Consider the following 55,542-nt stretch of genomic DNA (forward strand, 5'->3'; position numbering starts at 1 on the left):
TGGAGGGCGGGCGGCAGGGCGTCGAGGCGGCCGACGGGCGCGTCCTCCAGGATCATGGCCAGCCCGTCGGCCGCCTCGGCGATGCGGTCGGCCACGCTCTGGTCGATCAGCCGCCCGCAGCGCCGGGCGGCCGTGGCGACCAGCGACGCGCTCAGCTCCTCGGTCGCCACCGAGGTCACGCGGTCCACGAGGTCGTGCGCCTCGTCGATCACCACCACGTCGTGCTCGGGCAGGACCTGGTAGCCCTCCAGCGCGTCGATCGCGAGCATCGCGTGGTTGGTGACCACGACGTCCGCCCGGCCCGCCTCGGCGCGGGCGCGCTCGGCGAAGCAGTCGACGCCGATCGGGCACTTCGCCACGCCCAGGCACTCGCGGGCGGTCACCGAGACCTGCCGCCACGCCTGGTCGCTGACGCCGGGCACCAGCTCGTCGCGGTCGCCGGTCCCGGTGTCGGAGGACCACTCGTGCAGGCGCTTCACCTCGCGGCCCAGGCGCGACACCGTGAACGGGTCGAACAGGCCCGCTTCCTCCGGCTCGTCCGGCGCGCCCGTGTGCACGCGGTGCATGCACAGGTAGTTGCGGCGGCCCTTGAGGATCGCGAACCGGGGCTCGCGGCCCAGCTCCTCGCGCAGCGCCTTGGCGAGGCGGGGCAGGTCGCGGTCCACGAGCTGGCGCTGGAGGGCGATGGTCGCCGTCGAGATGACCACCGTCGACTCCTCGACCACCGCGTGCCGGATCGCGGGCACCAGGTACGCCAAGGACTTGCCGGTGCCGGTGCCCGCCTGCACGGCCAGGTGCTCACCGGTGCGGATGGCGCGTTCCACCGCCTCGGCCATGTCGACCTGGCCCTCGCGCTCGGCTCCGCCCACCGCCTCCACGGCGACGGCGAGCAGGGACCTGGTGGAGGGGATCGCGGTGGTGGACGGCACGGCGAAGACGGTACCCGGCGACACCGCCGAAACCGGGCCGGACCCCGGCGGCCGGGTCCCGGCGGTCGGGGTCGCTGCCCGGCACCCCGGCCCGGTCCGGCAACCCCCGGCCGGGGCAGCCCGGTCCGGAGCGGGGCCGGCCGAGGCAGCGCGGGCCGGGGCGGGGCCGGCCGAGGCAGCACTCGGGGCAACCACGGCCCCCGCGGGGCAACCCCGGTCCCCGGGGCGACCCCCGGTCCGGCACTCCCGGTCCAGGGCGGGGCCGGCCCGAGGCAACCCGGCTCGGGGCGGGGCCGGCTCGGGCGGGTCCGGTTCCGCCTGCGGTCCGGCTCGCGCGTGACGGTCCGGTCGTCCAGCGCCGTGCTCGGCCACTCGTTCGAGTGGTCGAAGTCGCCTCAAGCGGTGACCTGCCACCGTCGGTGCTCAGTCCCCGCCCCGCGCCGAACGATATTCCCGGTGAAGCGCAATACCGGGAGGGCGGCACATGAACCACATCTTCGCGCGCCGGGTCGGGGCCGTGTCCGCGGCGCTGGCGCTCGGACTGGCCGGCACGCCCGCCCACGCGGCGAACCCGGCGGGCGTCGCGTCCACCGGGTGGGCCGACTTCACGAAGTCCGGCCGCCGGGTCGCCGTGCCACCGCAGGCGCGGTGCGCGGTCGAAGGGCCGACGACCGCCACGTCCGGGGTGGTGTCGGAGCCGGGCATCCGGTTCGGCGCGGGCAAGTCGTCCTGCACGACGACCGTGCTCAACTCGCAGGACATGACGACCGAGACGAAGTCCGTCGCGGAGGGCACCGACTTCGAGTTCTCCGCGCTCGTGTCGGCGGGCGGCCCGCGGCTCAGGGCGAACCGGTGGCGGGTCACCTGCACCGGCAGGCCGGACGGCACGTCGGCGGACTGGACGCTGGACGGCCCGAGCGGCTTCGCCGGCCTGCCGGCCGAGATCCCGCCGAACCACGTGCACGAGGTCAAGGGCACGGCGGGCAAGGTGCTGGCCACGGTGACGTTCAACGAGGTCGTGCTGCCCCAGCCGAACGACGGCAGCCTCGCGATGAACCTCATGCACTTCCGGTTCACCGGGGATTCCGGCGTCAGCGGCGACGTGGTGGTCGGCGAGACGGCCTGCTCTCCCACGCCGTGACCGGCGCGCGGGCCCGCTCTGCCGGGCCGTGACCGGCGCGCAGGCCGCCCGCCGCACGTCGTGAACACCCGCGTGGCACGACTCGGCCGGCGTCGGGACCGGCCGGCGTCGGGACCGGCTCGCGTCGGACCGGCCCGCGCCGTCCGGCGCGACCCCGGCCGCACCGGGTCAGCCCACGCGGGGCGTGCCCTCCAGCGCGACCCCGGCGCCGCGCAGCCGGTCCAGCGCCGCGTCCACGGTCGCCCGCCCCACCCCCGCCGTCAGCCCGAGCAGCACGGTGGTCCGGAAACCCGCCGTCGCGGCGTCCAGCGCCGTCGCACGCACGCAGTGGTCCGTCGCGATCCCGACCACGTCGACCCGGTCCACGCCGCGCGCCCGCAACCAGTCCGCCAACCGCTCCCCGTCACCGGAAGCGCCCTCGAAGCCCGAGTACGCCGCCGCGTACGCGCCCTTCGAGAACACGGCCTCCACCGCCGCCACGTCCAGCTCCGGGTGGAACGACGCGCCCGCCGTCCCGGCCACGCAGTGCACCGGCCACGAGTCCACGTAGTCCGGCGCGTCGCTGAAGTGCGCGCCCGGATCGACGTGGTAGTCCCGCGTCGCCACCACGTGGTCGTAGCCGCCTGCCGCCACGTGCGACGAGATCGCCGCCGCGACCGCCGCCCCGCCCGCGACCGCGAGCGAGCCGCCCTCGCAGAAGTCGTTCTGCACGTCCACCACGATCAACGCCCTGGTCATGCTGCCTCTCCCTCGACCGGAGGTACGCGTCCCGCTAGAGGAACGTCGTCGGAATGGCGGGTTCACCGCGCGACAGCTTCAAACCCTCCCATGGCACGGTCACCAGCGCGGCCCGCAGCCGCTCCCGGCTGTCCGCCAGGCCGTCCAGGCCCTCGACCCGCTCCCCGCCGCGCATCAGCGGCACCGGCAGCAACCGGTCGTGCGGGCCGATCTCCGGCGTCTCGTCGCAGGGGAACACGACCTCCTCCAACGCGGTGCCGGTGTCCTTGTGCCGGCGCAGCGCGTTCTTGTGCCCGCCGCGCGACTCCTTGTGGGAGCTGCGCTTGGCCACCGGCCGGCCGTCGACCTCCACCAGCTTGTAGACCATGCCGGCGGTCGGCGCGCCCGACCCGGTCACCACGGAGGTGCCGACGCCGTAGGCGTCCACGGGTTCCGCGCGCAGCGCCGCGATCGAGTACTCGTCCAGGTCGCCGGACACGACGATCCGGGTGTTCCGCGCGCCCAGCGAGTCGAGCTGGTCGCGCGCCTGGCGGGCCAGCACGCCCAGGTCGCCCGAGTCGATGCGGACCGCGCCCAGGCCGGGCCCGGCGACGTCCACGGCGGTCTTGATGCCCGCGGTGATGTCGTAGGTGTCGACCAGCAGCGTGGTGTCCGCGCCCAGCGCCGCGACCTGGCTGCGGAACGCCTCCTCCTCGGTGTCGTGCAGCAGCGTGAACGCGTGCGCGCAGGTGCCCGCCGTCGGGATGCCGTAGCGCCGCGCGGCCTCCAGGTTCGACGTCGCCGTGAAACCGGCCAGGTAGGCGGCGCGGGCCGACGCCACCGCCGCGTCCTCCTGCGTCCGCCGCGACCCCATCTCGATCATGCGCCGGCCGTTCGCCGCGCCCACCATGCGGGCGGCGGCGGAGGCGATGGCGCTGTCGTGGTTGAGGATCGACAGGGCCAGCGTCTCCAGCACCACGCCCACGCCGAACGGGGCGCGCACGGACAGGATCGGCGAGCCGGGGAAGTACAGCTCGCCCTCCGGGTAGCCGTCGACGTCGCCGCTGAACCGGTAGTCCGCGAGCCACGCCAGCGTCGCGTCGTCCACCACGCGGGTCCGCTGGAGCAGGTCCAGCTCCGCGGGCCCGAACCGGAACGCCTCGATCGCGTCCAGCAGGCGCTCGGTGCCCGCGACCACCCCGTACCGCCTGCCCTCGGGCAGCCTGCGGGCGAAGACCTCGAACACGCACGGCCGGTCGGCGGTGCCGTCGCGCAACGCCGCGGCCAGCATCGTCAACTCGTAGTGGTCGGTGAACAACGACGTCGACATGAGGCCAGAGCCTAAGCGCGCCCGGCCCGCTGGCGCGGCACGTGGCCCTATGGGCTCCGCCACCAACCGGAACATGACACCATTGGCGGTATGACCACGCCCGTCGAGCATGAGCGGACGCAGGTTGACCCGGCGCCCGCGGAGGTCCACACCGAGGACCGCCCGTGGCAGACGCTGGTCTGGAACGATCCGGTGAACCTGATGTCCTACGTGACGTACGTGTTCCAGAAGCTGTTCGGCTACAGCCGTGACCACGCCACGAAGTTGATGTTGGACGTCCACCACAAGGGCAGGGCGATCGTGTCTTCCGGGTCGAAGGACAAGGTGGAGGCCGACGTGGCCAAGCTGCACGCGGCCGGGCTCTGGGCGACCATGCAGCGTTCGTCGTGAAGAAGTGGACGCGCAGCGGCGACACGGTCCTCGGCCGGTTCGACCGCCAGGAGGCGGCGGTCGTGCGCGGCCTGGTCGGCCAGGTCCAGGACATGCTGCTGGCCCGCGCGGAGGAGGCGCCGCGCGACGAGCTGGCCGAGCTGACCGGCATCCGGACGGGCCCGTCCGCGCCGCCCGACGACCCGATCCTGGGCCGCCTGCTGCCCGACTTCCACCGGCTCGACCCCGACACGCCGGACCCCGGCGAGGTCGACTCGGCGAACGCCCTGCGCTCGCTGCACGAGCCCGAGCTGCTGGACCGCAAGACCGGGGTGGCGGCGGTGGTGCTGGAGACGTGCCCGCCCGACGGCGGTGACGTGCGGCTGCGGCTGGAGCAGGCCGAGGCGTGGCTGTCCGCGCTGAACGACGTGCGGCTCGCGCTGGGCACGGCGCTGGACGTGCAGGAGGACATGCCGGACGAGCTGCCGCCCGACGACCCGCGCTCGCCGCACCTGGGCGTGTACCACTGGCTGACCTGGGTGCAGGAGACGCTGGTGGAAGCGGTCATGGCGTGATGCTGGCCGGCCGCGCGCCCGGCGTGGCGGTCGTGCTGGCGCCCTCGGGCGCGGTGGCGGGCGTGGACGTGCGCGGCGCGCCGTTCGGCACCCGCGAACTCGACCTGCTCGACCCGTCGGCGCTCGTGCGGCACGTGCACGCGGTCGTGCTGGCGGACGGCTTGGCCTCGGCGAACGGCGTCGTGCGCTGGCTGTCCGAGCGGAACCACGGCTTCCCGGTCGGCCCGCGCCCGCACGAGGTGGTGCCGATCGTGCCCGCGGCGGCGGTCGGGGACGACCCGGTCGACCGGGGCTACGCGGCCTGCGAGGACGCCGGTGCCGAGGTGCCGGGGGCGATCGTCGTGGTCGGGCGGGTGGCGGCGGCGCTGGTGGTCGTGGACGCCGACCTGACCAAGGCCGAGTGCCGCCGGGTGGCGATGACGGCGCACGACGGCCTGGCGCGGGCGGGGGTGCGGGTGCCCGCGACGGTGTTCGCGCTGGCCACGGGCAACCCCACGGGCGCGGTGCTGGACGACCTGTGCGTGACGGCGACCGAGGCGGTGCAACGCGCCGCCACCGCTTGAGCGCCCCGACCCGAGGGCCGGTGGCGGGCGCGGGCGTTTGCGCTCGCCCACACGCGGTAACCAGGACCCATGAGCAGGTTGACGCGGATTCTGCGGCGCATCGAGGAGAGCAGGGGACTGGACCGGGCGGCCGGGGCGCTCGCCGAGGCCATCCCGTCGTCGATCCGCGGTTCGCGCCTGCTGCGCGGCGAACCGCTCGGGCACCCGGCGCACCCCGTCGCCGTCATGCTCCCGATCGGCCTGTACTCGGCGTCCGCGCTGCTCGACCTCGCCCCCGGCGAGGGCCGGGCCGCCAAGGCCCTCATCGGGGTCGGCCTGGCGACCGCGCCGGTCGCCATCGCGTCCGGGCTGGCCGAGTACGCCACGCTGGACGAGCGGCAGCGGCGGACGGCGTTCGTGCACCTCGCCGCCAACGCCGCGGCGAACGTCCTCTACCTGACGTCGTTCCGGCTGCGCGCCCACGGGTTCGGCGTGGTCGCCCGCGCGGTGTCCACCCTCGGCCTCGCGGCGCTCGGCGCGGGTGGCCTGCTGGGCGGTCACCTCGCGTACTCGCAGGCAGCGGGGGTCGAGCGGGAGCCCGTCCAGCACCTGTTCCCACACACCGGGACGGCTTCCGCCACCACGTAGGATGAACCCGTGCTGGTGATTCGCCGTGACCTCGTCGACGCGATGGTGGCGCACGCCCGTCGCGACCACCCCGACGAGGCGTGCGGGGTCATCGCGGGCCCCGAGGGCAGCGACCGCCCCGAGCGGTTCATCCCGATGGACAACGCCGAGCGCTCGCCGACGTTCTACCGGTTCGACGCGGCCGAGCAGTTGCGGGTCTGGCGCGAGATGGACCGCAACGACGAGGCGCCCGTCGTCATCTACCACTCGCACACCGCCACCGAGGCGTACCCCTCGCGCACGGACGTCTCCTACGCCGGGGAACCCGACGCCCACTACGTCCTGGTGTCCACCAGGGACCCGGAGGAGCACGAGGTGCGCTCCTACCGGATCGTGGACGGCGTCGTGACCGAAGAACCGGTCGAGGTCGTCGAGTCGTACATGTTCGCGCACAACGGCGCGGACGACACGCCCGACTGTCGCTGACAGCGCCGCCGTCCGTCCCTCTCCCGATATCCGGCTGCTCTCGGAGGTTCCAGCATGGCCGTCACCGTCTCCATCCCCACGATCCTGCGCACCCACACGGGCGGGCAGAAGTCGGTCGAGGCCGCGGGCAGCACGCTCGCCCAGGTCATCGACGACCTGGAGGCCAACCACGGTGGCTTGAAGGCGCGCCTGGTCAAGGAGGGCTCGCTGCACCGGTTCGTCAACGTCTACGTCAACGACGAGGACGTCCGCTTCGCGGGCGGGCTCGACGCGGCGGTCAAGGACGGCGACACCGTGACGATCCTCCCGGCCGTCGCGGGCGGCTGAGCCGTGGCCCGGTACGAGTCGCTGCTCGACGCGGTCGGCGGCACGCCCCTGGTGGGGCTGCCCCGGCTGTCGCCGTCGACGGACGTGCGGCTGTGGGCCAAGCTGGAGGACCGCAACCCGACCGGCTCGATCAAGGACCGCCCGGTCCTGACGATGGTCGAGGAGGCGGAGCGGACCGGCCGCCTGCGACCGGGCTGCACGATCCTGGAGCCGACGTCGGGCAACACCGGCATCGCCCTCGCGATGGTGGCCAAGCTCAAGGGCTACGGCCTGGTCTGCGTGATGCCGGAGAACACCTCGGCGGAGCGGAAGCAGCTGCTCCAGGCGTACGGCGCGCGGATCGTGTTCTCGCCCGCCGCAGGCGGCTCGAACCAGGCCGTGGCGCGGGCCAAGGAGCTGGCCGAGCAGAACCCGGACTGGGTGATGCTCTACCAGTACGGCAACCCGGCGAACGCCGGCGCGCACTACCACGGCACCGGCCCGGAGATCCTCAAGGACCTGCCGACGATCACGCACTTCGTCGCCGGCCTCGGCACCACGGGCACGCTGGTCGGCGTCGGCCGCTACCTGCGCGAGCAGAAGCCGGACGTCCAGGTCATCGCCGCCGAACCCCGGTACGGCGAGCTGGTGTACGGCCTGCGCAACCTCGACGAGGGCTTCGTGCCGGAGCTGTACGACGCGGACGTGCTGACCGGCCGGTACTCGGTCGGCTCGTACGACGCGCTGCGCCGCACCCGGCAGCTGCTGGAGTCGGAGGGCATCTTCGCGGGCATCTCCACGGGCGCGATCCTGCACGCCGCGCTGGCGGTGGCCGAGAAGGCGGCGGGGCGCGGCGAGCGGGCGGACGTGGCGTTCGTCGTCGCCGACGCGGGTTGGAAGTACCTGTCCACCGGGGCGTACTCGGGGACGCTGGACGAGGCCGCCGAACGGCTCGACGGGCACCTCTGGGCGTGACGGACGGCGTGGTGGGGAGCCCGCGGGCTCCCCACCACGCCGTCCGCGTCTCGGCGGTCCCGCTCCACCGCGTCGCCCGGTGGGAAGCCGCTGCCGGGTCGCGCTGTCGCCGCGTCAGGGCGCAACGGCCTTGCCGTCGACGATCCGGCCGGGGCACAGCCCCTTGGCGCGCAGGCCCCGCACGATCAGCGGCACGGCGTCCACGGTCGTCTGGTAGCCGTCGTGCATCAGGACGACCCCGCCCGCCTTCGCGGTGAGCGCCGAGCGCACGATCGCGTCGGTGGGCGGGCCGCTCCAGTCGCGCGTGTCCACCGACCACAGGACGTGGTCCATCCCCTGCCGCCCGGCCTCCGCCGCCACGGCGGCGTTCGTGTCGCCGTAGGGCGGGCGGAACAGCTTCGGCGTGCGGCCGGTGGCCCGGCGGATCGCGTCCTGCGTGCGTGCCATCTCCGAGGTCAGCTCCTCGGGCGTCAGGGTGGTCAGGCGGGGGTGCGACCACGAGTGGTTGCCGAGCCACATCCGCGCTCGCGCGGTGGCCCGCACGAGGTCGGGGTGCCGCTCCACCTGCGACCCGATGTCGAAGAACGTGGCCCTCGCGCGCACCGCCCGCAACGCGTCCAGCAGCTGGCGGGTGTACCCGGTGGTCGGGCCGTCGTCGTAGGTCAACGCCACGTAACCGGAGCACCCCGGCGCGGCGTTCGCCGGCACGACCGGTGCGACGAACAACACGGCCAATGCCAGGAGAGTTCGCAGCAGCATGTTCGCTCCCTGAATGAGGTGAAACCCCCACTATCGGATCGCGGACCCGGCCGCACAACGGTTCCCCGGCGGACGCCGGTCTCAAATGGCCGGGCGAATAGATCCGGTCGCCCATTCGGGCCTGCCTGCCGGGACGGCCTATTCCCGCAATTCGCCGGAACCATTGGACGACCCGGCGGCGACGCGTTCCCGCCGGTGGTGGGCGGCCCCGTGGCGCACGCGTCGGCCCGACACCCGGCGGCGGTGTCGCGACGGCCCGGCCGACGCGGTGCAAGTGCGTGGGTGCGTTGCGTGCCGGTCGGTTGAGCGGTTCGCCGTGCGTCGGTCCGGCCGGGGGACGCGTCGCGCGCCGGTCGGTCGCGGCGCGGGCAGTCGCCGGCTTCGGTGATCCGCAGCCATGACGCGGGCCGGTCGGGCAAGGACGCCGCGGCGGGAGATGCGGACCTATCGAGTTCCGCGCGGAGGGCTTCCACCCGATCCGGCGGCGGGTCCGTTGAGGCATTCGAGTGAACTTCGCCCATTGATGTCATCAAGTTTTACGACGGCGTTTTCCGCAATTTTGCCGACCGGCCGGCTGCTATCGTGCCGCCATGCAATTGACGGTGCTCGGGTGTTCGGGCAGCGCGCCCGGTCCTGATCTGCCCACTTCGGGATACCTCGTCGAAGTGGGCGGCACCCGGATCGCGCTCGAACTGGGTGGCGGCGTGTTCGGCGCGCTCCAGCGGTACTGCGACCCGTTCGACCTCGACGCCGTGCTGCTGTCGCACCTGCACCTGGACCACTGCGCCGACTTCAGCGCGCTGACGACCTACCTGCGGGCCCACCCGTCGCCGCCGCCGTCGCGCGGCAGGTTGCCGGTGTTCGCGCCGTCCCACGCGCCGTCCCGGCTCGCCGCCGCGCACGCCGCGTCGGAGGAGGAGTTGGAGACGCTGTGCCTGGCCGACACCTTCGACTTCGTGCCGCTGCGCAAGGGCCGGTTCGCGGTCGGCCCGGTGACCGTCGACGTCGCCCCGATGCGGCACATCTGCGAGGCGTACGCGTTCCGCATCTCGTGCGACGGCGCGACCCTGGTCTTCACCGGTGACACCGTGCCGTGTCCGGAACTGGTCGAGCTGGCCCGCGGCGCGGACCTGTTACTCGCCGACGCGGCGTGGCGGGAACAGGCCGGGAGGGCCGACTACCTGCACATGAGCGGGCGGGAGAGCAGCGCGGTGGCGACCGAGGCCGGCGTCGGGCGCCTGGTGCTCACCCACGTGCTGCCGTGGTCGGACCGGGACGGCGTGCTCGCGGACGCGACCGAGGCGTTCGCCGGCCCGGTGGAACTGGCCGCGCCGGGCGCGGTCTACGCCGTGGGCTGACCTCCGCCCGAGGACGGTGACCGGCCCCCGCTACCCCGCGAACGCGGTGGACGGCTGACCCTCGCCCGCGCCGGGGACGACCAGCACCGACCCGGCCAACTCGCTGAGCGCGTCACCGGACAACCCCACCCGCGCCGTCGTCACGTAGAGGTCGGTGAAGTCCGGCCCGCCGAACGCGCACGCCGTGGGCTGCCCGACCGGTAGTTCGATCTCGGTGTCGAGCCGGCCGTCCGGCGTGTAGCGGCGGACCGCCGCGCCACCCCACAGCGCGACCCAGACGGCGCCGGAGGCGTCCACGCACAGCCCGTCCGGCAACCCCCGCTCGACCTCGGCGACGGTCCGCCGGTTCGTGGCGTCCCCGGAGTCGCGGTCGTAGTCGAGCACGTCGATCCGGCGAGAGGCGCGGTCGACGTGGTACAGGCTGCCGCCGTCCGGGCTCCACCCGACACCGGCGCCCGCGCCGTCCACCACGACCTTGGCGTCCCCGGTCGGCTCGACGCGGGCCAGCCAGCCGCCGGGTTCGTCGTCGTAGCGGGCCGTGCACGCCCACAGCCGGCCGGCCGGGTCGACGCAGGCGTCGCCGCCCCGGAAACCGTCGCGGGCCCAGTACACGAGCCAGGTCTTCGTGCCGTCGCGATCGAGGAGCGCGATGCCGTCGCGGAGGTTCACCACCAGCCCGCCGCGCGTGCGGGGCTTGGCGGCGCCGACGTGCTGCGGGACGGCGAGCGAGGCGTCCTCGTCGCGGCTCGGGGCGTACCGGTGCACCTCGCTGCTCAAGACGTCGACCCAGATCAGCGTCCCGCTGCCGTGGTCCCAGGTGGGCGCTCCGCCCAGCACTGCCTCGCTGCGGACGGCGACTTCGATCGACACCGCCTCAGCGTAGGCGCAGACCACGGTAGGGCTGCGCAGGCGTACCCCCTACCGGTGCGCCCCTGGGAGTTATCCCAGCACGCGGGTACGACATTTCCGGGTGCGGTTGCTGAGAGCGTGAATCAGGTGACCGGATCGGGTGATCCGCAGGTAGGGGAATCGCAGGTGACGAGCCTTGTTGCGCGCCATACAGCCCATACAGCCATAGGCCACGGAAGTGGCCTGCCGCGCATACAAGGGGTTCGTCGCGCGATGCGAGGGGCCTATCACCTGATGCGAGCGGCGTGTCGGTGATGCGAGCGGCCTGTCGGTGATACGAGGCGCGTGGCGTGCCGACCGAGGTGATTTCCGTACCCTGTACGCGTACCCAATAAGCGTACCTCATGCGCGTACCTCATACGCCTACCTCAGCGCGTACTGTAAGAGTATGATGTACGCGTACAGACGCGGGTGCGGGGTGTGCGTACGGGGTACGCAGTATCGCGTGCTCCGCGCTCCGTACCCCGTACGCATATCCGGTGGCCGGTGGGCGTACAGCGTACGCGTACCGCGTGCGGCCTGTGCTCCGTGCCCTGTACGCGTATCGCGTGGCCTGTGGCTGGATGGCTCCGTCCCCTGCGGCCCCCTGCTCGGTGATCCCTCGCTCGATGATCCCGTTCGGTGATCCGTGTCTGTGATTCGTGCCTGATGATCCGCGCTTGGTGGCCCGCCCCTGGTGATCGGCGCCCTGCGATCCCACCGACGGACGTAGCCTGAAGACGTGGAACCCACGGTTGTGTCACCGGCGCGCAGGTCGCCGGCCAAGCGGGTCATCCCGCCGAACCCGGTGCTGTCGGCGGCCGTCGTGCTGGGTTTCGTCGGCCTGCTCTTCGTGGTCGAGGGCATCGACACCGCGCTCGGCGGCCGGCTCGACGCCTCCGGCGTCCGCCCCCGCGACTTCACCGAGTGGGACAACCTGCTCTGGGCGCCCGTCCTGCACCTCGGCTGGGACCACGTCACCGGGAACGCCGTGCCGCTGCTCGTCCTCGGCTTCCTCGCCTCCTCCGGCGGGGTGAAGCAGTTCCTCCAGGTCACCGCCGTCATCTGGCTGACCAACGGCCTCGGCGTCTGGGTCTTCGGCTCGCCCGGCAGCCACATCGGGGCGTCCGGCCTGGTCTTCGGGTTCCTCGTCTTCCTCCTGCTGCGCGGCCTGTTCGCCCGCTCCGCCGCCCAGGTCCTCGTCGCCGTCGTGGTGTTCGCCCTCTACGGCGCGCTGCTGTTGGGCGTGCTGCCCGGCCAGCCGGGCATCTCCTGGGAGAGCCACCTGTTCGGCGCGCTGGGCGGTGCGCTCGCCGCCTGGGGCGTCGCGCGGGACGACCGACGGACCGTCGCCGCGTGACCGCCGCGAACGCCCCGATCGGCGTCTTCGACTCGGGCGTGGGCGGCCTGACCGTCGCCCGCGCGATCATGGACCAGTTGCCGGAGGAGAGCATCCGCTACGTCGGCGACACGGCGAACGCGCCGTACGGCCCGCTGCCCATCGCGCGGGTCCGCGAGCAGTCCCTCGCGCTGTTCGACCGGCTCGTCGAGGACGGCGTGAAGATGCTCGTGATCGCCTGCAACACGGCGTCCTCGGCCTGCCTGCGCGACGCCCGCGAGCGCTACGACGTGCCGGTGGTCGACGTGATGCTGCCCGCCGTCCGCCGCGCCGTCGCGACCACCCGCACCGGGCGCGTCGGCGTGATCGGCACGCAGGGGACCATCGCCTCCGGCGCGTACCAGGACCTGTTCGCCGCCGCGCGCGACGTCGAGGTCACCGCCGTGGCGTGCCCGAGGTTCGTGGACTTCGTGGAGCGCGGCACCACCTCCGGCCGCCAGGTGCTCGGCCTCGCCCAGGCGTACCTGGAACCGTTGCAGCGCGCGGAGGTGGACACGCTCGTCCTCGGCTGCACGCACTACCCGCTGCTGACGGGCGTGCTCCAGATCGTGATGGGCGACGGCGTGACGTTGGTCTCCAGCGCGGAGGAAACCGTGAAGGACGTCGTCCGGGTGCTCACCGAGCGCGACGAGCTGCGCACCGGAGACCCGGACCTGCGGTTCTCGTCCACGGGACCGGTGGAGCCGTTCGCGAGGCTGGCCCGTCGATTCCTGCCCCGGTTGGAAACCGCGGCTTTCCACTCCCACACATGATTTGGCACTCTCCAACGGTGCTGTTGACCATCCTCGGCTGCTCGGGCAGCCTGCCGGGGCCGAACGGCCCCGCATCCGGCTACCTCGTCGAGGCGGACGGCTACCGGATCGCGCTCGAACTGGGTAACGGCGTGCTGGCCTCCCTGCATGCGCACTGCGACCCGTTCTCGCTGGACGCGCTGCTCTTCTCGCACCTGCACCCGGACCACTGCGCCGACTTCACGACGTTCACCGTGATGCGCCGCTACCACACCGATCCGCCGCACGACACGACGCGGTTCCGGCTACCCGTGCACGGCCCGGCGGAAGCGCCGCGGCGGTTCGCCCGCGCGTACGCCGAGAACGACGAAGAACTGACCACGGCCGACCTGTCGGACGTGTACGAGTTCCACGCCTTCACCGCCGAGCCGTTCCGCATCGGCCCGTTCGAGATCACCACCGCACGCGTCGACCACCCCGGCGAGGCGTACGGGTTCCGCATCGCGACGGAGGGCGCGAGCCTCGCCTACACCGGGGACAGCGGGCCGTGCGCGGCCCTGCGCTCCCTGGCCTGCGGCGTGGACGTGCTGCTGTCGGAGGCGACCTGGACGCACGCCGACGACCGCCCGCCCGGCACGCACCTGTCCGGCGTGCAGGCGGGTGAGCTGGCCGCGGCGGCGGGCGTCGGGAAGCTCCTGTTGACCCACGTGGCGCCGTGGACGGACGCGGAGGCGGTGCTCGCCGAAGCGCGCAGCCGGTTCGACGGGCCGGTCGAACTGGTGCGGCGGGGCCAGGGGCACACGGTCGGCGCGCGGGCGGTCCGGGTGATCGGCGGGCACGGCACCTGACGGGTGCGGTGGTGTGGGCGAAGTCGCCGGGGTCACCGGCGGTGGCGTCGACTAACGTCGATCCCGTGTCGAACGTCGAGGTGCGTCAGGTCGGTAAGCACGAATTCGTCGCCACCAACGACCGGGGCGCGTCCGTGCGCGTCGGCCGCAAGGGCGCGGAAGGGGCGTTCACGCCGGTCGAGCTGCTGCTCGCGGCGGCGGCCGGCTGCGCGGCGGTGACGGCGGAGACGCTGATCACCCGCCGGGTCGGCGACGGCCTGGTGGCCCGCGCGGACGACGTGCGGCCGGAGGGCGCGCACCAGCTCGACGCCGTGCCGGTGGCGCTGGAGTACGACGTGTCGTCGCTGTCGCCGGAGGACCGGGCCGCGCTGGACGCCGCCGTGCGGCGGGCGATCGAGCAGCTGTGCACGGTCACGCGGACGTTGAAGAAGGCGCCGCCCACGCCGTTGACGCTGCCGTGAAGGCTGAAGGCTGAAGGTCGCGAGCTCGGAGGTCGAAGGCCGGCCGGCCGTGGCTGAAGGCTGAGGCGCCGGGGGCGGTCGGTGGTCCCCTGCCGTGGTCCCGTTGCGCCAGAAGACGAAGTGAGGGAAGAGGAGGCGTTGGGTCAGCTGGCGCCCACGCCGTCCCACACGGCGGTGGAGCCGCTGTGGCCGATGCGCACGGTCTGCACGGTGGTGGCCGCGCCGGCGGCGATCACCAGGACGGCCACCACGACCGAGATCCGCCGCCAGGTCCTGGGCACGGCGGTGTCGTCCGCCGCCGCCGCGCGCTCCCGGTCGGCCAAGCGGCCCGCGACCAGCAGCGCCACGACCACCACCCCGAAGCCCAGGGCGAACGGCAGGAGGTCGTTGCCCAGTTCGGCGTGCTGCCGGATCAGGGGGTTGTCCAGGTTCGCCAGGCGGGCCTCCAGCTGCTCGCCCGCCTTCTGCGCGGGCAGCACCGAGCCCACGCCGAGCAGCGTCACGCCGAGCAGCGGCCACGCGTAGCGCTGCCGCCACCGCGGCACCACGGCCAGCGCGGCCGCCGCCACCGCGGCCAGCGGCAGGAGCACCACGACCGCGTGCACCAGCAGCGGGTGCGCCGGGAGACCGAAGATCGTCACCAGGTCGTCTGCGAGTGCCATGCCTCTCCCTACGCCAGTGGGACGTTCCCGGGTTCAGCGCCTTAGGGTAGTGCCGTGCTGAGGACCGATGGCAGGAACGACGACGTACTGCGCGACATCAGGATCACCCGTGGTTACCAGCAGTGGCCCGCGGGATCGGTGCTGATCGAGTTCGGCAACACGCGGGTGCTGTGCGCGGCCAGCGTGACGGAGGGCGTCCCCCGGTGGCGGTCCGGCTCGGGTCTCGGCTGGGTGACCGCCGAGTACGCCATGTTGCCGTCCGCGACCCACAGCCGCAGCGACCGCGAGTCCGTGAAGGGCCGGATCGGCGGTCGGACCCACGAGATCTCCCGCCTGATCGGCCGGTCGCTGCGCGCGTGCATCGACCTGGCGGCGCTGGGCGAGAACACCATCGTCATCGACTGCGACGTGATCCAGGCCGACGGCGGCACCCGCACCGCCGCCATCACGGGCGCGTACGTCGCCCTGGCCGACGCCGTCACCTGGCTGGGCGCGGCCGGTCGGCTGGCCGACCCGCAGCCGCTGTCGTGCGCGGTGTCCGCCGTGTCGGTGGGCGTGGTGGACGGCCGCGTGCGGCTCGACCTGCCGTACGAGGAGGACTCCCGCGCCGAGGTCGACATGAACGTGGTGGCCACCGACGCGGGCACGCTGATCGAGGTCCAGGGCACGGGCGAGGGCGCGACGTTCGCCCGGTCCACCCTGGACAAGATGCTGGACCTGGCGCTCGCGGGCTGCGCCGAGCTGAACCGCGCCCAGTCCGAGGCGCTGGCGCTGCCCTACCCCGGCGTGCTGCCCGAGCCGAAGGGGCGGAAGAAGTGAAGCTCCTGCTCGCGTCCCGCAACGCCAAGAAGCTCGCCGAGCTGCGCCGCATCCTGGAGTTCGAGGGCGTGGCCGGCGTCGACGTCGTCGGCCTGGCCGACGTGCTGCCGTTCCCGGAGGCGCCCGAGACCGAGCCGACCTTCGAGGGCAACGCCCTGGCGAAGGCCCGCGACGCGTTCGCCGCGACCGGCCTGCCGTCCGTCGCGGACGACTCGGGGATCGCGGTCGACGCCCTGAACGGGATGCCCGGCGTCCTGTCGGCCCGGTGGTCCGGTGCGCACGGCGACGACCTCGCCAACCTGGAGCTGCTGCTGGGCCAGTTGCGCGACGTGCCGGACGAGCGGCGCGGCGGGGCGTTCGTGTGCGCGGCGGCCTTCGTCGCGCCCGGTGGGGTCGAAGCGGTGGTGCGCGGGGAGTGGCGCGGGACGATCCGCCGCGAGCCCGCCGGCGTCAACGGGTTCGGCTACGACCCGATCTTCCAGCCCGAGGGGCGCGACGTGACGGCGGCCGAGCTGTCGCCGGCGGAGAAGGACGAGTCGTCCCACCGGGGCCGCGCCCTGCGACTGCTGCTGCCGCACCTCCGGGGCCTGGCGGGCTCCTAGTCGCGGCCGCTGTCACGGTCGTGGCGTCGGCCTGCCCGTGGGGGTGACCGCGCGGTCTCCCCCGGGGGGCGCTGCCGCGTGGCGCGCCCCCGGCCGCGGCACGGGTCAGGCGGGCAGTTCGCGCAGCAGCTTGGCCACGTGGCCGGTCGCGCGGACGTTGTACATCGCCTTGGCGATCCGGCCCTCCGGGTCGACCAGGAACGTCGAGCGGATGACGCCCATGACCGTGCGGCCGTAGTTCTGCTTCTCGCCGAACGCGCCCCACTCGGCCAGCACCTTGCGGTCCACGTCGGACAGCAGCGGGAAGTTCACGCCCTCCGCCTCGGCGAACTTCGCCAGCTTCTCCGGCTTGTCGGGCGAGACGCCCACGACGTCGTACCCGGCCTTCGCGAGTTCGCCGATGCTGTCCCGGAAGTCGCACGCCTGCTTGGTGCAGCCGGGCGTGCCCGCCGCCGGGTAGAAGTAGACGACCACGGAGCGGCCCAGGTAGTCGGACAGCGAGACGGGCTTGCCCTCGCTGTCGGGCAGCGTGAACGCCGGGGCCTGGTCGCCGGGGGACAGGCGCTTCTGCTCGGTCATGACCCCAGACGCTACAGGCCGCCGCCGACGCCGTCGGTCGGGCGGACCGGCCGGGGTCAGGCCAGGCCCTCGAACGTGGCGCTCGGCTCCTGCCCGGCCCCGCTGGGCTCGACCACCAGGTGCAGCCGCACCGGTTCCTCGGGCACGGCGAACGCCAGGGTCAGCACCGTGTCGCCGCCCGGCGCGATCTCGGTGACCGCGCCCGCGAGGCCGTTGAGGCCCTGGACGGAGTCGAGCACCTCGGCCACCGGCTCGCCGCCGACCGTCGCGCGCACCGCAAGCTGGCTGGTGCGGTAGGCGGTCTTGGCGCTGTTGGCGACGGTGAGCGCGAACACGGCCGTGCGCGGCGCCCTCGGGAACGACGTGTCGCTCGGCTTCAGCGACCGGGCGGGTGAGACGGTGACGGCCAGGCCGTTGGGCCACCTGCGCTGGGTGCCGAACGCCGTGGCGGGCGCCGCCGCGGGTGGCGCCTGGTCCGGCTTCGCCCTGGTGCTGGAGGGTGGTTCCAGGACGGAGGCGTCGGAAAGCCCGGAGTGGTCCGCACATCCCGCCAAGGCCACCGCCAGGCACAGGCCGACGGCCAGTCCGGCGAACTTCACGAACCTCCCCTTCCCGCCCCGGCGGTGGGCTTGCAGCGACTCCCACCACCATGACGGTGCCCGGAGGTGCTCGGGGGCGGATGAAGGGCCTTGATTCGGACCTGGTGCCGGCCTGTGGCCAAGCCGTGATGCCGCGACGCCGCCCGCGTGGGCGGCGCCACACTGACGGGGGCGCTGCCCACGCGGACCGCGGCGGCGTCTGCCCGGGCGGCGTGCCGCCCGTGAGTTAGGGAGCGCGTCGGGGGGCGTGCGCGCTCGATAGGATCATCGCGCGGTTCGGGCCGACCGCTACACCTCGACTTCAGTCTTCACTCGTTCGGATGAACGTGAGAGGTCCGCCAGCTCGGCCAGCAGCTCGTAGGAGCGCAGCCGGTCCTCCTGGTCGGCGACCATCGTGGTCACCATCAGCTCGTCCGCGGCGGTGTCGGCGAGCAGCTGCCCGAGCTGTTCCCGCGCGGTCTCCGGGCCGCCCACCACCTGCGTCGACAGCCGTTCCCGCACGATCAGCCGGTCGAACTCGGTGTACGGGTAGTCCGCGGCCTCCTGCGGCGTCGCGAGCGGGCCGGGCCGGTTCTGACGGAGCCTGAGGAACGACAGCGCCTGCGGGCCGGCGATCCACTCGGCGTGCTCGTCGGTGTCGGCGATGATCACCGAGGCGCACACCATCGCGTACGGCTCCGCGAGCACGTCGGACGGTCGGAAGCGCTCCCGGTACAGGCGCAGGGCGGGGATGGTGTTCTCCGCGCTGAAGTGGTGGGCGAACGCGAACGGCAGCCCGAGCGCGCCCGCGACCTGCGCGCTGTAGCCGCTGGACCCGAGCAGCCAGACCGGCGGCTTGTTGCCCTCGGCGGGGACGGCGGCCAGGGTCTCGGTGCCCTCGAAGTAGCCGATCAGCTCGGCCAGCTGCTGCGGGAAGTCGTCCACCGACAGCGGTCCCTCGGTGCGGCGCAGCGCCCGCGCGGTGCGCTGGTCGGTGCCGGGCGCGCGGCCGATGCCCAGGTCGATGCGGCCGGGGTGCAGCGCGGTGAGCGTGCCGAACTGCTCCGCCACCACCAGCGGCGGGTGGTTGGGGAGCATCACGCCGCCGGAGCCGACGCGCAGCGTGGTGGTGGCGTCCGCGACGTGGCCGATGAGGATCGCGGGTGACGAACTCGCGATGCCGGGCATGTTGTGGTGCTCGGCCAGCCAGAACCGGCGGTAGCCGAGCCGTTCGACGTGCCGCGCCAGCTCGCGGGTGTGGCGGAGGCTCGCCCGCGCGTCCGTCGCCGTCGTGACCGGCGCCAGGTCCAGGACGGACAGGGGGATGTCGCGGAGTCGGCTCATACCGTGCTGCAACGCGCGGGTACCCGGAAGCCTTCCGCGTGTGACCCGGTGCACGGCGGTCGCCGCCCGGCTCGCGCCGCCCGGCTCGCGCCGCGTGGGTCGCGCCGCGTGGGTCACATCGGGGAAGCGCCGCCGCGCCGCGCGTGTTGCCCGGTACGTGGACGTCGTGGTGATCGGTGCGGGGCAGGCCGGCCTGTCCGCCGCCTACTTCCTCGGTCGGGCCGGTCTGGACCACGTCGTGCTGGACGCCGAGGAGGGTCCCGGCGGCGCGTGGCGGCACCGCTGGCCGACGTTGCGGATGGCCACCGTGCACGGCATCCACGACCTGCCCGGCATGCCGTTCGACCCGCCCGACCCCGCCGCGCGGGCGAACGAGGCGCTGCCCGCCTACTTCGCCGACTTCGAGCGCCGCAACGGGATCGCCGTGCGCCGGCCGGTGCGCGTCCGCGCCGTCCGCGACGACGGCGGCCTGCTCGCGGTCGAGACCGACCGGGGCGTGCTGCGCGCCAGGGCGCTGGTCAACGCCACCGGCACGTGGACGCGCCCGTTCTGGCCCCGCTACCCCGGCCAGGAGCTGTTCCGGGGTCGTCAGCTGCACTCGTCGCAGTACCGCGGCCCGGAGGAGTTCGCGGGCGGCCACGTCGTCGTGGTCGGCGGCGGCACCTCCGCCGTGCAGCAGCTGCTGGAGATCGCCGGCACCGCCACCACGACCTGGGTCACCCGCCGCGAGCCGGTGTTCCGCGACGAGCCGTTCACGCCGGAGGTCGGCCGGGCCGCCGTGGCGCTGGTCGAGGACCGGGTCCGCGCCGGCCTGCCGCCCCGCAGCGTCGTCGACGTCACCGGGCTCAGCCTCACCCCGGCGGTGCGCGCGGCGCTGGCGGACGGCACCCTCGACCGGCGGCCGGTGTTCGACCGGATCACCGAGGACGGCGTGGTCTGGGCGGACGGCGCGGCCGTGCGCGCCGACGCCATCCTGTGGGCCACCGGCTTCCGCGCCGCGCTCGACCACCTCGCGCCGCTGCGCCTGCGCGGCCCCGGCGGCGGCATCCGGCTCGACGGCACGAGGGTCGTGGCGGACCCGCGCGTGCACCTGGTCGGCTACGGCCCGTCGGCGAGCACGGTCGGCGCGACGCGGGCCGGCCGGGCCGCCGCGCGCGAGCTGCGGGACCTGCTCACGCGGGAGCGGGCCGCCTGAACACCCGCCCGGCCCACAGCCGGCTCGCCACGTCGAGCCGGTAGCGCGCCAGGTCCCACCGCCGCACGCGCCGCCGCGCCAGGAACTCCCGCGCGGCGGCCTCGTCGAAGAACCACGGGAACACCGTCGGCGGGTCGTTGAAGCCCTCCCACAGCTCCTCCCCGATCGACGGGTGGTGCGCGGCGGCGAGCAGCACGTCCCGCTGGAACGGGCGCAGCGGCGCGAGGAGCCCGTTGCTGAAGTCGTTGGTGCGCCTGCCGGTCTCCCAGAACTCGTCGAACCAGGACCGGAGCTGCTCGGCGGTGCCGTCGTAGCCGGCCAGCCGGTCCGCGAAGAACCGGGCCATCCGGGTCGCGTTGTTCGCGCCCTGCCCGGCGATCGGGTCGTTGAGCACCACCGCGTCACCCAGCCCCAGCACGTGCCGCCCGGACGGCAGCACCGCCACCGGCCGCCGCACCACCGGGACCACCGAGCCCTTCAGCCACGTGACGGGGCTGGTCGGCGTCACCGGCGCGAGGAAGTCCAGGTGGCCCGGCAGCAGGTCGGCGACCACCTCGCGCAGCACGGCGAGCCCCTCCGCCGCCGACGTGACCCCGCCGAACCGGTCCGCCCGCCCGCCGGGCACCGCCTCCACCGTGACCGCCCGCGACTCGCCCGCGTCCTTGTCCCAGAACGGGATCCAGAACACCTCCGCCGTGCCGGGCACGAACGTGAAGAGGATGTCCCGGTACCGGGGGTGCGCCGCGAGGTCGTAGCCGCGCACGTTCACCATGAACAGCGCGCGCTGCGCGGTGGTGTGCACCGAGCGCGCGTCGTCGCGCGGGAACAGCTCGGGGAAGGCCCGGCTCCCCACGGTCACCACGACCAGGTCGTGGCGCGCGGCGAGCGCGTCCAGGTCGTCGGCGTCGACCGACCCGGTGACCACCGCCGCGCCGCGCCGGGCCAGTTCCCGCAGCCCGTGGGCGAACTTCAGCCGCTGGTCCACCGCCAGCGCCGGCTTGCGCAGCGGCGCGTCGACGGTGAACGCCGCGCGCCCGTCGTCGGTGTGGACGTCGAGCCTGATCCGCCCCGGGCGCGGCGCCTCGGGCCAGCGCTCCAGCCCCAGTTCGGCCTCGTACTCGACCTGGTCGCCGAACAGGCACGCCGTGGGCCGCCCGCCGGAGTCGAGGTACTCCTGCGCGGTGCGGTCCGAGTGCAGGGTGACCCGCCACCCGGCCCGCAGCAGGGCCGCCGACAGGACGATCCCCGCCTGACCGGCTCCCACCACCGCGACCGAGCGCACCCCGCCGATGCTCCCGCGCGCCGCGCGGCGGGCATATCCGGCGATCGGGTCGACTAGCCTCGACCTCGTGCTCAGGGGGTTGCGCGTGGTGGCCGGCCTGCTGCTCGGCCTGGTCAGCGGGCCGGTCGGCCTGCTGGTCGTGGTGTTCGCCCGGTCGGCCGCGCCGCGGTTCGCCGCGCTGGAGCGCCGCCGGATCGGCGTGCTGCTGGGCATCGACAGCGCGGCGCCGACGCCGCCGCGCGCGGTGCGCTACCTGGCCGTGCGCGCCGCGGTGGGCCTGTTCGGCGGGTTCGTGCTGGGGTGGCTGTTCTACGGCATCGCCGTGGCCGTGATCGCGGGCCACCGGATCGCCGTGCGCGGGCTGGACGGGATCGACTGGCAGGACGACGTGGTCACCCTGCTGTGGACGACGGCGGTCGGTGGCGTCCTGCTGTACCTGGAGGTGCAGGGCATCAAGGGCGTGGTGGCGCTGGAGGCCGGCGTGGCGCGCCGTTACCTCGGCCCGAGCGAGGCGGAGCTGCTGCACCGGCGGATCGACGAGCTGGCGGCGAGCCGCGCGGGCATCGTGGCCGCCGTGGACGCCGAGCGCCGCCGCATCGAGCGCGACCTGCACGACGGCGTCCAGCAGCGGTTGGTCGCGCTGGGCATGCTGCTCGGCCGCGCCCGGCGGCACCCCGAGCACGCCGAGGACCTGCTGCGCCAGGCGCACGACGAGTCCCGGCACGTGCTGGACGACCTGCGCGAGGTGGCCTGGCGCGTGTACCCGGCGGCGCTGGACGCCCTCGGGCTGGCCGACGCCCTGGAGGCCGTGGCGGACCGCTCGTCGATCCCGGTGAAGATCCGCTGCGCGCCGCCGCCCGCGCCCGCGCCGGTGGAGACGGCGGTCTACTTCGTGGTGTCCGAGGCGGTGACGAACGCGGCCAAGCACTCGGGTGCGACGATGATCGACGTGGACATCACGGGGGACGGCGGCGCGGTGCGCGTGCGGGTCGAGGACGACGGCGTCGGGGGAGCGGACCCGGCGGGCGGCGGCCTGGCCGGGCTGTCCCGTCGGGTGCTGGCGCTGGACGGCCGGTTCGGGGTGGACAGCCCGGCGGGCGGTCCCACGGTGATCACCGCGGAGATGCCGTGCGGGTGATCCTGGCCGAGGACTCGACGCTGCTGCGCGAGGGCCTGGCCCGGCTGCTTGCCGAGGAGGGCCACGAGGTGGTGGCGGCCGTGGGCGACGCGGACGCCCTGCTCGAGGTGGTGGCCGCGTTCCTGCCCGACGTGGTGGTGACGGACGTGCGGATGCCCCCGACGAACTCCGACGAGGGGCTCAAGGCCGCGTTGGAGATCCGCCGGAGGCACCCCGGCGTGGGCGTGCTCGTGCTGTCGCAGTACGTGGAGCAGCGCTACGCCGCCGACCTGCTCACCGGGCACGCCGAGCGCGTCGGCTACCTGCTGAAGGACCGCGTGGTCGAGGTGGAGGAGTTCCTCGACGCGCTGCGCCGGGTGGGCGCGGGCGGGGTGGCGTTCGACCCGGAGGTGGTGCGCCGGCTGCTCGCGAAGTCCGCGCACCCGCTGGACGTGCTGACCGCGCGGGAGCGGGAGGTGCTGGCGCACATGGCCGAGGGGCACACGAACAACGCGATCGCGGCCCGGCTGCACGTGTCGCGCAGCGCCGTGGAGAAGCACGCGAACTCGATCTTCGACAAGCTGCGTCTGTCCGATGTGGACGGTTACAGTCGCCGGGTGCTGGCGATCCTGCGCTACCTGCGCTCCTGAGCCTTGCTCCGGCTCAGGCGGGACACCACGAACCACACCACGGCCACGCCGACCGCGCCCAGCACGACCTTGGACGCGACGCCCAGGTACCGCTCCACCACGTGCCAGTTCTCGCCCAGGAAGTAGCCGGCGAGGATGAGCGCGGTGTTCCAGATCGCGCTGCCGGCGGCCGTGAACGCCAGGAACGAGGGCAGCGGCATCCGCTCCACCCCCGCCGGGATGGAGATGAGGCTGCGGAAGATGGGCACCATCCGGCCGAAGAACACCGTGGCGCGGCCGTGCCTGCGGAACCAGTCCTCGGTCTTGTCCACGTCGGACACCTTGACCAGCGGCATCTTCGCCGCGATCGCCCGCACCCGGTCACGGCCCAGCAGCGCGCCCACGTAGTACAGCACCACCGCGCCCACCACCGAGCCGGCGGTGGTCCACAGGATCGCGGCGACCAGGCTCATGCCGCCCTGGCTCGCGGTGAACCCGGCCAGCGGCAGGAACACCTCGCTCGGCAGCGGCGGGAACAGGTTCTCCAGCGCGATCGCGAGCCCGGCGCCGGGCGCGCCGAACGACTCCATCAGATCGATGACCCACTTGACATCCATGATCACCACGCTACGAACGGGCGGTGGTGGCGTGCCATGAAGCGGACCGCACGACGGGGTGCGGAAAACCTCAGTCGCCCCGGCGGCGGGCGCGCCCGCTCACCGCGCGGCGCGCGGCGGCGTGCTCGGCCAACCCCTTGGCGTACCGGGTGATCACCAGTCGCAGCACCCGGCGGTAGAACCACCCGGTGCCGCGCACCTCCGGCTCGAACGACGAGTGCCAGCGAATCCGCGTCCCGCCGCCCTCCGGGGCCAGGTCGACGAACGCCCGGTAGTCCCGGATGGCCAAGCCGGACAGCAGCACGTACCCGACCCTGCGGTTCGGCGTGAGCTCGACCACCTCCTCCCTCGTGGGGTTCCTCCTGCCCCGGTTGTGAAACACCCGGATCTCCCCGACGCCGTGCGCGTCGCCCGCCCGCTCCCGCTCGTAGCGCAGCACCGGCGACCAGTCCGGCCAGGTCGCGCTGTCCGCCGCCAGCCGGTACACCAGCGCCGGGTCGGCCGCGCTGTGCACGGTGACGTCCACTCGCTGTACCATGTGGTACATGTACCATCCGGTACATGGCGGGACAAGGGGCGCGGGCGAGGTTGCTGGCGGCGGTGGTCGAGCACCTGGCGGCGACCGGGGTCGGCGAGCTGAGCCTGCGCCGGCTCGCCGCGGAGATCGGCACCAGCCACCGGATGCTGATCTACCACTTCGGGTCGAAGGAAGGTCTGCTGGTCGCCGTCGTGCGGGCGGTGGAGGACAACCAGCGCGCGCTGCTGGCGTCGCTGCGCGACCTCGACCACGCCGAGCTGGGGCGGGCGTTCTGGCGCGCCCTCACCGACCCGGCGCTGCGCGCGCACGAGCGGCTGTTCTTCGAGCTGTACGGGCAGGCCGCGCAGGGCCGTCCGGGCACCACCGCGCTGCTCGACGGGATCGTCGAGTCGTGGGTCGAACCCCTCGCCGAGCTGGAGCGCGCGCGGGGCCGCCCGCCCGAGGAGGCCCGCACCCGCGCGCGGCTCGCGCTGGCCGTGGCCCGCGGCCTGCTGCTCGACCTGGTGGCCACGGACGACGAGCGGGGCGTCACCGCCGCGATGGACCTCTTCCTGGATTTGGTCGCCGACTAGGATCGGGCGGGTGGAGCGGGTACCGGTGATCGTCGTGGCGGGCTTCCTCGGCGCAGGCAAGACCACCCTGCTCAACCACCTGCTCGCCACCGCGCGCGGCACCCGGATCGGCGTGGTGGTCAACGACTTCGGCGCGATCGGCATCGACGCGATGAGCGTGGCCGGGCAGGTGGACGCCGCCGTGTCGCTGAGCAACGGCTGCCTGTGCTGCGCGGTGGACGTGGACGGGCTGGACGAGCTGCTGGGCAGGCTCGACCGGCTGGTGGACGTGATCGTGGTGGAGGCCAGCGGTCTCGCGGACCCGCAGGCGATGGCGCGGCTCGTGCTGGGCAGCGCGAACCCGCGCATCGCGTACGGGGGGCTGGTGCTGCTGGTCGACGCGGCGGAGTTCCCCGACGACCTGGCGCGGCACCTGCGCGTCGCGGACCTGGTGGTGCTGAACAAGGCCGACCGGGTGCCCGACGTCGCCGGGCCGCTGGCCGAGGTCGACCGGCTCAAGCCCGGCGTGCCCGCGGTGGCGGCGGTGCACGGCCGCATCGACCCGTCCCTGCTGTTCGACCCGCGGCCGCGCGCCGAGTACGGGCAGCTGTCGCTGGAAGACCTGCTGGACGAGGCGGAGCACGCGCACGTCCACTACGACAGCGTGGAGTTCACGGGCGGCGCGATGAACCCGACGCGCCTGATGTCCTTCCTCGACCACCGACCGCCCGGCCTGTACCGGATCAAGGGCTTCGTCCACTTCGACGTGCCCGGCCACCGGCAGCGGTTCAGCCTGCACACCGTCGGGGCGTTCCTGCGGTTCGAACGCGTGCGGCGCGGCGACGGACCGGGTGGCACGCAACTGGTGCTCATCGGGACCGGGCTCGACCCGGAGGTGCTCGCCAAGGCGTTGGCCGACTGCGAGGAACCCGACCCGGCGTCGGTCGACCCGCAGTCGATGCTGGAGGTCCTGCGCTACCTGGGGTGAGGTGCGCGCGGCACTGCGCCGGGCAGGGCCGGAAGGCCGTGCCTCGTCCGGGAGCCGCTGCCCCATATTTGCCCCACGGCGCTCACGAGCAGCGCCGTTCGCGCAGGTGGTGGGGCCGGAGAGACTCGAACTCTCACTGGCACGGACCTAAACCGTGTGCCTCTGCCAATTGGGCTACGACCCCGAGCGGCGTCAGCCTAGCGGCCCTGTCCGCGCGGCCGCACCGAGGGACGGCGCACCGTGCCCGTGATCGGAAACGGTGTCATGGAACGGCTCCCGGTGGGACCGGTCAACGGCGCGCCCACGTCTCAACTACGGTTACCGGCAGACCGCTGCTAGGAGGAGATGTGGCTCGCGACCCCGACACCATCCAGCGCGAGATCGAGCAGGCTCGCGACGCGCTGGCCACGACCTTGGACGAGCTGGGCACGAGGGCCAACCCCCAGCGCTTCGTCGAGGCGGGCAAGGACAGCGTGCGCGCGAAGCTCGACGAACCCAAGATCCGGTACTCGCTGATCGCGGTGGCCGTGCTCGTCGGGTTCGCCTTGCTGCGCAAGCTGTTCCGTTAGAGGTGCGCTACTGCCCCTTGCCGACGAGGGGCAGTAGCACCTGCTCCACCACGCGGTCCACGAACGGCAGGTCCAGCGGGTCGCCGGTGAGCATCAGCCGGTAGATCAGGGCCGCGCCCGCCAGCTCGACCGCCATGCCGCGCGGCGCGTCCACGCGCAGTTCGCCCCGCTCGTCGGCCCGCTCCAGGATGCGGCGCAGCACGTCGCGCTGGGCGATCAGGAACGACTCGCGGAACGCCGAGGCCAGCTCCGGCTCGTGCGGCAGCTCGCCGACCAGCGCCTGCGCCGCCTTGCCGATCGGGCCGGACAGGAACGCCGCGAACGAGCTGAGGAACTCCCGCAGGTCGCCCGCGAGCGACCCGGTGTCCGGCTCGGCCAGGTTCTCCGCCGCCAGGTGCGCGCACGTGTCGATCACCAGGTCGAGCTTGGACTCCCACCGCCGGTAGATGGTGGCCTTGCCGGCGCGGGCGCGCGCGGCGACGGCGTCCATCGTCAACGCGCGGTAGCCGACCTCGGCCATCACCTCCAGCGCGGCTTGGCGCAGCGCGTCGTCGCGGCTCGCGTCCCTGGGTCTGCCTCGTTGCGGGGATCGTGCCGCCCCGCTGTACACCGGTGTGGCCATGTCTGCGCTCCCGTTCGCCTATGGGCGGACATCCTAGGCCGGTGAGGGCCTTCTCAGACCTCGATTGCCTGGTCATGAGGGGTGCTCGGTTCGGCCTTCCGGGTGTCGGGCACGGCGAGGCCGTGCCGCGTGCGCAGGTAGATCCGCGAGAACGCGACCGCGTCGCCGTCCAGCAGGTGCACCACCGTCCGGTCGGCGTGTCCCTCGCTGATCTCGTCCACGAGCTGGTCGGCTTGGAGCCGGGCCGCGATCAGGCCCGGCGCGGTCGTGGCGAGCGACCGGTCGACGGTGCGCACGGTCACCGCCCAGTCGTCGCCGTGGCGGCGGTAGTTCGCGGTGATGGGGATGGTGGGCATGGTTCGGACCTCCTGCGCATATCTGACCGGGATTCCGCCGCGACCATGTGCTCATTCCCCCTTACAGGTGATGAGTGGCGTCGACGCGGTTTCGCCCCCGTCGGCTCTTGCGCACAGCCCGGTGGACCTCCTACGTTTCGTTATGTGCTGTCCGTGCGTCACTACGCACACGGGCCACCGAGCTGGGCCTGTGCCCAGTGAGCGGGCAACCCTGAACAGGTGTTTCTTCGCGGTGTTCAAGTCGCGGAGTCGGTGTTCGGCGTGTCAGGATCGGCGTCACGCCCGCTGTCACCTCCGATGTGTCGCGCGGAGTGACCGCATGGCCGGCGGACGGGTTCCTCGCAGCGGCAGGACCAGGTCCCCGCCCACGAGAGGAGAAACCATGCGCAGGTTGCGCCTCGCCGCGGTGGCGCTGGTCGCGGCGGCCGGCTCGCTCGTCGCACCGGTCGGGTCGCCCGTCGCGCCGACCGCCCACGCCCTGCCCGACGGGCTCGCGCCGACCCCTCCGCTGGGCTTCAACAACTGGAACGCCACCCAATGCGGGCCTGGCTTCACCGAGGAGATGGTCAAGGCCACCGCCGACCTGTTCGTGTCCAGGGGCCTGCGCGACGCCGGCTACCGGTACGTGAACGTCGACGACTGCTGGGCGCTGCCCACCCGCGGCCCGGACGGCAACCTGCGGCCGGACCCGGCCCGCTTCCCCGGCGGCATCAAGGCGGTCGCGGACTACGTGCACGCGAAGGGCCTGAAGTTCGGCATCTACACCAGCGCGGGCACCCGGACGTGCAGCGACAGCGGCTTCCCCGGCGCGCTCGGGCACGAGCAGCAGGACGCCGACCTGTTCGCCTCGTGGGGCGTCGACTACCTCAAGTACGACAACTGCCACAACCAGGGCGTCGACGCGCGGCAGCGGTACCGGACGATGCGGGACGCGTTGCGGCGCACCGGGCGGCCGATCGTGTTCTCCCTCTGCGAGTGGGGGCACAACCGGCCGTGGGAGTGGGCGAGCGACACCGGGCACCTGTGGCGCACCACCGGTGACATCACCGACACGTGGGACCGCACGGTGGCGATCTACGAGGAGAACGTCCTGCTGGACCAGTACGCGAGTCCGGGCAACTGGAACGACCCGGACATGCTGGAGGTCGGCAACGGCGGCATGACGCCCACCGAGTACCGCAGCCACTTCAGCCTGTGGTCGATCATGGCCGCACCGCTGCTGATCGGGACGGACCTGCGCGCGGCGGACGCCGGCACGTTCGAGATCCTCACCAACCGGGACGTGCTCGCGGTCGACCAGGACGTGCTGGGCGTGCAGGGACGGCGGATCAGGTCCGCGGACGGCGTGGACGTGATCGTCAAACCGCTCGCCGGCGGCGACAAGGCCGTGGCGCTGTTCAACAAGAACGCGGACGAGGCGACGGTGGAGACCTCGTTGTCCGAGATCGGGTTCGGCCCCGGCGCCTACCGCCTGACGGACCTGTGGAGCAAGGAGGCCCGGACGACGACGGGCGGGATCAGCGCGTCCGTGCCCGGGCACGGGACGGTGCTCTACCGCGTGACGCGGACCAGCGTGGCCAAGCCGCCCGCCGCCGGCGTGCACGACCTGTCGAAGCTCACCCCGCAGAGCATCACCAACGGGTTCGGGCCGGTGGAGGTCGACCGGTCCAACGGCGAGCTGCCCGGTGGCGACGGCGGACCGCTGACCATCGGGGGCGTGGTGCACGCACGCGGTCTCGGCGCGCACGCCAACTCCGGCATCGAGTACCACGTCGGCGGGCGGTGCACCAGGCTGACCGCCTCGGTCGGCGTGGACGACGAGGTGGGCCCGCGCGGCAGCGTGGTGTTCCAGGTGTTCGCGGACGCGCGGAAGGTCGCCGACAGCGGACGGCTGACCGGTGACTCGCCAGGCAGGCCGCTGACCGCGATGGTGTCCGGCGCGAACGTCCTGCGGCTCGTGGTGTCGAACGCGGGCGACGGCAGCGACTTCGACCACGCCGACTGGGGCAGCCCGCGGCTGACGTGCGTCTGACCCGCGGTTCCCGGCGGAGCGCCGCGCCGGACCGGGCCGGGAAGGCGGTTCCCCGGTGCCGGACCGCACGCGCTCAGGGCAGCGCGCCGCCCGTGAGGCGCGTGGCCACGCCGCGCCACACCACGTCCATGACGTAGTCGGTGGCGCGCTCCGGGCCGACCTCGGGGTGGCGCTCGCACCACAGCGCGAGGCGTTCGGTGGCGCCCACGACGATCTCCGCGACCGCCTCGGCCTCGACGTGCCCGATGTCGGTGTCGAGGCCGGCGATCACGGCGGCGATCAGGTCGGTCTGCTGCCGCCGGATGCCCTCGACCTCCTCCACCGCGGACGGCACCGTCACGGCCGCCTCCTGGCGCAGCAGCGACCAGGACTGGTGGTGCGCGGCGATGAACGCGAAGAACGCCCGCAGCCCCCGGCGCAGGACGTCCTCCGGGCCGTCCGCGTCCGCGATGGCCCGCTGGGTGCGGTCGAGCAGTTCGGTCCGCGCGCGGTGGATGCAGCCGATGAGCAGGCCCTCCTTGGAGCCGAAGTACTCGTAGAGCATCGGCTTGGACACGCCCACGCGCTCGGCGATCTCGTCCATCGACGCCGCCAGGTACCCCCGCTCGGCGAACACCCGCTCGGCGACGTCGAGCATCTGGGCCTTGCGCTGCGCCTTGGGCATCCGCTTCCGGCGCGGCGGCTCCGTCGTCGTCACCGAGTCAGGCTACCGCAAGTAACTTACTTGAAGTAACCTACTGGAGAGTATGTAGCGGACTGGGAGGTCGGGGATGCACCGAGAGGTCAAGGTCCTGGTCGTCGGCACGGGTTTCGCCGGCCTGGGCATGGCGATCGAGTTGAAGCGCACCGGCGAGCGCGACTTCGTCGTGCTGGAGAAGGCGGACGACCTCGGCGGCACCTGGCGGGACAACTCCTACCCCGGCTGCGCCTGCGACGTGCCGTCGCACATGTACTCGTACTCGTTCGAGCTGAACCCCTCGTGGTCGCGGGTGTTCGCCCGGCAGCCCGAGATCCGCGACTACCTGGACCGGGTCGCCGACAAGTACCGGCTGCGCGAGCACATCCGGTTCGGCGCCGAGGTCTCGGGCGCGCGGTGGGACGAGGACGCCAAGGTCTGGCACGTCTCGACGGCGCACGGCGACACCTACACGGCCAAGGCCGTCGTCGCCGGCGTCGGCGCACTGCACATCCCGAACGTCCCGGAACTGCCCGGCATCGGGGCGTTCCGGGGCAAGGCGTTCCACTCCGCGCGGTGGGACCACTCGTACGACCTGAAGGGCAAGAAGGTCGCCGTGGTGGGCACCGGCGCGTCGGCGATCCAGTTCGTGCCGCGCATCGCGGACGACGTGGCGCGGCTGACGCTGTTCCAGCGCACGCCGCCGTGGGTGATGCCCAAGGCGGACCGGCCGATCAGCGGCTGGGAGCGGCGGCTGTTCCGCGCGTTCCCGTTCACGCAGCGGCTGTACCGGAACTTCGTGTACTGGACGCGGGAGTCGACCGCGCTCGGGTTCGCGGTCGACCCCAGGATCATGGAGGTGGCGCAGACCGTCGCCAAGCGCCACCTGCGCTCCCAGGTGCCCGACCCCGCGCTGCGGGCGAAGCTCCAGCCCGACTACACGATGGGCTGCAAGCGGGTCCTGATCTCCAACGACTACTACCCGACGCTGATGAAGCCCACCGTGGACCTCAACGTCGACGGCATCGCGGAGGTCCGGGCGCACAGCGTCGTCGACGGCGCGGGCGTGGAGCACGAGGTCGACGCGATCATCTACGGCACCGGCTTCCACGTGGTCGACAGCTTCGACTACCTCGACATCCGCGGCAAGGGCGGCCGGGACCTGGCCGCGCAGTGGCGGGAAGAGGGCATCGAGACCTACTACGGCATCACGGTCTCCGGGTACCCCAACCTGTTCTTCCTGTTGGGCCCCAACACGGGGCTGGGGCACAACTCGGTGGTGTTCATGATCGAGTCGCAGATCCGGTACGTGCGGCAGTGCCTGGACCTGCTCGACCGGCACGGCGCGGACGAGCTGGACGTGCGGCCGGAGGTGCAGGCGCGGTTCAACCGGCGGTTGCAGCGCAAGCTGTCCAGGGGCGTGTGGACCGAGGGCGGCTGCCGGAGCTGGTACCTCGACGCGCGGGGCGTCAACCGGACCGTGTGGCCGGGGTTCACCTGGCGCTACTGGATGCGCACCCGGACCGTGCGGGCGGAGGACTACGCGCTGACCCGCGCGCGGCGGGAACGCGTGCCCGCGTAGGGCGGCCCCGCGGGTGGGATGGCCCGACGGGGAGGAACACCCCGGTGCGGCGCGGGGGAGGGGCCCGACGGGCCCCTCCCGGTGGTCACACGCCGGCTGCCTTGGCCCGCTCCGCGCGCAACCGCGTGACCGCGGGCAGGTCGAGGGGCTTCAGCTCGACGCCCGTCGCCCACGAGATCAGCAGGTCCGCAAGCTGCGGGTTGCGGGGCAGCACCGGGCCGTGGAGGTAGGTGCACAGGATGCGGCCCTGCACCGCGCCCTCCACCGAACCGTCGTTGCCGGTGCCGACCTTGACGTGCGCCAGCGGCCGGGCGGCCGGGCCGAGGGTGGTGCGGCCCTGGTGGTTCTCGAACCCGGTCAGCACGCCCTCGAAGAGGCCGTCGGCCGGGGTCGCGACGACCTCGCCGATGGCCCGGCTGCCGCCGGCGTGCGAGGTGGAGTCGATGAGCCCCAGGCCGGGGTGGGTGACCTGGTCGGCGCGCGTGAACGACTCGCCGAAGATCTGGATGCCCGCGCACACGCCCAGCACCACCGCGCCGCGCCCGGCCGCCCGCTGCATGCCGGGGTGCTCGCGCAGGTGCCGCACGGCCAGCGTCTGCGCGGTGTCCTCGCCGCCGCCGACCACGTAGATGTCGCACGAGTCGGGCACCGGCTCGCCGAAGTTGACCGTGACGACCTCGGCCGGGATGCCGCGCCAGGTCATGCGCTTCTCCAGCACGACCGCGTTGCCGAAGTCGCCGTAGGTGCCCAGCAGGTCGGGCAGGACGAGGGCGACGGAGACCTTGCTGCTCACTGGGCGGCCCTCGCGTTCAGGTCGCGGAAAGCGGTGTAGTTGGCGATGACCTCCACCGCGCCGGGCGGCATGGCGTCGATCGCCTTCAGCGGGTCCGGCACGATGGTGTGCTCGACCTCGGCGTAGGTCAGGCGCACCGCGAGGTCCGTCGCGCGCTCGCCGGACGCGATGACCTGCCGGCCGCGCAGCCGCTCGAACGGCACGTCCCACAGCCACGACAGGTCGCGCCCGTCGGCCTCCTGGGCGTTGATCACCAGCACGGCCGGGTGGTCGGCCTCCCGGACCACGGTCAGCGTCTCGCTCCAGCCCGCCGGGTTCTTCGACAGCAGCAGGCGGGCGCGGTGGCCGCTGCGCTGGATCGTCCGGTACCGGCCGGCCACGTTGGACACCGCGCGCAGCCGCTCAACGGCCTGCGCGACCGGCACGCCGAGCGCGAACGCCGCCGCGGTCGCCATCACCGCGTTGGCCTGGTTGAACTTGCCCGGCAGGCGCAGCGCCAGCTCGACCTTCTCGCCGGTCGGCGTCACCAGGAAGCCGTCGCCGGTCACCCAGTCGGGGCGCGGCCGGGCCAGGTCGCAGCCCGTGCACTGCCAGTGCTCGCCCGACCAGCGGATCGGGTCGCCGCAGCGCGGGCAGGACGCCGCGTCGTTGTGCCAGCCCGTCCCGGTCGCCACCCAGACGACGCGGGCCGCGTCGCGCGCCGCCGACGTCACCATGACGTCGTCGCAGTTGGCCACGACCACGCCGGGCACCGTCGCGAGGGCCGCGCGCAGCGACTTCTCGATGGTGCGCACCTCGCCCACCCGGTCGAGCTGGTCGCGCGACAGGTTCAGCAGCACGGCCACGGCGGGCGCGGAGGCGCGGCAGACCTCGGGGAAGTACCCCTCGTCGACCTCCAGCACCGCGTGCGGCGCGTCGGGCTGCTTGGACAGCGCGGTGACGTGCCCGTCGGGCATGTTCGCGCCGCCGTGGTTGGTCGCGACCTCGCCGAGGAACGACACGGCGCGGCTGAGCATCATCGTGCTCGTGGTCTTGCCGTTCGTGCCCGTGACCAGGGCGACCGACCGGCCGGACGTCAGGTGCGCCAGTGCCTGCGGGTCGAGCTTGAGCGCCACGCGGCCACCGATCATGCCGCCCGCGCCCAGGCCCATCTTCTGCGACAACTTCGAACTCATGTTGCCCAGTCGCACGGCCGCCGCGGTGCGCAGCGGCAGGCGGGCTGGGTCTGCACCAGGACTGTTCGGCAAGCGACTTCCCGCGTCGGTAGAAGGGATGCCGCCGATGCTACCGGGGCCGGTCGCCCGGTTCCCGCAGGGTCCTGATCAGGTCCACGGTGCTGAGCTGGCACAACTGCGCCATGTACTCCAGCGCGGGCAGGTCCAGGTGCACCTCGGGCGGCTGGCCGGGGGTGAGCTGGCGCAGCCTGCCCTGCGCCCAGCGGCGCAGCGGCAGCAGCTGCGGCCGGGCGTCGGCGACGACCGCGGCGAGGTCGACCGTCAGGTGGCCGGCGGGCGCGTCGCCGAACACGCGGTCGTGCACCCGCGCCAGCACCCGGTGGGCGGGCACGCCGAGCGCCGCGCAGATCTCGACCAGCCGCACCACCGAGCACTGGCGGGTGCCCAGCTCGTAGGTGGCCAGGGTCTGGAGCGAGATTTCGCTTTGCAGCCTGCGGTTGAGTTCCTTGCGGGTCCATCCACGCTGCTTGCGAAGGCTGCGGAGCTCATCACCGAGCACGCGTTGGTACGTCGCTGTGTCGATCTGCACCGTCAAGTCCTCCATGTCCGGTGGGGCCCCGACAGACCCCACGCACAGGGAAAGCGTGACGTGCCGTCCCGCTTACGCGACTTGCTCGATATATCGCCCGATTGGGTTAACCGAGAACCACTCACGGTAGTTGTTCACGAGTCGAGCGCCCGGCTGACGCCGGTTTCGAGCGGGCCGAGGAACCTCGGGTCCGGCTTGGCGACGAGCCCGTCCCACAGCGCCTTGCCGCTCGCGACCACCTCCCGGAAGTGCCCATAGGCGGTGGTCGTCGACCAGCGCCCCCACGTGTCGTGCCCCACGCCGAACGCCTCCAGCCCGGCTTCCCGGCACAGCGCCACGGCGCGCGGCAGGTGGAACTCCTGGGTGACCACCGTGGCCTTCGACACGCCGAAGATGCGCTTGGCGCGCGTGCACGAGTCCCACGTGTCCAAGCCCGCGTAGTCGGCCACGATCACGCGTTCGGGGACGCCCCGGTCGATCAGGTAGGTCCGCATCGCGGTCGGCTCGTCGTACTCCCGGCGGCTGTTGTCGCCGCTGACCAGCAGGACCTTCACCTTGCCCCGGCGGTAGAGGTCGGCGGCGACGTCCAGCCGGCCGGCCAGGAACGACGTCGGCTTCCCGTCGCGCAGGCCCGCGCCGAGCACGAGCGCCACGGGCGCGTCGGGTACGTCCGCCGCGGCGTACCGGTGCGGCGCGCTCGCCGCCCGCACCCAGACCCAGGGCGCGGTGGCGACGACGCCGAGCAGCGCGGCCACCACCAGCACGCGCCGCCACCTGATGCGGCGGATGAACTCCTGCACGGTCTACCCCCGGTCGGTCGGCGCGGCCCGCGGTCGGGCCGGCGGTCCGTGATCGAGGACGCGCCGGCGGCGCGGTCGGTTGCCGGGGTGGCGGGACCGGTCGCGGCGACCGGGTGACGGGCGTCGGCCCGGCGGTCTACTCGGTGTGGCGGGTCGGCGGGCCCCCGGCCGGTGGGCTAGTTGACGCAGCGCACGCCGTCCGCCGTGATGGGCTCCTGCTCGGTCGTGGTCGTCGGCTGGGCCCGGTGCGCCCCGTCCAGGCCCACCAGCGGCGCGCCCGCCAGGTTCTGCGTGCCCGGCCCGGCGTAGTCGCTGCCGAGGAACACCCGCGCCCGCCCGGCGGGCACGTCGTCGTCCTGCTCGGTCCCGATGCCGCCCAGCGCCTCCGCGACGGCCGTCGCGCCCGCCTCGCCGCCCTCGCCGTAGCGGACCACCGAGGTGGTCAGGTTGCGGTCGGCGTTCTGCGCGCCGCCGTCCACGAACCGCTTGGCCACGAGCGACTGGAGCACCCGCGCCGCGAGCCCGCCCACGCCGGAGGCGTTGCGCACCTCGACGGTGACGGTCGCCGGGTCGACGGCGGGCGTCGTCGTGGTGGCGGTCGCGTCCGGTCCGCCGGCGAGCTTCTTGAAGAACCGCTTGACCTCGGCCTCCTTGACCTCGACGGCCACGCCGTCCTCGGGCGTCTCCAGCGCGGGGTTGCCGGTCGGGATCGTCTCGAACGCGATGTTGCCGCCGGACAGGTCCTTCATCCGGGTGGCGAACTGGAGGACGTCCCAGTCCTTGTCCAGCACGACGGCCTTGGTCAGGGCGTCGATCAGGGAGCCGAGCTTGCCGGGGTCGGACAGCGTGCCCGCGGACAGCACCTTCTTCGCCAGGCCGGCCATGAACACCTGCTGGCGCACGATGCGGTCGAGGTCGTTGCGCGGCAGCCCGTGCCGCTGCCGGACGAACGCGAGCGCGTCGCGGCCCTGGACGGACTGCGGGCCCGCCTTGAAGTCCGCGCCCGAGAAGTCGTCCCGCGTGGCGGCGTTGAGGCACACGTCCACGCCGCCGATGGCCTTGGTGATCTCGTAGAAGCCGACGAGGTTGATCTCCGCGTAGTGGTCGACGGTGACACCGGTCAGGTCCTCGACGGTGCCGATGAGGCTCCGGGCGCCCTGCTTCCTGGACTCCTGCTCGACCTGCGCGGCGTCGGTGACGCCCTTCTCCCGGAGGTCCTCGACGGCGCCGCTCTTGCCGTAGCCGTAGGCGGAGTTGATCTTGTGCCGCCCGTGGCCGCCGGCGATCTTCACGTAGGCGTCGCGGGGGAACGACACGGCGACCGCCTTGCCGGTGTCGTTCGGGATGTGCAGCAGGATCAGGGTGTCGGTGTTCAGGCCGCCCGCCGACTCGTCGCCCGCCTGGAGTTCGTCCAGGACGTGCCGGGGCAGCGGGTTCCCCTTGGCGTCGGTGCGGCTGTCCATGCCGACCATGAGGATGTCGACCGAGCCGTCGGCGGGCCGCTCGCCGCCGCCGGCGCCGATGACGTCGGTGGTGGTGAGGTTCCTGCTGAGCGACTGGAAGTTCACCCAGGCGTAGCCGGTGCCCAGCAGGACCGCGACCGAGCACAGCGCGGCCACCGCGCGGCCGACCGGGGAGCCGTTCCGCCGGGCCGCACCCGGTCGCCCGCGGGGCGGGCCGCCGGGACGCCGGTCGGTCGGCGCGATCCGCCGGGGCTGCCGGGTGCGGTCCTCCGCCGGGCGCTCGCCCGGCGCGCGGCGGCCCTCGGCGCGCGGTGCGCCGGCGGGTGTGCGCGGGCGTGCGCCCTCGTGCGCGGAGCGGACCGGGTCGCGCGGGGAGCGGCGGGACGGGTTCGGGCCGCGGGCGTCGCCCTGCGCGCGGGGCGGTGTGCTCGGGGAGCTGCCCGCGGTGTTCGGCGCGTCGGCGCGGTGCCCTGCGCCACGTTCACCCGTGCGAGTGAAACGTTCGCCTGACCGGGGGTCACCGGACGGCCCGCCCCGGCGGTCGGCGGGCGGACGGCCGCGCTCCGGCGGCGACCCGGCCCGGTCGGCGGAGGGCCCGCGGGTCGGCGGTGTCCCGCCACGAGGGGGCTGACCTGCGGAAGGAGTCCGAGGGGGCACTGGTCGCCGGCGGAACCCGTCGGGTTCGCCCGGCCTCGGCGGCCGGTCGTCCACTCGCGCTCCCTCCTGCGATCCGGATGTGCCCTGTCGGACGTCCCGGTGGCCTCTAGGGTTGCCCACAGCGTGGCACAGCCCCACATCCAGACGAGGTGATACCGGGTCTTGACGAATCGCGACCGGCGAAGTAGCCCGATGGTGAGGCGACCGGTGGCGCGTTCGTAGACTCCACCCGTGCTCACGATGCAGGACGCGCTGCTCGCGTTGACCAGGTACTGGACGGAACGGGGCTGCCTCGTCGTCCAGCCGTACAACTCCGAGGTCGGCGCAGGCACGCTGAACCCGGCCACCGTGCTGCGGGTGCTGGGGCCCGAGCCGTGGCGGGTCGCCTACGTCGAGCCCAGCGTGCGCCCCGACGACTCGCGGTACGGCGAGAACCCCAACCGGCTCCAGACGCACACCCAGTTCCAGGTGATCCTCAAGCCGGATCCGGGCGACCCGCAGGAGCTGTACCTGGGCAGCCTGGAGGCGCTGGGCATCGACGTGCGCGCGCACGACGTGCGGTTCGTCGAGGACAACTGGGCCTCGCCCGCGCTCGGCGCGTGGGGCCTGGGCTGGGAGGTGTGGCTGGACGGGCTGGAGATCACCCAGTTCACCTACTTCCAGCAGGCGGGCGGCATGTCGCTGGACCCGGTGTCGGTGGAGATCACCTACGGCATCGAGCGCATCATGATGGCGTTGCAGGGCGTCGACCACTTCAAGGACATCGCCTACGCGCCCGGCATCTCCTACGGCGAGGCGTTCGGCCAGGCCGAGTACGAGATGTCGCGCTACTACCTCGACGACGCCGACGTCGACGCCACCAAGCGGCTGTTCGAGGAGTACGCGGCCGAGGCGCGGCGGATGCTCGACGCCCGCCTGCCGGTGCCCGCGCACAACTACGTGCTGAAGTGCTCGCACGCGTTCAACGTGCTCGACGCGCGCGGCGCGATCAGCACGACCGAGCGGGCACGGGCGTTCGCCCGGATGCGCGGCCTGGCGCGCGAGGTGGCGCAGCTGTGGGCGGCGCGGCGCGAGGAGCTGGGCCACCCGTTGGGGCTGGTGGAGCCGTTGCCTGCGGCCGAAGCGCCGGCGGTGGCGGTGGCGGTCGACCGCCCGGCGACGCTGCTGTTCGAGATCGGGACCGAGGAGCTTCCCCCGGCCGAGGTCACCCGCGCGGTCGACGCGGTGCGGACGGCGGTGGCGGACAAGCTCGCCGCCACGCGCCTCGCCCACGGCGCGGTCGAGGCGCACGGCACGCCGCGCCGGATCGTGGTCGTCGTGCCGGAGGTCGCGCCCCGCGAGCCGGACGCCGAGCGGACCGTGCGCGGACCGCGGGTGTCGGCGGCGTTCGACGCCGCCGGCGAGCCGACCAAGGCCGCGCTCGGGTTCGCGCGCGGCCAGGGCGTCGACGTGTCGGAGCTCGGGCGGGTGGTCGAGAACGGCGTCGAGCACGTCGCCGTGGTGCGCACCGCGGTCGGCGGCGGCGCGGTCGAGGTGCTCGGGCCGCTGCTCGCGTCCGTCGTGGCCGAGCTGCGCGCCGAGAAGAACATGAAGTGGAACGACCCGAAGCTGTCGTTCACCCGGCCGGTGCGGTGGCTGCTGGCCCGCCTGGGCGACGCGCCGGTGCCGTTCGCGGTGTCGGCCCTCGCGTCCGGCACCACGACCCGCGTGCACCGCACGGCGGAGGAGCCCGTCGTGGAGGTGCCCGCCGCGGACGGCTACGCGGACTTCCTCGCCGGCCACGGCATCGTCGTGTCCGCCGAGGCGCGCCGCGCGGCGATCGTGGCGCGGGCGGAGGAGCTGGCGGCCTCCGTCGGCGGGGTCGTGGACTTCGCCGGCGTGCTGGACGAGGTGACGAACCTGGTCGAGCGGCCGACGCCGATCCTGGGCTCGTTCGACCCGGAGTACCTGGAGCTGCCCGCCCAGATCCTCACCACGGTGATGCGCAAGCACCAGCGGTACCTGCCGGTGCGGACGGCGGACGGCGCGCTGCTGCCGCACTTCGTGGCCGTCGCGAACGGCGAGGTGGACGAGGACGTCGTGCGGGCGGGCAACGAGGCGGTGCTGCGCGCCCGGTACGAGGACGCGGCGTTCTTCTGGCGGGCCGACCTGCGCACGCCGCTGGAGCGGATGAAGGCCGGGCTGGAGAAGCTGACCTTCGCCGACAAGCTCGGCTCGATGGCGGACCGGGCCGGCCGGATCGCGGCCCTGGCGGGCCGGCTGGCCGACGTGGTCGGCGGCGGTGACGCGACCCTGGCGAGGGCGGGCGAGCTGGCCAAGTTCGACCTCGGGTCGCAGATGGTGATCGAGCTGTCGTCGCTGGCCGGCGTGATGGCGCGGGAGTACGCCGAGCGCGCGGGCGAGTCGCCCGAGGTGGCGCGCGCGCTGGCCGAGATGGAGCTGCCCCGCTCCGCCGGTGACGCGCTGCCCGCGTCCCGCGCGGGCGCGCTGCTGTCGCTGGCGGACCGGTTCGACCTGCTGGCGGGCCTGTTCGGGATCGGCGCGAACCCGACGGGCAGCTCGGACCCGTTCGGGCTGCGGCGGGCCGCGCTGGGCGTGGTGAGCGTGCTGCGGGCGTTCCCGGAGCTGTGTGGCATCACGCTCGGGCGCGGGCTCGCCCTGGCCGCCGAGGTGCTGGCGGACGGCGGCGCCGGTGGCGGCGCGGTCGTCGTGGACGCCGGTGCGCTGGAGACCGCCCGCGAGTTCGCCGTGCGGCGGTACGAGCAGCAGCTGCTGGACGCCGGTCACGACCACCGGTTCGTCAACGCCGTCCTGCCGCTGGCCGACGCGCCCGCCGTGGCGGACGGGGCGCTGGCCGAGCTGACCGGGCTCGTGGGCCGCGAGGGGTTCGCCGGGCTCGTGGCGGCGTTGCAGCGGGTGCGGCGCATCGTCCCGGCCGACGTCGAGGGCGGGTACGACCCCGCGGCGCTGACCGAGCCGGCGGAGGTGGCCCTGCACGAGGCGTTCGCCGCCGTGCCGCGCGACACGTCCGGGCCGGCGGCGTTCGTGGCGGCGGCCGGTGGGCTGACCGGGCCGGTGAACACGTTCTTCGACGAGGTCCTGGTGATGGCCGAGGACCCGGCGGTGCGGCGGGCCCGGCTGGGGCTGCTGGCCGCGATCCGCGACCTGGCGGCCCCGGTGCTCGACTGGCAGGCGCTGGGCACGGACCTGGGCTGACGGCCGGTCCCGCCGGCCCGGTCGGGGAGGACCCGCGGGTGAACCCGCCCGCGGGTCCCGCGCGTGCCCGCGCCGACGGGGCGAGGAGGTGTCCGCGATGGCGGTGGAGTTCCGGGTGCTGGGCGCGGTGGAGGCCGGCGTCGACGGCCGCCCGGTCGACCTGGGCCCCGCCAAGCAGCGGTGCGTGCTGGCGGTGCTGCTGGTCGAGGCGAACCGGTGGGTGCCCGCCGACCGGCTCCTCGACCGCGTCTGGGGCGAGCACGTGCCGCGCGGCCGGAACCCGCTCTACACCTACCTGTCGCGCCTGCGGCGGGTCCTGCGCGAGGTCGGCGGCGGCGGGATCCTGCGGGGACCCGGAGGTTGGCGGCTGGCCGTCGACGAGGACGCCGTGGACCTGCACCGGTTCCACCGGCTGGTCGCCGCCGCGCGGGACGCCGCCGACCCGCGTGCGGCGGCGCTGTTCCGCGAGGCGCTGGACCTGTGGCGGGGCGAGCCGTGCGCGGGCCTGGCCACGCCGTGGCTCGACGCCGTCCGCGAGGACCTGGTCCGACAGCGGAGGGCCGCCGAGCTGGACTACACCGACCTGCTGCTGCGCACCGGCAGGCACACCGAGGTGCTGGCCGAGCTGACCACCAGGGCCGCCGAGCACCCGTTGGACGAGCGCGTCGCCGGGCAGCTCATGCTCGCGCTGTACCGCAGTGGCCGCCAGGCCGACGCCCTGGCCCACTACCGGCGGCTGCGCGACCGGCTGGCCGACGACCTGGGCGCGGACCCCGGCCCGCCCCTGCGGCAGCTCCACCAGCGGATGCTGTCCGCTCACCCCGCCCTGGCAGACCCCGCGCCCGGTGCGCGCCGGTCGGCCGCGACGCCACGCCGGCTACCCGCCGCGCCGGGGCTGTTCACCGGTCGCGCCACCGAGCTGGACGCGCTCGACCAGGCCCTGGCCGACGCCGACCCGGCGACGGGGGCCGAGGCGACGGTGGTGATCTCGGCGATCGGCGGCGCGGGCGGCCTCGGCAAGACCTGGCTCGCGCTCGCCTGGGCCAACCGCAGGCTCGACCGGTTCCCGGACGGCCAGCTGTTCGTCGACCTGCGCGGCTTCAGCCCGACCGGGCGGCCGGTGACGCCGGACGAGGCGGTGCGCGGCTTCCTCGACGCGCTCGGCGTGGAGCCGGGTCGCCTGCCCGCCGACCCGGACGCGCGGGCCGCGCGGTACCGCAGCCTGGTCGCCGACCGGCGGATGCTGATCGTGCTGGACAACGCCGCCACCGTCGAGCAGGTGGTGCCGCTGCTGCCCGGCAGCGCCTCGTGCACCGTGCTGGTCACCAGCCGCAACCGGCTGGCGGGGCTGGTGGTCCGCCACGGCGCCCGCCCGCTGCACCTCGACGTGCTCGCCGACGCCGAGGCCCGCGCCCTGCTGGTGGCGTCCCTGGGCGCGGCGCGCGTGGCGGAGGAGGAGCGGTCGGTGGCGGAGCTGGTCGCGCTGTGCGGCGGGTTCCCGCTGGCGCTGGGCCTGATCGCGGCCCGCGCCCGCACCCGCCCCCGGCTGCCGCTCGGCGGCATCCTCGCCGAGCTGCGCGAGTTCGGCCTGGCGGCGCTGGACGACACCGACCCGGCGGCGAGCCTGCCCGCGGTGCTGTCCTGGTCACTGCGCCGGCTCACCGAGCGGCAGCGCACCGCGCTCGCGCTGCTGGGCACCGCGCCCGGACCCGACATCGGCCTGCCCGCCGCCGCGAACCTCGCCGGCCTGCCGGAACGCGAGGCGCGTGCCGTGCTGCACGCCCTGGTCGACGCCTCCCTGCTCGACCACACCGCGGGCAACCGGTACGCCATGCACGACCTGGTCCGCGCCTTCGCCGCCGACCAGGCGCGGTACCTGCCCGAACCCGTCCGGCAGCCGGCGCTGGACCGGGTGGTCGACTTCTACCTGCACACCGCACACACCGCGCACCACCTCGTGAACCCCCACGCGCCGGTGATGCGGCCGGACCCGCCCGCGCCCGGCGTGCGCCCGCACCCGCTGCCGGACCAGCGGGCGGCGCTGGCCTGGCTGACCGCCGAGCACCCCCACCTGCTCGCGGCCCAGCACACCGCCGCCGCGCACGGCCGCCACCGCACGGCGTGGCACCTGGCCTGGAACCTCACCACCTTCCACCAGTGGCGGGGGCACGCCCGCGACGAGCTGGCCGTGTGGCAGGTCGCGCTCGACTCCGCCGAGCACCTGGGCGACCCGGCCGCCCGCATCCACTCCCACCGGCGGCTGGGCAGCGCCCACTCCCGGCTGGGCGCGCACGAGGAGGCCATCGACCACCTGCACCGGGCCCTCGCGCTCGCCGAGCACCACCACGACGCCCACCAGCGGGCGCTCACGCACCAGGCCCTCGCGGCGTCGTGGGGACGCCGGGGCGACGACCGCACGGCCCTCGACCACAGCAGGCGGTGCCTCGACCTCTACCGGGCCCTCGACAGCCCGGTGCGCGAGGCCGACGCGCTCAACCTCGTGGGCTGGTTCGCCGCGCGCCTGGACGACCACGACGCGGCCCGCGAGCACTGCCGGGCCGCCCTCGCGCTGCACCGCCGGCACGCCAACGCCGACGGCGAGGCGAACACGCTGGACAGCCTCGGCTTCCTCGACCACCGCACCGGCCGCCACGAGGAGGCCGTCCGGCACTACCGCGAGGCCCTCGCCCTGCGCCGGGTCCTCGGCCACACCTACAACGTCGCCAACACCCTCGACCGCCTCGGCCACCCGCACACCGCGCTCGGACAGCACGAGCAGGCGCGCGAGGTCTGGCGGGAAGCGCTGGAGCTGTACCGGGAGCAGGGGCGGGACGATGACGTCGAGCGCGTCCGGCGGCAGCTCGCGGAGACCCCCGGCGTCGAGCGGGACCACTGACCCCGCCGCGCGGGCCGGGCGCGCCGCGACCCGGATCACCGTGCCGGAGGCCGCGGCGCGGCCGGACGCCGCGCGAGCGGGGTCGGGTGGGCAGGACGCGGTGCCGCGTGGCCGGCCACGAGCGGGTGTGGTCGGACCGGGTCCGTGGAGCCGGGCCACGCGGTGCGGTGCGCGCCGGGTCAGGCGGTGTCCTCCCCGGTGGGCGAGGGCCGCCCTACCACTCGCGGTTGCGGCCGTCGAGGTCGGCGCTCGTCCCGGCGCCGCTCTCGACCGCCACCACGGCCGCCGTCGCGCCGACGGGGCCGGCGTCGGCGGCGGCCAGGCCGGCGCCGGCCACGAGGGTGACCGCCGTGGCCGCTACTACCAGTACTGCTGGAACGAACCTGCGTGCGCTCACGCTGTCTCCTCACACCCGGACACGGTTCCGTCGGGCGACACCCTGACACAGAAAAGCCGTCGTCGTTAGACGCCTTTCGTCGTCAGTCGGCAACGTAGCCAAATGAGCGCGGAGCGTGACTTTTCGCGCTTTGGTAACGACTCTGCCTGCGGGTTCGATGTCCCGAAAAGGTCAACAAGCCCAATGGTGCGGACCATTCGGAGCCGTCCGGTTGCGACGTCTTGACGAACCCGCGGTTCTCGGATGAAATCCGCAGAATACGATTTTCGCGGTCTACGGGCGGTCGGCCCGTGCAGGGGGTTGGCGAATGCGAAGACTACGCGGCGTGACGACCTGTGCGGTGCTCGTCCTGCTCGTCGCGGCGTGCGGCGGCCAGGACCGGGGCGCCGCGTCGGCGCCGGCCACCTCGACCGGGTCGGGCGAGGGCCCGGTCGTCGGGGTGATCCTCCCGGACCGCGCGACCGCCCGGTGGGAGGAGCGCGACCGGCCGCTGCTGGCGTCCGCGTTCTCCATCGCGGGCGTCGCGGCGGTGATCGAGAACGCCGACGGCGACGAGGCGAAGTTCGCGGGCATCGCCGACCGGATGATCGCGAGCGGGGTGCGGGTGCTGATGACGACCCCGCTGTCCACCGAGGGCGGCGCGAAGGTCGAGCGGAAGGCCAAGCAGGCGGGCATCCAGGTGATCAACTACGACCGGATCAGCCTCGGCGGCATGGCCGACTACTACGTCTCGTTCGACAACCTGAACGTCGGCGAGCTGCAGGCCGAGGGCCTGTTGCAGTGCCTGGGCGGCAAGCGGCGCGGCGCGCAGGTCATCGAGCTGCAGGGCGCGCCGACGGACAACAACGCCACCCTGTTCGCCGACGGGCAGCGCCGCAGGCTCGGGCCCCTGTACGACAGCGGCGAGCTGCGGCTGGTCGCGAGCCAGGCCGTGGACAGGTGGGACCCGGTGGCGGGCAAGGCCGCGTTCGAGCAGGCGCTCGGCGGCAACGCGGGCCGGGTGGACGGCGTGGTCGCCGCCGACGACGCCCTCGCGGGCGCGGTCATCGAGGTGCTCAAGGGCAGGGGGCTGGCGGGCAAGGTGCCGGTCACCGGTCAGAACGCCACGCTGGAGGGGCTGCGCGCCGTGCTGCGCGGCGACCAGTGCATGACGGTCCACAAGCCCGTCCGCGACGAGGCCGAGGCGGCGGCGCGGCTGGCGATCTCCGTGGCGCGCGGCGACGTCAGCGGCGCGGACGACCTGGCCACCGGCAACACGCGGGACCTCGTGGCGCGGCGGGACGTGAAGTCGGTCCTGCTGGGCGCGGACCCGGTCACGCGGGACAACGTCCGGGCGCTGGTGGCGCAGAACGCCGTCAAGTCGGCCGAGCTGTGCGCGGGCGACGTGGCCGACGACTGCGACGAGCTGGGCATCCTGGTCGGCTAGCCGGCCGGCTGGTCGTCGTCGTGCCTGCCCGAGATGAACTCCTGGATGCGGATCTTCACCCGGATCAGCGGCTGCCTGATCCGGGCCTCCCGCCGGTAGGCGCGGCGCAGCTTGCGCGAGCCCTCGGTGTACCGCCAGCGCGCCCACGGCGAGCCCGGCCGGGCCAGCCGCAGCGCCCCGATCTCCGGCAGCACCGGCACCAGCAGGCCGAGCAGGCCCGTCCAGACCTTGCCCTTGAGCAGCGCCACGATCGCGAAGCCCAGGTTCACCAGGACCGCCAGCACGCGCAGCCAGACGCCGTCGTCGTAGAACTCGTCGTACCCGAGCGGTCGCGCGCCGACCAGCAGCAGGCCGGTCATGCCGATGGCGAGGAACACCGCGTCGACCGACAGCCGGCCGTCCTTGGACCAGTACACGTCCCGCAGGTGCAGGATCAAGGCGAACTCGTCGAGCACCAGCGCCGCGCCCACGCCGAGCAACGCGGCTGCGGAGGCCCGTAGGCCGTGTTCGTCGTCCGGTGCCGCGAGCCCCGTCACACCGCCGATCAGCACGAAGACCGTGCCGAACACCACGTGGTGGATGTGGGTGCCGCCCGGCTTGATGTTGCCCGGCCACCAGCGCACGTTCGCCCGGATCAGCCGCACGCTGATCCTGATCAGCACGAACGTGACCACGAGGCCGAGGAGGAAGAACAGCAGCCTGGACTGGGGCGGGTGGAGCGTCGACAACACCGCCCCATCTTCACCCGCGCGGTGGACGCCGCGCGGCTACTTGAAGCTCACACCGCCCTGGATGTCCCCCGCCTGGAGGACGTGGCCGTGCACCGTGCCGGAGATGTGGTTCGTCACGCGGCCGGTCTGCGCCACGCCCGCCTGCTCGTACGCCCGCCGCAGCTCCCCGCCGAACGCCGGGTCGGCCGCCTCCGCCCGGCCCAGCGCCTCGCCCAGGGCCCGCACCTGCGGCGAGTCGGGGGCGGCCCCCTCGGCGGCGGTCAGCGCGGCGAGGGCGGGCGGATCGCCCGCGAACCTCGCCCGGACCAGCTCGTACACGCCCGCGACGGCTCGCGCGGCGAGCGACGCGGCGATGGACACCAGGACCGGCTCCGACATGGCTGACCCCCTGTGATCGCGACCACGCCCACGGTAGCAGTGCGACTCGCCGCACTCAGTCACTCGACTGCCGGCCGCCTGTCGTGGTTGACTGTCTTCGGTCGTACCTTTCTGTGTTCGTGTTCCACCACGCTCGCGGAACGGAGTTGCGGGCGCCGAACTTTCTCCGCCAGGAGTAGCCGTCGCCCTAGCTGACCCGGTGGTCGCAAGCGCGATCCGGCACCTGTTAGAGGAGAAGTAGCAAGATGGCAGTTCAGGGCACCGTCAAGTGGTTCAACGCGGAGAAGGGCTTCGGCTTCATCTCCCCGGATAACGGTGGCGCCGACGTGTTCGTGCACTACTCGGAGATCCAGAGCAACGGCTACCGCACCCTGGAAGAGAACCAGCGGGTGGAGTTCGAGATCGGCCAGGGCCAGAAGGGCCCGCAGGCGCAGACGGTCCGACCGCTCTGACCTAGTACCGGGTTGCCACAACTCGGGTAGTCGAGCCGCCACTTCCGGTGCCGGAAGTGGCGGCTCGACTCGTCCTAGCAGGTCAGCGCCGGGGCGTGGGCGTCGCCGTACAGCCGCTTGCCGACCAGTCGCGCGCCGTCGAACAGGAAGAACGCGGTCGTCCGCGCGCGGAACGGCCGGCCCAGCCTGGTGCCGTCGAGGGCGAGTTCCACGATGACCGCCTCATCCGCGTGGTGTAACTCGACCAGGTGATTTTGCTGATCAGGGCACGCGGCGTGACTCCGGGCGTAGTAGCCGGCGAAGGCCGCTGAGCCCTCGAACACCTCGCCGGTGGCGGCGATCTCGCAGCGCGGGTGGTCGAACGCGCCGACCGCCGCCGCGAACTCGTGCTCGTTCTCCGACTCCAGGTGTTCGAGCACGATCGCCTCGCGCAACGCCCGCAGTGACTTGGACGCGGTCATGCGTCCCCTTCCGCTCGCTCCGGTGCCCGACCAAACACCGAGGGCGGCACACCAGTCAAGACGGCACCCGGTGGACGGGCGCCGTCGACGACCGGCGACGGGCCCGCTCGCTAGGGGTTCATCTCGTACGCGCCGGACAGCGCGGCGACCCGCTCCCAGACGCGTCCGAACCGCCCGTGGTCCACCACGGGCTTGCGCACCTGGCCCAACGCCCACTCCTGCTGCGCCTCGGTGGAGGACGCCTTGCCGTGCAGCGCCACCGCGTAGCCGGAGAAGTCCCGCACGAGCACGTCGAAGACCTGGTCGAGCAGGTCGGCGTCGAGGTCCGTGCGGCCGGCCTGCTCGAGGACGAGCTGGCCGTAGACGACGAGCGTGAACAGGTGGCCGAGGGCGAGCAGGAAGTCGAGGTCCTCCCGCTGCTCGTCGTCCGGTGCGGCGGTGGTGAGCAGGGTGCGGAGCGCGCGGGCCTGCTCGTGGAACCGGGCGACGTTGGGCACGTGCGCGAACGCCCGGTAGGCGGTCTCCCAGTCGTGGAACCGGACGGCGCCGAGGCCGCGCGCCGGGCCCTGCCGCCAGAAGAACTCGTCGTCCGCGGCGTCGTGCCTGGTCGGCACCTCGGGGTAGGTGGTCGGCTGGAACAGGTACGCGGGCATGAACTTCAGCACGAGCGCGAGGTTGACGTGCACGGTGCCCTCCAGCTTGGGCAGCGCGCCGATGTCGCGGCCGGCCATCGCGAAGTAGGTGTCCTTCTCGAACCCCTTCGCCGCGATCACGTCCCAGAGCAGGTCGACGACCCGCTCGCCCTCGCTGGTGACCTTCATCTTGGTGATGGGGTTGAACAGCAGGTAGCGGCGGTCGTCGGGGGAGGCGGTGCGGAAGTAGTCGACGGCGCGGTCGGAGAACAGCTTCATCGCGGCCAGGCGCGCGTAGGCGTCCACGAAGTTCTGCCGGACGTGCGAGAAGTCGGTGACGCGCTTGCCGTAGAGGACGCGGTTGTGGGCGTGCGTGATGGCCTCGTGGAAGGCGTGCTCGGAGATGCCGATGGAGGCCGTGCACAGGTTGAACTTGCCCACGTTGACGGTGTTCAGGGCGGCGCTGAACGCGTCCCGACCGGTGTGCAGGATGTCGTCCGCGGCCACGGGGTAGTCGTCGAGGTGGAACTCGCTGACGTACATCTGGGCGTCCACGACGTTCCCGACCAGCCGGAAGCCCGGTCGGCGGCGGTCGACGGCGAAGAACACGTAGCCGTCGGGGCCCTCGACGTCCGCCCGGCGGCCGAACACCGACACCATGCCGGCGACGTTGCCGTTGCCGATGTAGTACTTGCCGCCGCGCGCGGTGAAGCCGTCGCCGGCGGGCGTGAGGACCATGTCGGTGGAGTAGACGTCCGCGCCGTGCTCCTTCTCCGACAGCCCGAACGCGAACACCGCGCCGTCGTCGAGCAGCCTGGCGGCCCGCTCGCGGGCGGCGGCGTTGTCGCTCATCCAGATGGGGCCCAGGCCGAGGACCGTGACCTGCCACGCGTACCAGTACTGGAGGCCGTAGAAGCCGAGGATCTCGCTCAGGGCGGCGTTGCGGGCGGCGTCCCAGCGCTTGTGCGGGTCGCCGCCCGCCTCCGCGCGCGGCGTGCAGAAGGTGGCGAACAGCTTCTCGCGCGCGGCGAAGTCGAGGAAGTCGGCGTACCAGGCCCTGGCCTGGTCGTCGGCGAGCAGGCGGCGCTTGCCCCGCTGCTCGAACCAGTCGATGGTGGCCCGCAGGAGCCGCCTGCTCTCCGGGTCCAGGTGCGCGCCGTCGAAAGTGCGGGGATCGAACAACACCGGCCTTCTCCCTTCGTCCTGGCCGCACGCTACCAGTGGGTAACTTGTTCGGCCGCCGCCTGTCGCCCCTGGCGCGAGGTGGGGTCGGCGGTGCGGTCGGGGCGGTGCCGGTGGGTCGGCGAGCCGGGGTCAGGTGCCGGGCCAGGGCGTGGCGATCCTCCGGTACAGGGGGCGCAGCTCGTCGGTGACCGAGCGGCCCGCCACCGTGAGCGGGTCGAGCTGGTCCAGGATCGCGTCGGGGCGGCGGGCGAGGGGTTCCTCCGGCTCGGGCACGGCGGGCGCCTCGGGCCGCCGCCAGAACACCGCCGGGTCGTCCTCCGACCGGGGTGTCGCGTCCTCGTGCGGCTCGTCGGCGGGCGGCACCGGGTCGCGCAGCTCGCGCAGGCGGTCCAGCAGGTCCTGGCGGGACCGGCCGCGCCAGGCCAGGATCTCGAACGGGTCGGTGTCGAACGACTCCGCGAGCAGGTAGCAGGTCGCCGCGAGGTGCTTGCACGGCACCTCCCAGTCCGGGCAGGTGCAGTCCATCGACAGCTCGCGCGTCGACCGGGGGAACAGCGCCAGCCCCAGCCCGTCGAACACGTCCTCGATCTCCGGCGGCATCTCGCCGGCGAGCAGCTTCGCCGCGAACACCGCCCGGTCGGCGAGGGCGTGCTCGATCCGCAGCCAGTCGTCGTCGTCGAACTTCCGCACCCCGATCCGGGCCCGGTAGGGCTCCGGCCGCGAGCCCGTGACCAATGCCACGACCAGGCTCGTGGACAGCGACAGGCTCATGACCTGGCCGGTCCGGGCGTACGCGCGCCCGCGCGCCAACCGCCCGCCCATGCCGAAGGACTCCAGCACCTCCACGAACCGCCGCGACCACCAGGTGCGGGCGATGTCGCCGCGCTTGCTGCGCAACGTCAACCCGCCCTCGACCCGGACGGGCCGCCCCGGGCGCTCACCGTGCCGGTCGCTCACGCGCACCTCCCCGCCAACCGCCCGCCCCGACCCGCCCGTCACTCACCGACGGCCTCCTCCGACAGCGCGAACAGGTCCCGCAGCTCGCTCGTGGACAGCTCGGTCAACCAGTCCTCGCCCGCGCCGACCACCAGCTGCGCCAGGCCGCGCTTCTCCTCGATCATCCGGTCGATGCGCTCCTCCACGGTCCCGACGCAGACGAACTTCCGCACCTGCACGTGGTCGCGCTGGCCGATCCGGAACGCCCGGTCGGTCGCCTGGTCCTCCACCGCCGGGTTCCACCAGCGGTCGAGGTGGATGACGTGGTTGGCCGCCGTCAGGTTCAGCCCGGTGCCGCCCGCCTTCAGCGACAGCACGAAGATCGACGGCCCGTCGGCCGACTGGAACCGGCGCACCATCTCGTCGCGCGCGCCCTTCGGCGTGCCGCCGTGCAGGAACAGCACCTCGGTGTCGAACCGCGCCGCGAGGTGCGGCACGACCAGCCCGCCGAACTCGGTGAACTGCGTGAAGCACAGCGCCTTGTCGCCGTCGGCCAGCGCCTCGTCCAGGACTTCCTCCAGCCGCGCCACCTTGCCCGACCGCTCGGCGACCCGCGAGCCGTCCCGCAGCAGCTGCGCCGGGTGGTTGCACACCTGCTTGAGCCGCGACATCGTCGCGAGCACCAGCCCCTTGCGCTTGACGCCCTGCGACTCGGCGATCCGCGCGAACATGTCGTCCAGCACCGCCTGGTACAGCGACGCCTGCTCGGCCGTGAGCGTGCACAGCTGCTTGACCTCGATCTTGTCCGGCAGGTCGGTGATGATCCGGGGGTCCGTCTTGAGCCGGCGCAGCACGAACGGCCCGGTGATCCGCCGCAACCGCACCGCCGCGTCCTCGTCGTGGTGCCGCTCGATGGGCACCGCGAACCGCGCGCGGAACGTGTTGACCGACCCGAGCACGCCGGGGTTGGCGAAGTCCATGATCGACCACAGCTCCGCCAGCCGGTTCTCCACCGGCGTCCCGGTCAGCGCGACCCGGTGGCGGGCGGGCAGCGCCCGCACCGCCCGCGACTGCCGCGTGGCGCTGTTCTTCACGTTCTGCGCCTCGTCCAGCACCACCCGGTCCCAGCCGACCTCGGCCAGGGCCTCGGCGTCCCGCGCCGCCACGGCGTAGGTGGTGATCACCAGGTCGTGCCCGCGCCCGAGCCCGACCGCCGACCGCTCGACCCCGTGGTGCACGTGGACCCGCAGGCCGGGCGTGAACCGCTCGGCCTCCCGCTGCCAGTTGCCCACGACGGACATGGGGCAGATCAGCAGCGTCGGCGGCCGGGCCTCGTGCTGCCGCGTGTACGCCTCCAGCGCCAGCAGCTGGACGGTCTTGCCCAGCCCCATGTCGTCGGCGAGGCACGCGCCCAACCCGAGCCGGTCGAGGAACACCAGCCACGACAGGCCCCGCAGCTGGTAGGGGCGCAGCGTCGCGGTCAGGCCGGCGGGCGGCTCGACCGGTTCGAGCCGGTGCTCCACCTCGCCGGACAGCAGGTCGCCCAGCCAGCCCTCGCCGCGCACGGCGTTGAGCGGCAACGGCAGGTCGGCGTCCTCCGGCCCGAACCCCGAGTGCAGCAGCACCTGCGCGGCGGACATCCGCCCGCCGCCGCGGGCCAGGAACGCCAACCCCTCGGCGAGCCGCTGCCGGTCGACGTGCACCCACTGCCCGCGCAGCCGCACCAGCGGCGACTTGGCCTTCGCCAGCGCCGACAGCTCGGCCTCGGTCAACCGCTCGTCGCCCAGCGCGAGGTCCCAGCGGTAGTCCACCAGCACCTTCAGGCCCAGCTCGCTCTCCTTGGCCACGGCGCCCGCGGTGCAGGGACCGGCGGCGGTGAGCGTCAGCCCGAGCTGCCGCGGCTGCCGCCACCACGCGGGGAGCAGCACCCCGAACCCGGCCTGCGCCAGCAGCGACGCGTGCGTCAGGAACTCGTGCGCCCCGTCGGTGTCCAGCTCCAGCCCGGTCGGCTTGCGCTGGTCCAGCGCGCGGTCCAGCGCCGGGTACAGCCGACTCGCCCGCCCGAGGTCCCCGAGCAGCACCTCCTGGGGACGCGCCACCCAGCGCCGCAGCACGGCCTCCTGCCGACGCCACACCTGCGCGGCGGTCACCAGGACGCTCGGCTCGTCGACGGCTTGGAGCAGGAACTCCAGCCGCCACCCGTCACCGTCGGGGCCGCCCTGGTCCGGCGAGCTCAACCGGAAGCACGTGCGCACCCGGTCGGCGCGGTGCTCGCCGGCCCGCCACGCGGCCACCGCCGTCCGCAACCGGTCGACCTCGGCCGCGTCGCCCTCGAACTCGGGCGACCCGGCCAACGCCGCCACCCACCGCCCGACCGCGCCCCGGCCGCCGGGCGCGAACCCGCTCAGCCGCTCCCGGACCGCGCGGTCCACCAGGGTGTCGAGCGCCTGGCGGAGCACGTCGTCGCCGACGCCTCCGGCCGCCCGGAACGCCGGTGGCATCCCGGCCCGGAGACCGGCGTGCCGCAACGCGTCCACCCCGGAGAGCGCGGCCCGCCACCGGGCCGCCGGCCGGTGCTCGTCGAGATCCGGCAGCACGCGCCCCCGTGCCACCAGGTCCTCGGCGAACGCCACCACGTCGAGCAGGTACTTGGCGGACGCGCCGAGCCGGCAGTCCGGCAGGCCCGCCGGCACCCCGCCGTCCACCCGGACCACCGGCACGAGCCACTCGCGCGACCGCACCGCACCACGCCGCACCGGTGCCTTGGCCAGCGGGTCGCGCACCAGTTCCGGCGACTCGACCGGCCCCGAGGCGTAGGACGGCAACCGCACCGCCACGACGTCCGCGCTGCCGCCCACCAGCCCGGCCACGGTGGCGCCGTCGGCCGCGAACGGGTGCCCCACGACGACCCGCGAGAGCCGCCCGGCGACCCGCGCGGGCAACCGCGAGTCCTCGGCCCACAACGCCAACCGACCGTCGGACGTGGCGAGGCCGTGCAGCACCAACACGGACCCGACTCTAGGCGCGTGCCCGGACGACGCCCCGGCCGGGCACAGGCCGCCCGCGGCGGTCCTCCGGTGAATTCTGTTGTGCCACGCGCCTCGACGACGCGGCCGGACTCGGACCGGCGACCACACTGGGAGAAGCCGCGGAGCGCACCCCGGCTCGGCGGGACTCGACCGACCGGACCGACCGGCACCAGCCCGACCAGCGACCTCGGCCCACTGCCTGCGCCTCACTGCCTGGACCCACTGCCTGCGGGTGGCGGAGCGCGACCGGCGGGGTGCGACCCACTGCCTGCGACCGGTGGAGCGCGACCGGCGGGGTGCGGGTGGCGCGGTCGCGGGGCGGAGTGCGTCGAGGGCTACTGGTGCCCGCGGAGCTTCGAGCGGCCGGACAGGATGGCCACCCCGACGCCTGCCAGGCCCACCTGGAGGGCCAGCTCGATCCAGTCGATGCCGTCGGTGTCCGCGACACCCAGCGCGGATGCCGCGAAGGTGCCGACCAGCGCCGCCGCGACGCCGACCAGGATCGTCGTCAGGAACGAGATCCGCTGCTTGCCCGGCACGACGAGCCGTCCCAGGCCGCCGATGATCACTCCGATGACCAGGGCCGAGATAAGGCCGGTGATCTCCACGTGGTCCCCCTCTTCGCTGCTTGCGCGTTCACCACGAGCATCACCCCTCACCTCCCTTTCCCGGATCAGGCGTTCCCCTGACCTCGCCCTGAGACCGACCCTGAACTCCCAGGAGCTGGGCGGCCTCGGGGGACAGCGGCCTGCCCGCCACGTCCGGGTCGCAGCCGACCCGCGCCAGCCGGGAGCGGATGGACGTGGCGGACCGCTCCAGCTGCTTCGCGATGGCCCGGATCAGGTCGGTGGGCGGGGTGCCGGGCGAGGCGGCCAGCCAGGTGGCCCGCAGGTCGGCGTCGAGCGACTGCGTCCAGGGCTGGTTGGCGTTGGCGGGCCGCCGGCGGCCCGGACCCGGTGGTGGCGCGCCCAGCTTGCCCAGGGCGTCCAGCACCTGGCTCAGCAGCTTGCCGACGGAGCCGCCCGCGTTGGCGGGGAGGCGGATGTCGCCCTCCGCCACGAGGGTGCCGGACGTGTCCGTGCCGGCCACCTCCAGGTGCAGGTCCGGGTCGGCGGAGGCCCGCAGGCGGTAGGTGGTGGAGCCGATCAGGGTCTGGGTTTCGTACGTGGTCGTCGTCATGGGGATGACGGTAGAGAAGGTGTACGACAATTCCGGTTTTGGCTGGTCAGCGGCCTGTCACGGGCACAGCGGGCAGGTCGGCGCGGAGGGCTCGGCACCGGTCAGGTACGGCTTCAGGTGCTGCGCGATGGCCCTGGCCAGCGACGGCGGGACGGCGTTGCCGATCTGCCTGGCCACCTCGATCTTGGTGCCGCACCACTCGAAGTCGTCCGGGAAGCTCTGCAGCCGGGCGGCCTCCAGGTGGGTGATCGGGCGGTCGACGCGGTGCCCGTCCACGCCCGGCTCCCACTGCGGGTGCAGGTACTGGCCCTTCTCGGGCTTGTAGAACTCGGTGCGGATGGTCAGCGACGGCTCGTCCCAGCGCATCCGCCCCATGACGTCGGTCGTGCCGGTCTTCTTCTCCCGCCAGCAGCGCGGCAGCAGCGCGTCGGGCAGGTCGAACCGGCCGCCGCCGGGTGGCACGTGGCGGTAGCGCTCGACGGACAGCGGCGTCGGGTTGCGGCCGATGTGCAGGTCCTGGCTCTTGTGCCGACCGGGGAGCCGGGTGCCGAAGAACTCGACCACCGACTTCGGCAACGCCGTGGTCGCGGGCACCTCGGGCAGGCCGGTCAGCACGTCGCGGACGGTGTGCCAGCGCCCGCGCGGGTGGGTCGGCGTCGGCAGCGGGACGGGACCGACGCGCGAGCCGATCACGATCGCGCGCCGCCTCCGCTGCGGCACCCCGAAGTCCGCCGCGAGCAGGAGGCCCGCGCTCAGCTCGTAGCCCTCGGTCTCGGCCCGCAGCAGGGCGAACTCGGTCGAGGTGAGGAAGCGGTCGACGTTCTCGATCACGAACACCTTCGGCCGCGCCTTCCGGACGAACCGGAGGTACTCGCGCCACAGCGAGTTGCGCGGGTCGTCGACGTCGCGCGAGCCCAGGTTCGAGAAGCCCTGGCACGGCGGGCCGCCCACGACCACGTCGACCTCGGGCACCCGGCTGTCCGGGATGGCGGCGATGTCCGACCAGAACGTGTGGTCCTCGCCGAAGTTCGCGGCGTACGTCGCCGCCGCGTGCAGGTCCCACTCGACCGCCATGACCGGCCGGTAACCGCCGGCCGAGGTGAACCCGGAGGTCATGCCGCCACAGCCGGCGAACAGGTCGATCATGGACAGCACCCGGTCAGGCTAGCCCACGGCGGCGCGCCAGCACCGCCTCCCGCACCCGACTCGCCGCCGCGACCGGGTCCTCGTGCTCCCAGACGCGCACCGCGAGCCAGCCCGCGTCCGCCAGCACCTCGTCGGTGTTCGCGTCGCGCGCCTGGTTCGCCTCGATCTTGCCGCGCCAGAAGTCGCCGTTGCGCTTGGGCCACGTGCCGTGCTCCGGGCAGC

The 55,542-nt window shown here is 73.7% G+C and carries 58 protein-coding genes and 1 tRNA gene (2 of these 59 cut by a window edge); 27 read left to right on the forward strand and 32 right to left on the reverse strand.

What is annotated here, in order from left to right:
- On the reverse strand, positions 1-929 hold the 5' portion of the coding sequence (locus C8E97_RS07075; protein ID WP_121010952.1) for an ATP-dependent DNA helicase. The gene continues 1,099 nt to the left of window position 1, outside the view; 929 of the gene's 2,028 nt are visible here — the first part of the coding sequence; the start codon lies at positions 927-929; its stop codon lies beyond the left edge, outside the window.
- Positions 930-1,413: 484 nt separating this feature from the next.
- Between C8E97_RS07075 and C8E97_RS07080 the strand changes: the two genes are divergently transcribed.
- Positions 1,414-2,070 carry a choice-of-anchor P family protein gene (locus tag C8E97_RS07080; RefSeq protein WP_121002781.1) on the forward strand — a complete coding sequence of 219 codons (657 nt, stop codon included), beginning with the start codon at positions 1,414-1,416 and terminating at the stop codon, positions 2,068-2,070.
- Between the two features lie 168 nt (positions 2,071-2,238).
- Here C8E97_RS07080 and C8E97_RS07085 read toward each other — a convergent pair whose 3' ends face one another.
- Together C8E97_RS07085 and C8E97_RS07090 are read right to left on the reverse strand one after the other, a co-directional pair.
- A complete protein-coding gene (locus C8E97_RS07085) occupies positions 2,239-2,808 on the reverse strand; it encodes an isochorismatase family protein (protein WP_121002783.1) in 570 nt (189 codons plus the stop codon).
- Positions 2,809-2,842: 34 nt separating this feature from the next.
- Entirely contained in the window at positions 2,843-4,117 is a 1,275-nt protein-coding gene (locus C8E97_RS07090; RefSeq protein WP_121002785.1) for a nicotinate phosphoribosyltransferase, read from the reverse strand.
- A 90-nt stretch (positions 4,118-4,207) separates the two neighbouring features.
- On the opposite strand from C8E97_RS07090, the gene clpS reads away from it, so the two are divergent.
- From clpS to C8E97_RS07125, 7 genes are all read left to right on the forward strand, one after another.
- Positions 4,208-4,507: an ATP-dependent Clp protease adapter ClpS gene (gene clpS / locus C8E97_RS07095; RefSeq protein WP_121002787.1), complete on the forward strand. Its 300-nt coding sequence runs from the start codon at positions 4,208-4,210 to the stop codon at positions 4,505-4,507.
- Positions 4,504-5,061, forward strand: a complete 558-nt coding sequence (locus tag C8E97_RS07100; RefSeq protein ID WP_121002789.1) for a DUF2017 domain-containing protein — start codon at positions 4,504-4,506, stop codon at positions 5,059-5,061. Before clpS ends, C8E97_RS07100 begins: the two co-directional genes overlap by 4 nt.
- Positions 5,061-5,624: a P1 family peptidase gene (locus C8E97_RS07105; RefSeq protein ID WP_121010955.1), complete on the forward strand. Its 564-nt coding sequence runs from the start codon at positions 5,061-5,063 to the stop codon at positions 5,622-5,624. Before C8E97_RS07100 ends, C8E97_RS07105 begins: the two co-directional genes overlap by 1 nt.
- 69 nt (positions 5,625-5,693) lie before the next feature.
- Entirely contained in the window at positions 5,694-6,251 is a 558-nt protein-coding gene (locus C8E97_RS07110) for a DUF2231 domain-containing protein (RefSeq protein WP_121002791.1), read from the forward strand.
- A 9-nt stretch (positions 6,252-6,260) separates the two neighbouring features.
- Positions 6,261-6,716 (forward strand): M67 family metallopeptidase, encoded by a 456-nt coding sequence (locus tag C8E97_RS07115; RefSeq protein WP_121002793.1) that lies wholly within the window; start codon positions 6,261-6,263, stop codon positions 6,714-6,716.
- Between the two features lie 54 nt (positions 6,717-6,770).
- Complete coding sequence (locus C8E97_RS07120; protein WP_121002795.1) at positions 6,771-7,043, forward strand: MoaD/ThiS family protein; 273 nt, start codon at positions 6,771-6,773, stop codon at positions 7,041-7,043.
- Between the two features lie 3 nt (positions 7,044-7,046).
- The gene (locus C8E97_RS07125) at positions 7,047-7,997 is read left to right on the forward strand and encodes a PLP-dependent cysteine synthase family protein (protein ID WP_121002797.1); all 951 of its coding nucleotides are present in this window, start codon (positions 7,047-7,049) and stop codon (positions 7,995-7,997) included.
- 114 nt (positions 7,998-8,111) lie between these two features.
- On the opposite strand, the gene C8E97_RS07130 is transcribed toward C8E97_RS07125, so the two are convergent.
- Complete coding sequence (locus C8E97_RS07130) at positions 8,112-8,756, reverse strand: polysaccharide deacetylase family protein (RefSeq protein ID WP_121002799.1); 645 nt, start codon at positions 8,754-8,756, stop codon at positions 8,112-8,114.
- A gap of 590 nt (positions 8,757-9,346) precedes the next feature.
- Between C8E97_RS07130 and C8E97_RS07135 the strand changes: the two genes are divergently transcribed.
- Complete coding sequence (locus C8E97_RS07135) at positions 9,347-10,114, forward strand: MBL fold metallo-hydrolase (protein WP_121002801.1); 768 nt, start codon at positions 9,347-9,349, stop codon at positions 10,112-10,114.
- A 30-nt stretch (positions 10,115-10,144) separates the two neighbouring features.
- Here the strand turns inward: C8E97_RS07135 and C8E97_RS07140 are convergent, their stop codons facing one another.
- Entirely contained in the window at positions 10,145-10,984 is an 840-nt protein-coding gene (locus tag C8E97_RS07140; RefSeq protein WP_121002803.1) for an SMP-30/gluconolactonase/LRE family protein, read from the reverse strand.
- A 760-nt stretch (positions 10,985-11,744) separates the two neighbouring features.
- On the opposite strand from C8E97_RS07140, the gene C8E97_RS07145 reads away from it, so the two are divergent.
- From C8E97_RS07145 to C8E97_RS07160, 4 genes are all read left to right on the forward strand, one after another.
- Entirely contained in the window at positions 11,745-12,362 is a 618-nt protein-coding gene (locus C8E97_RS07145) for a rhomboid family intramembrane serine protease (RefSeq protein ID WP_121002805.1), read from the forward strand.
- Positions 12,359-13,153, forward strand: coding sequence for a glutamate racemase (murI, locus tag C8E97_RS07150; protein WP_121002807.1), 795 nt, complete (start codon positions 12,359-12,361; stop codon positions 13,151-13,153). Before C8E97_RS07145 ends, murI begins: the two co-directional genes overlap by 4 nt.
- 17 nt (positions 13,154-13,170) lie before the next feature.
- A complete protein-coding gene (locus C8E97_RS07155; protein WP_121002809.1) occupies positions 13,171-13,980 on the forward strand; it encodes an MBL fold metallo-hydrolase in 810 nt (269 codons plus the stop codon).
- Between the two features lie 65 nt (positions 13,981-14,045).
- On the forward strand, positions 14,046-14,441 hold the full coding sequence (locus tag C8E97_RS07160; RefSeq protein WP_246018717.1) for an OsmC family protein: 396 nt from the start codon (positions 14,046-14,048) through the stop codon (positions 14,439-14,441).
- Between the two features lie 143 nt (positions 14,442-14,584).
- Here C8E97_RS07160 and C8E97_RS07165 read toward each other — a convergent pair whose 3' ends face one another.
- Positions 14,585-15,103: a DUF2231 domain-containing protein gene (locus C8E97_RS07165; RefSeq protein WP_121002811.1), complete on the reverse strand. Its 519-nt coding sequence runs from the start codon at positions 15,101-15,103 to the stop codon at positions 14,585-14,587.
- A gap of 54 nt (positions 15,104-15,157) precedes the next feature.
- Here C8E97_RS07165 and rph point away from each other — a divergent pair, with 54 nt between their 5' ends.
- Positions 15,158-15,922, forward strand: coding sequence for a ribonuclease PH (rph, locus tag C8E97_RS07170; RefSeq protein ID WP_121002813.1), 765 nt, complete (start codon positions 15,158-15,160; stop codon positions 15,920-15,922).
- Positions 15,919-16,524, forward strand: coding sequence for an RdgB/HAM1 family non-canonical purine NTP pyrophosphatase (gene rdgB, locus C8E97_RS07175; protein ID WP_121002815.1), 606 nt, complete (start codon positions 15,919-15,921; stop codon positions 16,522-16,524). The genes rph and rdgB overlap by 4 nt, the downstream gene beginning before the upstream one ends.
- 105 nt (positions 16,525-16,629) lie before the next feature.
- Here the strand turns inward: rdgB and bcp are convergent, their stop codons facing one another.
- The 3 genes from bcp to C8E97_RS07190 form a co-directional block, all read right to left on the reverse strand.
- Complete coding sequence (gene bcp / locus C8E97_RS07180) at positions 16,630-17,103, reverse strand: thioredoxin-dependent thiol peroxidase (protein WP_121002817.1); 474 nt, start codon at positions 17,101-17,103, stop codon at positions 16,630-16,632.
- 56 nt (positions 17,104-17,159) lie between these two features.
- The gene (locus C8E97_RS07185; protein WP_121002819.1) at positions 17,160-17,702 is read right to left on the reverse strand and encodes a hypothetical protein; all 543 of its coding nucleotides are present in this window, start codon (positions 17,700-17,702) and stop codon (positions 17,160-17,162) included.
- Positions 17,703-17,990: 288 nt separating this feature from the next.
- Positions 17,991-19,025: an LLM class flavin-dependent oxidoreductase gene (locus tag C8E97_RS07190; RefSeq protein WP_121002821.1), complete on the reverse strand. Its 1,035-nt coding sequence runs from the start codon at positions 19,023-19,025 to the stop codon at positions 17,991-17,993.
- Between the two features lie 157 nt (positions 19,026-19,182).
- On the opposite strand from C8E97_RS07190, the gene C8E97_RS07195 reads away from it, so the two are divergent.
- Positions 19,183-20,220 (forward strand): FAD-dependent oxidoreductase, encoded by a 1,038-nt coding sequence (locus tag C8E97_RS07195; protein ID WP_246019342.1) that lies wholly within the window; start codon positions 19,183-19,185, stop codon positions 20,218-20,220.
- On the opposite strand, the gene C8E97_RS07200 is transcribed toward C8E97_RS07195, so the two are convergent.
- On the reverse strand, positions 20,198-21,502 hold the full coding sequence (locus C8E97_RS07200) for a styrene monooxygenase/indole monooxygenase family protein (protein WP_121002825.1): 1,305 nt from the start codon (positions 21,500-21,502) through the stop codon (positions 20,198-20,200). The genes C8E97_RS07195 and C8E97_RS07200 overlap by 23 nt on opposite strands.
- A gap of 67 nt (positions 21,503-21,569) precedes the next feature.
- Here C8E97_RS07200 and C8E97_RS07205 point away from each other — a divergent pair, with 67 nt between their 5' ends.
- On the forward strand, positions 21,570-22,640 hold the full coding sequence (locus tag C8E97_RS07205) for a sensor histidine kinase (protein ID WP_211346931.1): 1,071 nt from the start codon (positions 21,570-21,572) through the stop codon (positions 22,638-22,640).
- A complete protein-coding gene (locus tag C8E97_RS07210) occupies positions 22,631-23,269 on the forward strand; it encodes a response regulator transcription factor (protein WP_121002829.1) in 639 nt (212 codons plus the stop codon). The genes C8E97_RS07205 and C8E97_RS07210 overlap by 10 nt, the downstream gene beginning before the upstream one ends.
- Here the strand turns inward: C8E97_RS07210 and C8E97_RS07215 are convergent.
- Together C8E97_RS07215 and C8E97_RS07220 are read right to left on the reverse strand one after the other, a co-directional pair.
- Entirely contained in the window at positions 23,254-23,865 is a 612-nt protein-coding gene (locus C8E97_RS07215) for a DedA family protein (protein WP_121010961.1), read from the reverse strand. The genes C8E97_RS07210 and C8E97_RS07215 overlap by 16 nt on opposite strands.
- Positions 23,866-23,935: 70 nt before the next feature.
- Positions 23,936-24,412: an SRPBCC family protein gene (locus C8E97_RS07220; RefSeq protein ID WP_246018719.1), complete on the reverse strand. Its 477-nt coding sequence runs from the start codon at positions 24,410-24,412 to the stop codon at positions 23,936-23,938.
- A gap of 14 nt (positions 24,413-24,426) precedes the next feature.
- On the opposite strand from C8E97_RS07220, the gene C8E97_RS07225 reads away from it, so the two are divergent.
- Together C8E97_RS07225 and C8E97_RS07230 are read left to right on the forward strand one after the other, a co-directional pair.
- Entirely contained in the window at positions 24,427-24,975 is a 549-nt protein-coding gene (locus C8E97_RS07225) for a TetR/AcrR family transcriptional regulator (RefSeq protein WP_121002831.1), read from the forward strand.
- A 10-nt stretch (positions 24,976-24,985) separates the two neighbouring features.
- The gene (locus C8E97_RS07230; protein WP_121002833.1) at positions 24,986-25,942 is read left to right on the forward strand and encodes a CobW family GTP-binding protein; all 957 of its coding nucleotides are present in this window, start codon (positions 24,986-24,988) and stop codon (positions 25,940-25,942) included.
- Positions 25,943-26,049: 107 nt separating this feature from the next.
- On the opposite strand, the gene C8E97_RS07235 is transcribed toward C8E97_RS07230, so the two are convergent.
- Positions 26,050-26,126 (reverse strand) — tRNA-Leu (locus C8E97_RS07235).
- Between the two features lie 163 nt (positions 26,127-26,289).
- Here C8E97_RS07235 and C8E97_RS07240 point away from each other — a divergent pair.
- A complete protein-coding gene (locus C8E97_RS07240; protein WP_121002835.1) occupies positions 26,290-26,511 on the forward strand; it encodes a DUF3618 domain-containing protein in 222 nt (73 codons plus the stop codon).
- Positions 26,512-26,518: 7 nt separating this feature from the next.
- On the opposite strand, the gene C8E97_RS07245 is transcribed toward C8E97_RS07240, so the two are convergent.
- Together C8E97_RS07245 and C8E97_RS07250 are read right to left on the reverse strand one after the other, a co-directional pair.
- Positions 26,519-27,133: a TetR/AcrR family transcriptional regulator gene (locus C8E97_RS07245; RefSeq protein ID WP_121002838.1), complete on the reverse strand. Its 615-nt coding sequence runs from the start codon at positions 27,131-27,133 to the stop codon at positions 26,519-26,521.
- Between the two features lie 53 nt (positions 27,134-27,186).
- The gene (locus C8E97_RS07250; protein ID WP_121002840.1) at positions 27,187-27,489 is read right to left on the reverse strand and encodes a hypothetical protein; all 303 of its coding nucleotides are present in this window, start codon (positions 27,487-27,489) and stop codon (positions 27,187-27,189) included.
- A 382-nt stretch (positions 27,490-27,871) separates the two neighbouring features.
- Between C8E97_RS07250 and C8E97_RS07255 the strand changes: the two genes are divergently transcribed.
- The gene (locus tag C8E97_RS07255) at positions 27,872-29,521 is read left to right on the forward strand and encodes an NPCBM/NEW2 domain-containing protein (protein ID WP_121002842.1); all 1,650 of its coding nucleotides are present in this window, start codon (positions 27,872-27,874) and stop codon (positions 29,519-29,521) included.
- A 73-nt stretch (positions 29,522-29,594) separates the two neighbouring features.
- Here C8E97_RS07255 and C8E97_RS07260 read toward each other — a convergent pair whose 3' ends face one another.
- Positions 29,595-30,185: a TetR/AcrR family transcriptional regulator gene (locus C8E97_RS07260; RefSeq protein WP_121002844.1), complete on the reverse strand. Its 591-nt coding sequence runs from the start codon at positions 30,183-30,185 to the stop codon at positions 29,595-29,597.
- A gap of 106 nt (positions 30,186-30,291) precedes the next feature.
- Here C8E97_RS07260 and C8E97_RS07265 point away from each other — a divergent pair, with 106 nt between their 5' ends.
- Positions 30,292-31,779, forward strand: coding sequence for a flavin-containing monooxygenase (locus C8E97_RS07265; RefSeq protein WP_121002846.1), 1,488 nt, complete (start codon positions 30,292-30,294; stop codon positions 31,777-31,779).
- 85 nt (positions 31,780-31,864) lie between these two features.
- On the opposite strand, the gene C8E97_RS07270 is transcribed toward C8E97_RS07265, so the two are convergent.
- The 5 genes from C8E97_RS07270 to C8E97_RS07290 all read right to left on the reverse strand — a co-directional run bounded on the left by C8E97_RS07270 (position 31,865) and on the right by C8E97_RS07290 (position 36,755).
- The gene (locus C8E97_RS07270) at positions 31,865-32,572 is read right to left on the reverse strand and encodes a type 1 glutamine amidotransferase (RefSeq protein WP_121002848.1); all 708 of its coding nucleotides are present in this window, start codon (positions 32,570-32,572) and stop codon (positions 31,865-31,867) included.
- On the reverse strand, positions 32,569-33,747 hold the full coding sequence (locus tag C8E97_RS07275) for a Mur ligase family protein (protein ID WP_246018721.1): 1,179 nt from the start codon (positions 33,745-33,747) through the stop codon (positions 32,569-32,571). The genes C8E97_RS07270 and C8E97_RS07275 overlap by 4 nt, the downstream gene beginning before the upstream one ends.
- 109 nt (positions 33,748-33,856) lie before the next feature.
- Positions 33,857-34,336 (reverse strand): helix-turn-helix domain-containing protein, encoded by a 480-nt coding sequence (locus tag C8E97_RS07280; protein WP_121010967.1) that lies wholly within the window; start codon positions 34,334-34,336, stop codon positions 33,857-33,859.
- A gap of 134 nt (positions 34,337-34,470) precedes the next feature.
- Complete coding sequence (locus C8E97_RS07285) at positions 34,471-35,136, reverse strand: SanA/YdcF family protein (protein ID WP_121002852.1); 666 nt, start codon at positions 35,134-35,136, stop codon at positions 34,471-34,473.
- Positions 35,137-35,312: 176 nt separating this feature from the next.
- Complete coding sequence (locus C8E97_RS07290; RefSeq protein WP_211346932.1) at positions 35,313-36,755, reverse strand: LCP family protein; 1,443 nt, start codon at positions 36,753-36,755, stop codon at positions 35,313-35,315.
- A 741-nt stretch (positions 36,756-37,496) separates the two neighbouring features.
- Between C8E97_RS07290 and C8E97_RS07295 the strand changes: the two genes are divergently transcribed.
- Complete coding sequence (locus C8E97_RS07295) at positions 37,497-40,472, forward strand: glycine--tRNA ligase (RefSeq protein WP_121010973.1); 2,976 nt, start codon at positions 37,497-37,499, stop codon at positions 40,470-40,472.
- Positions 40,473-40,569: 97 nt separating this feature from the next.
- Positions 40,570-43,368 carry an AfsR/SARP family transcriptional regulator gene (locus tag C8E97_RS07300; RefSeq protein WP_121010976.1) on the forward strand — a complete coding sequence of 933 codons (2,799 nt, stop codon included), beginning with the start codon at positions 40,570-40,572 and terminating at the stop codon, positions 43,366-43,368.
- Between the two features lie 214 nt (positions 43,369-43,582).
- Here the strand turns inward: C8E97_RS07300 and C8E97_RS33995 are convergent, their stop codons facing one another.
- Positions 43,583-43,765: a hypothetical protein gene (locus tag C8E97_RS33995; protein ID WP_147455018.1), complete on the reverse strand. Its 183-nt coding sequence runs from the start codon at positions 43,763-43,765 to the stop codon at positions 43,583-43,585.
- Between the two features lie 307 nt (positions 43,766-44,072).
- On the opposite strand from C8E97_RS33995, the gene C8E97_RS07305 reads away from it, so the two are divergent.
- Entirely contained in the window at positions 44,073-45,191 is a 1,119-nt protein-coding gene (locus C8E97_RS07305; RefSeq protein ID WP_121002854.1) for a sugar ABC transporter substrate-binding protein, read from the forward strand.
- Here the strand turns inward: C8E97_RS07305 and C8E97_RS07310 are convergent.
- Both C8E97_RS07310 and C8E97_RS07315 read right to left on the reverse strand, forming a co-directional pair.
- Entirely contained in the window at positions 45,188-45,922 is a 735-nt protein-coding gene (locus tag C8E97_RS07310) for a hypothetical protein (protein WP_121002856.1), read from the reverse strand. The genes C8E97_RS07305 and C8E97_RS07310 overlap by 4 nt on opposite strands.
- A gap of 36 nt (positions 45,923-45,958) precedes the next feature.
- Positions 45,959-46,300 (reverse strand): hypothetical protein, encoded by a 342-nt coding sequence (locus C8E97_RS07315; protein WP_121002858.1) that lies wholly within the window; start codon positions 46,298-46,300, stop codon positions 45,959-45,961.
- A gap of 245 nt (positions 46,301-46,545) precedes the next feature.
- On the opposite strand from C8E97_RS07315, the gene cspE reads away from it, so the two are divergent.
- On the forward strand, positions 46,546-46,752 hold the full coding sequence (cspE, locus tag C8E97_RS07320; protein WP_053717138.1) for a transcription antiterminator/RNA stability regulator CspE: 207 nt from the start codon (positions 46,546-46,548) through the stop codon (positions 46,750-46,752).
- Between the two features lie 74 nt (positions 46,753-46,826).
- On the opposite strand, the gene C8E97_RS07325 is transcribed toward cspE, so the two are convergent.
- The 8 genes from C8E97_RS07325 to C8E97_RS07360 all read right to left on the reverse strand — a co-directional run.
- Positions 46,827-47,213 carry a nuclear transport factor 2 family protein gene (locus C8E97_RS07325; RefSeq protein ID WP_121002860.1) on the reverse strand — a complete coding sequence of 129 codons (387 nt, stop codon included), beginning with the start codon at positions 47,211-47,213 and terminating at the stop codon, positions 46,827-46,829.
- Positions 47,214-47,323: 110 nt separating this feature from the next.
- The gene (locus C8E97_RS07330; RefSeq protein WP_211346934.1) at positions 47,324-49,030 is read right to left on the reverse strand and encodes an acyl-CoA dehydrogenase family protein; all 1,707 of its coding nucleotides are present in this window, start codon (positions 49,028-49,030) and stop codon (positions 47,324-47,326) included.
- A 129-nt stretch (positions 49,031-49,159) separates the two neighbouring features.
- Positions 49,160-49,987, reverse strand: a complete 828-nt coding sequence (locus C8E97_RS07335; protein ID WP_121010980.1) for an SWIM zinc finger family protein — start codon at positions 49,985-49,987, stop codon at positions 49,160-49,162.
- Positions 49,988-50,025: 38 nt separating this feature from the next.
- Positions 50,026-52,974 (reverse strand): DEAD/DEAH box helicase, encoded by a 2,949-nt coding sequence (locus C8E97_RS07340; RefSeq protein WP_121002864.1) that lies wholly within the window; start codon positions 52,972-52,974, stop codon positions 50,026-50,028.
- Positions 52,975-53,330: 356 nt separating this feature from the next.
- The gene (locus tag C8E97_RS07345; RefSeq protein WP_121002866.1) at positions 53,331-53,603 is read right to left on the reverse strand and encodes a GlsB/YeaQ/YmgE family stress response membrane protein; all 273 of its coding nucleotides are present in this window, start codon (positions 53,601-53,603) and stop codon (positions 53,331-53,333) included.
- Positions 53,604-53,643: 40 nt separating this feature from the next.
- Positions 53,644-54,174, reverse strand: coding sequence for a hypothetical protein (locus C8E97_RS07350; RefSeq protein ID WP_121002868.1), 531 nt, complete (start codon positions 54,172-54,174; stop codon positions 53,644-53,646).
- A 57-nt stretch (positions 54,175-54,231) separates the two neighbouring features.
- Positions 54,232-55,320, reverse strand: coding sequence for a DNA cytosine methyltransferase (locus C8E97_RS07355; protein WP_121010984.1), 1,089 nt, complete (start codon positions 55,318-55,320; stop codon positions 54,232-54,234).
- A gap of 13 nt (positions 55,321-55,333) precedes the next feature.
- Positions 55,334-55,542, reverse strand: partial view of a very short patch repair endonuclease gene (locus C8E97_RS07360; protein WP_121010987.1) — the 3' portion only. Its footprint extends 178 nt past the window's final position; 209 of the gene's 387 nt are visible here — the last part of the coding sequence; its start codon lies off the right edge, out of view; its stop codon occupies positions 55,334-55,336.

The organism is Saccharothrix australiensis, assembly GCF_003634935.1.
Classification (GTDB): domain Bacteria; phylum Actinomycetota; class Actinomycetes; order Mycobacteriales; family Pseudonocardiaceae; genus Actinosynnema; species Actinosynnema australiense.

What these genes read in the sequence shown, in the direction of transcription:
- C8E97_RS07080 (WP_121002781.1), top strand. Translation starts at nt 1,414, where the DNA reads ATGAACCACATCTTCGCGCGCCGGGTCGGGGCCGTGTCCGCGGCGCTG.
- C8E97_RS07085 (WP_121002783.1), bottom strand. Translation starts at nt 2,808, where the DNA reads ATGACCAGGGCGTTGATCGTGGTGGACGTGCAGAACGACTTCTGCGAG.
- C8E97_RS07090 (WP_121002785.1), bottom strand. Translation starts at nt 4,117, where the DNA reads ATGTCGACGTCGTTGTTCACCGACCACTACGAGTTGACGATGCTGGCC.
- clpS (WP_121002787.1), top strand. Translation starts at nt 4,208, where the DNA reads ATGACCACGCCCGTCGAGCATGAGCGGACGCAGGTTGACCCGGCGCCC.
- C8E97_RS07105 (WP_121010955.1), top strand. Translation starts at nt 5,061, where the DNA reads ATGCTGGCCGGCCGCGCGCCCGGCGTGGCGGTCGTGCTGGCGCCCTCG.
- C8E97_RS07110 (WP_121002791.1), top strand. Translation starts at nt 5,694, where the DNA reads ATGAGCAGGTTGACGCGGATTCTGCGGCGCATCGAGGAGAGCAGGGGA.
- C8E97_RS07120 (WP_121002795.1), top strand. Translation starts at nt 6,771, where the DNA reads ATGGCCGTCACCGTCTCCATCCCCACGATCCTGCGCACCCACACGGGC.
- C8E97_RS07130 (WP_121002799.1), bottom strand. Translation starts at nt 8,756, where the DNA reads ATGCTGCTGCGAACTCTCCTGGCATTGGCCGTGTTGTTCGTCGCACCG.
- C8E97_RS07135 (WP_121002801.1), top strand. Translation starts at nt 9,347, where the DNA reads ATGCAATTGACGGTGCTCGGGTGTTCGGGCAGCGCGCCCGGTCCTGAT.
- C8E97_RS07165 (WP_121002811.1), bottom strand. Translation starts at nt 15,103, where the DNA reads ATGGCACTCGCAGACGACCTGGTGACGATCTTCGGTCTCCCGGCGCAC.
- bcp (WP_121002817.1), bottom strand. Translation starts at nt 17,103, where the DNA reads ATGACCGAGCAGAAGCGCCTGTCCCCCGGCGACCAGGCCCCGGCGTTC.
- C8E97_RS07190 (WP_121002821.1), bottom strand. Translation starts at nt 19,025, where the DNA reads ATGAGCCGACTCCGCGACATCCCCCTGTCCGTCCTGGACCTGGCGCCG.
- C8E97_RS07215 (WP_121010961.1), bottom strand. Translation starts at nt 23,865, where the DNA reads ATGGATGTCAAGTGGGTCATCGATCTGATGGAGTCGTTCGGCGCGCCC.
- C8E97_RS07220 (WP_246018719.1), bottom strand. Translation starts at nt 24,412, where the DNA reads ATGTACCACATGGTACAGCGAGTGGACGTCACCGTGCACAGCGCGGCC.
- C8E97_RS07225 (WP_121002831.1), top strand. Translation starts at nt 24,427, where the DNA reads ATGGCGGGACAAGGGGCGCGGGCGAGGTTGCTGGCGGCGGTGGTCGAG.
- C8E97_RS07245 (WP_121002838.1), bottom strand. Translation starts at nt 27,133, where the DNA reads ATGGCCACACCGGTGTACAGCGGGGCGGCACGATCCCCGCAACGAGGC.
- C8E97_RS07250 (WP_121002840.1), bottom strand. Translation starts at nt 27,489, where the DNA reads ATGCCCACCATCCCCATCACCGCGAACTACCGCCGCCACGGCGACGAC.
- C8E97_RS07255 (WP_121002842.1), top strand. Translation starts at nt 27,872, where the DNA reads ATGCGCAGGTTGCGCCTCGCCGCGGTGGCGCTGGTCGCGGCGGCCGGC.
- C8E97_RS07260 (WP_121002844.1), bottom strand. Translation starts at nt 30,185, where the DNA reads ATGCCCAAGGCGCAGCGCAAGGCCCAGATGCTCGACGTCGCCGAGCGG.
- C8E97_RS07265 (WP_121002846.1), top strand. Translation starts at nt 30,292, where the DNA reads ATGCACCGAGAGGTCAAGGTCCTGGTCGTCGGCACGGGTTTCGCCGGC.
- C8E97_RS07275 (WP_246018721.1), bottom strand. Translation starts at nt 33,747, where the DNA reads ATGAGTTCGAAGTTGTCGCAGAAGATGGGCCTGGGCGCGGGCGGCATG.
- C8E97_RS07295 (WP_121010973.1), top strand. Translation starts at nt 37,497, where the DNA reads ATGCAGGACGCGCTGCTCGCGTTGACCAGGTACTGGACGGAACGGGGC.
- C8E97_RS07300 (WP_121010976.1), top strand. Translation starts at nt 40,570, where the DNA reads ATGGCGGTGGAGTTCCGGGTGCTGGGCGCGGTGGAGGCCGGCGTCGAC.
- C8E97_RS07305 (WP_121002854.1), top strand. Translation starts at nt 44,073, where the DNA reads ATGCGAAGACTACGCGGCGTGACGACCTGTGCGGTGCTCGTCCTGCTC.
- C8E97_RS07315 (WP_121002858.1), bottom strand. Translation starts at nt 46,300, where the DNA reads ATGTCGGAGCCGGTCCTGGTGTCCATCGCCGCGTCGCTCGCCGCGCGA.
- cspE (WP_053717138.1), top strand. Translation starts at nt 46,546, where the DNA reads ATGGCAGTTCAGGGCACCGTCAAGTGGTTCAACGCGGAGAAGGGCTTC.
- C8E97_RS07325 (WP_121002860.1), bottom strand. Translation starts at nt 47,213, where the DNA reads ATGACCGCGTCCAAGTCACTGCGGGCGTTGCGCGAGGCGATCGTGCTC.
- C8E97_RS07350 (WP_121002868.1), bottom strand. Translation starts at nt 54,174, where the DNA reads ATGACGACGACCACGTACGAAACCCAGACCCTGATCGGCTCCACCACC.
- C8E97_RS07355 (WP_121010984.1), bottom strand. Translation starts at nt 55,320, where the DNA reads ATGATCGACCTGTTCGCCGGCTGTGGCGGCATGACCTCCGGGTTCACC.